Genomic DNA, 54,892 nt, shown 5'->3' on the forward strand with positions numbered 1-54,892 from the left:
CCTTCGTAACGATCGGCGCTGACTTTACGGATATGCCACACACGCTGCTGTTTCTCGCCATCGTCGTACACAAAGCGTTCGTTGAGGGTCAATGTGTCTCCCACCACATCGCCGTTAATGTCGACGTGGAAGCGACGAAGCTGTTTACCGCTGCGGTCCTGAACCATCCCCCATGCTTGCGTTTCTCCCTGAAAATACTGAAAGATATCCAGCGTCGGCTGTTGTTGTCGATAGTCGGCAATTTCAGCGCTACAACCAGCCAGTTGCATCAGCAAGGGCAGGCTCAGGGTCAATAAACGTTTCATTTTTCACCTCCAGTAAGCTGCTGACGCAGCTCAGGATATTGCGTGCGGGAACCCAGCCAGACAGCGAGAAAGTTTTCGCTGAACGCCGCCGACTGCGGTGGGCCAAGCGGGATAAATTGCCTTTGTGTCGCTGACATGCGATACCAGAACTGCCCCTGCTTATCTTGCAATACAAAAGCCAGTTGCGTACCCGGCGCGACGTCTGGCCATAGCTCACCCAACATGCGAAGCCAGGACTCGCTCTGCGCTTCCCGCGCCAGAATCCCCTGCGCTCGCCACTGATCGCGGGTGGCATCCACCAGTTCTTGCCGTTCAATTTTGCGCTGATAGGTGATAATCAGCGCCTGCTCCTCTTTCAGCCCGCGATAACGCCCATCCGGCGTGCGCAGTTGTGAGGTATAGATCGTGAATGGCCCCCAGGTGAGCGTTGCATCGCCGACTTTATGCCAGCTTAACCAGTCTGTAGCCCCTGCAAACGGCGCAATCGCCATGACGCCCAGCAGTATCAGTAAGGCAGGTTTCATTGGCGTTTCCCCATGAAAATATGAAAAAACAGCATCAACACCAGCCAGCCCGCCGCCATTAAACCGACAACGATAAATGCCGGTTCCAGAAAAGTAATAGACCCCAAACGCTCTCCTATCACATAGGCGACCGGGCCACCACCGGTGGCCATGATTGCCAGCAGCCATCCCGGCAAAGTGGTCGAGCAGGTAAGGTGCGTCCACAGGGCGGCGAACATGAGCCAGAGCGCGACCATCCATAACGGTAACAATGCTTCACCGTGAAAATCGATCAACCCCGTCAACGCCCACAGCGCATCCAGACTACTGCCCGCTGCTGCCAGCATTAACGCGTACAGACGTTGTGCAGGCGGCAGCAAGAAGCAGGCCAGAATAGCCAGCCCAAGCCATAACACCAGGCCGCGCTCACGTAATAACACCACCATGAGCCAGTACAAATCGAACCCGACAGCCAGGATAAAGACCTGTAAATGGCGGTTCATAGACGTTCCACCGTCAGTTGCACCACACTGATAGTGCGCGCATTAAAACCGGCTTCGCAGTAGCCGAAGTAATACAGCCACATGCGACGAAAACGCTCATCAAAGCCCAGCTTTTCAATATCATGCCAGGCGTGAACAAATCGTTGTCGCCAGTGCGCAAGCGTCCGGGCGTAGTCAGGCCCCATATCGAACAGATTGCGAACCACAAAGTCGGTGTGCTTTGTCATCAGACCGCTCATCGCGGTGATACTGGGTAAAAAGCCTCCCGGAAAGATATAACGCTGAATAAAATCCACGCCTTTGCTGTAATCGCGATAGCGCTGATCCTGAATGGTAATGGCCTGAATCGCCATTTTCCCTCCAGGGCGCAGGCGCGCCTGACAGGTGCGGAAAAACGTCGGCAGATAACGCTGACCCACCGCCTCGATCATTTCAACCGACACCAGTTTGTCGAATTCCCCGGTCAGGTCGCGGTAGTCGCACAGCAGTACATTGACTCTGTCCTGTAAACCTGCGCGGGCAATGCGCGCGTTCGCCCAGGCGAACTGTTCCTGCGACAGGGTCGTGGTGGTCACCCGGCAGCCGTAATGACGCGCGGCGTATTCCGCCATCGCTCCCCAGCCGGTACCGATTTCCAGCAGATGATCATTCGCGGTGAGCGCCAGCTGTTCGCAAAGCCGCGCCATTTTGGCCTGCTGAGCCTGCGCTAACGACTGCTCGGGGCAGGTGAACAAGGCACTGGAATAGAGTAAATCCTCATCAAGAAAGTGCGCGTAAAACGCATTGCCGAGGTCGTAATGCGCGGCGATGTTTTCTCTCGCCTGTTGCCGATGGTTGCGACGTGTCCAGTGACGCAAACGCTCGACGGGTCGTCCAAGCAGGCGAAATCCGCTTTCCAGCCGTCCCAGCAGGGTGGTGTTAAGCGCAAATATTTGCAATAACGGCGTGAGCTGTTGCGTTTCCCACTCTCCGTCCATCCAGGCTTCAGCCGCCGCAAGACTTCCGCCTTTCAGCACCCGCCAGTACACCGTGGGTGAGAGAATATGTACGTCGGCGCGTAACTCAGCTGAAACATCACCAAAATGAAAAGTCTGCTCCCCTTCCCGCACCGTGATTGCCCCCTGGCGAAGACCGCTCAGCACGCGGAAAAGAAGCCAACGCGCCACACGCAGGTTGCGCGGAATATCAGGTTCAAGCGCAAAGACGGGATCGGTCATGATCGTTCACTCCTGCTCACGGGATGGTTGTAGAGAGGGACTCGCTTGAGCCACAGTCGTAACGCCTGCCAGTAAATCGCTGACACCGTTTTCAGCGTCATCAACGGCAGTCGTAGCAGCAACGTACGTAAATTCGCCTGCGTCAACGGCTCGCGTTTGAGCATCAGGGTGGCATCAAAAATCTTCTCTTCCTGGTGGTTTTCGATATGCATATGCAGCGTTTTAACCGGCGAGTTAAATCGCCAGTGATAGACCATATCCATCGGGTTAAATGGCGATACATGGAACGCTTTTTCCAGCGGACGCTTTTCCTGTGCATCTACGGCGTAGTAATGTCGCTCATTCCATGGCGTATTGCGGACCTCCGCCAGTACCCAGCGCAGGATTTGCGCGTGGTCATAGCAGTAGTAAAAATTGACCGGGTTAAAATGAAAGCCGAAATAGCGCAATTGCGTCAGGAGCATCACGCGACCTTCGGGACGTTCGCCAGTCAGGAGGGCAAGCTGATTCAACACGTTCTCTTTTAACGGTGTCCCCAGCGGGTAATCCGCATCATGAAAAGCCGCCGCGGCAAAGCGATTACGTTTCACGCCGACGCCCGGAAGCTGCGCCAGTTCATCCAGATCGAGCCACGCCATAAACACCTGATAAGTAAACTGGTGCGTTGTAGGCTGAAGGCGGCGATGACGCAATACGCCCTGATACAGGCAACTGTTCATCTTAGCGCCCCTCTCCTGCAGCAATGCCGTACACCACGTCCAGTGCACTGCGTACGCCATCTTCGTGAAAACCGTTGAACCAATAGGCACCGCAGAACCAGCTCCGATGCAGGCCGTTGATCTCAGCGCGGCGAGCCTGCGCCCGCCAGCTTTCAGGGTTAAACAATGGATGCTCGTAAACAAAGCGTCGCCAGACGAATCGATCGTCAATTGGAGTGTCTGGATTGAGGGTCACGCAAAATAGCGGGCTTCCTTCAGGTAAGCCCTGGAGTATATTCATGTTATAGGTGACGCAGGCGCTGGCACGATCTTGTCCACTCAGACGGTAATTCCAGCTTGCCCACGCGCGTTCGCGTACCGGTAACCAGCGGCGATCGCTATGCAACACCACCTCGTTACGCTGCCAGCCAATTGCGCCCAGCACGTCGCGTTCTGCGGGGGTCGCATCTTCAAGCAAAGCCAATGCCTGCGAGGAATGACAGGCGAAGATCACCTGATCAAATGTCTGTACCGATCCTGCCAACTGGATTTTGACGCCGCTGTCGTAGCGAATAACCTGCTGAACAGGGGCATTAAGGTGCAATGTCAGACGATCGCCCAGCTTCGCCAATATGACACGGATGTATTCCCGCGATCCGCCCGGCACCACGTACCACTGCGGGCGATCCCGGATATCCAGCAGGCCATGGTGCTCAAAGAAGCGTAAGAACAGCGGAAGCGGAAAACGGCGCATCTCCTGAAGCGAAGATGACCAGATGGCTGCGCCCATCGGCAGAATGTAATGACGCGCAAAGAACGCGCTGAAGTGGTGCTGGTCGAGGAAGGTCTGTAGCGTCGCGTTCGCATCGACCTCATTTAATGCCTGTTTCGCCAGACGATTAAAACGGACAATCTCTTGCAACATACCCCAAAATGCAGGGTTGAGTAGGTTCCGACGCTGGGCGAACAAAGAAGTCAGCGTATGACCGCTGTACTCCAGACCGCTTTGCGGATTATGCACCGAAAAACTCATCTGCGTTTTTTGCCCCTGGATACCGAGTTCGCTCAGCAAGCCCATAAAACGCGGATAGGTTCGGTCGTTATAGACAATAAAGCCGCTATCAATCACGAAATTCCCCTGCGGGGTCGCCACATCCACCGTCGCAGTATGGCCGCCAGGGGTCGACGCCGCTTCAAACAGCGTCACCTGATGGTGTCCGGCCAGACGCCAGGCGCAGGTTAATCCGGCAATACCACTGCCAATGATAGCAATTTTCATGAACGCACCATCCTGCGCAGCAACGCGCGCTGGAGACTCTCAGGCAGCCCGGCCAACAGACGTAGCAGCACGCCAAAGCCTGTCGGGAAGGCAATATGATTTTTTCCTTTCGCCAGGCCACGGCGAATCGCCTTCACCGCAGAATCAACACTCACCTGACCCGGCATGGCAAAATCGTTTTTACGGGTAAGCGGGGTATCGACAAATCCTGGCGACACGACGGTCACGGAGACACCTTTCGGCTCCCAGTCCAGACGCAAGCTATTAGCAAACCAGGTTAGCGCCGCTTTAGACGCACCATAGGCTTCTGCCCGTGGGAACGGCAGCCAGTGCGCCATCGAACTGACCAGCACCACGCGGCTACCGGAGGTTAACTGCGACTGAAGCGCTTCCAGGCAGTTGATGGGACCCAGATAATTCGTCGCCATCACCCGTTCAACCTTCTCGGCGTCTATCCAGCCCTGGTCGAGATATTCGCAGGTCCCGGCACAGAGAATAACCAGTTCGGGTTTGCAGTCCGCCAACGCCTGGCGACAGGCGTCCCTGTCTGTCATATCGAACAGGCGTACTGTGATGTTGGCATTGGATTGGCGCAGCTGTTCCAGCCTTTCTGGATTGCGACCGCAGGCAATCACCTGACAGCCGTCATCGGCCCATGACTTTGCAAGCCCGGCACCAATCCCGGAGCTTGCACCGGTAATGAGGACAGTCATCATCCGCGCACCCTCCTTTTAACGCCGCGAACGGCCCAGCCCAACAGCGGCAGATGCTCATAAAGCATCTCACCCGCGTCGTAGTAATCTCGCTGGCGAAAAATCTTATCGCCATGCGTCTCTACCATTGAACATCCCGGCAAAGATCGTATTTCTCCGCCAGCAATGCGCGGATGCGACCAGTACATGGTCCACGTCACGGCAAACCGCCCGCTCTCACATAGCGGAGGATCTATGGCAAAACGGCAAGCGTTTACATTTCCCAGGAGGTGCGAAAAATAGCGCTGGATGGCAAACAGCCCGTTATGTTCCCCGAAGGGATCGACAAGTACTGCATGCACGTCGTACAACCCAGCAAGCGCGGGGACGGGCTGGCGATCCAAACTGGCGTAGTAATCCATAAACCTGTCGATAACGGATGGCTGTGCGCGCATAACTCTTACCCTTAAGTGAACCACATGACGTCGCGGCATAATTAAAACTTACACAAACACTTTAATTTGTCCAAGTTTTTGCTGGAGATTTTTTATAAACTCATTTAATTCAATAAATTAAAAATTTAATTTTTTGAGTTAAATTATCCAACAGCCACTAATACAGTGGCCAATCGACACACACAGGAAAGGTAATCACAGGGGATTAAAGCGGGATCACATCGAGGAAATTAACCTGCTGTTGCCAGAGGTCTATCTGTTTTTTACGCGCTGCGGTGAGCTTACCAGAGGTCACTAACAACCATTTGCGCTCGGGGAAAATCTCAGGAGCAAGCGTCGCGGGCGGTACGGGAAGCACATCAATGCGATGCCCCTGTCCCGTGCGGCAAAGCGCTTCAAGCCAGATCTCGCAGGGGTCCGTAAGATGCCAGCCGGTAATCAGGTAGTTATCGCCCGGCGCACGCTTATCCCCTTCCAGGCAAAACGAGGTGTAAGAAATAATAATACCATCGAGGATTTCACGCAGCGTCATTATAGCCGGCACATTAGCTGAGACTTGGCTTCGCAGAGGGCGCAAAACCTCACTCACCAATTCAGGGCGAGGATACTCGCGGCCTGCGTCATAAATAAGCTGGCGCAGGGTTTCAATTTTCCCTTCGTTCAGCCGCTGCAGCATACTCTCCTGCAGGGCGAGCCAGTTATTTGTTCGCTTGGCTCCAGGGCGGGCCAGCAGCGGTTTTACCTGGCTTATCGGTACGCCTTTTTTCACCCAATCGAGAATTTTAAGCGCCTGCTGAATATCGTCATCGTTATACAACCGGTGCCCACCATCCGTACGCTGTGGTTTGAGAAGTCCATAACGACGTTGCCAGGCGCGCAACGTCGTGGCGGTTATTCCACAAAGCCGCGCAAATTCACCGATGGAATAGGACATACAGAACACCTGATAACAAAGAATACCCTTAATATACTACGAACTACGTTGGATTAGATAAGTGAAAACTACTTACCTTACGATTGCTAAATACCATACAACCACCTTCAGGGAGACGTTAAGAAAAAATATCTGAGAATAGTAGGCAATTTGTTGATCAATTCTAACTAATTGATATGTTTTAACTATTAACCTTACGGTTTCTTGCAAGCTATTGTTCCGAACATATTTTTACTTTTTGAAGATTTTCCCCTGCGTTCCGGCATCCGTATCCCGCCAGACATCCTCACCTTTCACCCGACGATCTCCCTGGATAGTATAAATCACCATCCCCTGCTTGAACTGCAGCACACCGTCTGATTTTGTGGCATGTACGCTCTTTCCATTGACGATGACTTTGTCATTTTTATCAATACTGATGTTTGCAACCGTAACACCGCTATCACTCAAAGCTAACCACTTACCTGCATAAGGACTGGTTGCTGATGTTGTGGTATCGCTGCTTTCATTAACAAAACCAGCTTTTGCATTTTCATCTTTAGATTTGTTGATATCACAACCCTGCGCTTCAGAAACCTGAGTACAACCAGACTGCTCAAGTTTGTGCCGATAATCTTTATTGATAGCCCATGTAGTGGATGTGAACAGTACAGAAGCTACTGACAGGCAAATAATTACCCTTTTTGTACACATAGTGCGACCTTACGATGATAAGCCCAGATGAGAAGCAGCGCATAGCTGCCCTTCTAAAATCTTAGTCAAGATCGTAGATACCTGTTATAAAAAGAGTGTCACCATTCGATTTTTTGATAAATTTTTAAGCAGTAAGGGGCGATGAGCAAGATAGTTATTCAAATACCGGCTGCTGTCGCTACGGTACAATGTAGAAAACTAATCAAGGCCGAATAGCAACCCTCTTTTATGCGTAAAAAGACGAAAAGATAATGCGATGTTAAAAATGAAAGAAAACAACGTTAATATCAACCGAATTCACTTCCTTTATGAGGCGTTGGCCAAGAGACATGCTTCTCCTGAAGATAAATACCTGGCTATTCTGAATGAAGGATTAAAAGCCTTTGACCTGTCTCTTGGTATTATTAGTCAGATAGAGGGTGAGCGTTACTCTCTACTTGCGGTTTCACCAACAAGTGGAGACATTTCAGCTGGTATGGTGTTTGAACTGAAAAACACTTATTGTCAACAAGTGGTCAGAGAAAGAAGAATAATAAGCGTTGAACATGCAGGAACACATCCTGACTTTAATTCCCATCCGGTCTACATTGGTATGAGGCTGGAGAGTTATATCTCAGCGCCAATATGGGTGAGGGAAAAATTGTGGGGTACAATTAATTTCTCATCCACTCAGATAAGATCCATATCATTCTCTGAGGATGACTATGAATTCATTAGTTTAATGGCTGAGGGTATTGGTTCGTTAATCGAGATCAATTTATTAATCAGTGAAAATGAAATTGTTATTTCAGCACTACAAAAAAACAATGACATACTCGAATCTATTTTTAAAAATTCAACTATCGGGATGGCGTTGGTAGCCTCTTCTGGCCAATGGAAAAAAGTCAACAATTCACTGACCCGTATGCTGGGATATACTGAAGACCATCTGCTTTCTATCAATTTTCAAAATATAACCCACCCCGATGATTTAAGCACTGATTTAAAACAATTAGATGCTCTTTCTCGAGGAGAAATTCCCTTCTACCAACTAGAAAAGAGATATCTGACAGCAACAGGGAATTATATCTGGATACTTCTGAGTGTTTCTTTGGTACGCGAAGATAATGGTGAAGTCAAATATTATATTGCTCAGATACAAAGTATTAATGAGCGTAAAACGATGGAAATTGAGCTCAAAAAGCAAAAGGAAGAATTACACAAAATTAATACTATGCTTGAGCGAATGGCTACTGAAGACAGCCTGACAGAGATTGCGAATCGCCGAAAGTTTATGCGTTGGTTTGAGAATGAAATGACCAGAATTGCGCGAGATCCCGCACCTGTGTCAATTGCCATTGCCGATATCGATTTTTTTAAATCATATAATGATTCCTATGGCCACCAGGAAGGTGACTATGCACTTAAGAATATCGCCAAAGAACTTAGCCATAACCTACGAAGCCAAGATAAGGTCGCACGATTTGGCGGTGAGGAATTTATCATGCTTTTCCCTGAAACGGATGAAAAAGACTGTTTTTTGGCTTGTGAAAGATTAAGGAAAAGCATTGAGAAACTGAGTTCGCTCAGAAGATCGGTCACGATCAGTATTGGTGCAGTGACATACCATCCGAGAGAAGGGAAGCTTATTACCTTTGATGATTTATTGAAAGTGGCAGACACCAAACTCTATGATGCTAAAAGGTCTGGGCGAAATAAGGTAAAATTAGTCAATTTAGCAGACCATCAGGACTAATCTAGTGGTCTTTCTTGCTATCAGTAAGTGTGCTTACTAGGCATGGAGCAGCATTCACAAACTCGCTACAGGAGTATTTTGATGAAGGTAGAACTTAAGAACGTTAATGGAGAAAACCAGCCTATGGAAGTGGCATCTCTAATTATCACACTGAGTAATGGTGAAACAATAGAAATCAGTGAAGAGAAACAAGGCCGCCCCGCGCACCTGTCGGAAGGCATAACCATCTGGGGCGGCCGTATGCCCCAGGAGAACGCTAGCCTTGAAGAACTGAAGGAGTCAACCCGAATGCTGGGGATATACCCGTTGGCAGCTAATACCCTGCATCTTTTTCCATTGAAAAAATAATCTGGTGATGGCGTAAGAACCTGTGCTGCTGTTTCCAAAAGTATAATTAGCACTCAAGGTCCGCTTGGCACAAAGCAGACGCCCATCCTCACGCGAATGCTTTGCCCTTTCCTTATCAACAACCCAATAGCTTGCCCCACAACCATGGTTTTTTTATTAGAATTGTTGCCATATTATAAATCAAAATAAATTGACTTTATTAAATATCTATCAGATATCTATATGGTCACCGTGAATTCTTTCTGCATTTCCTCGGGTTGCGGTCGGAATAAATAAATGCTGCCTTCCATGACAGCATGTGGATATTAACGAACTAGGTGCAGGAAGTGCAGATGTTTTTCATACTGGTCGAGTATGTCATTAATAAGCTGTTCCTGATTCCAGCCCATCACATCATAATTTTGACCACCTTCTTTGAGATAGACCTCAGCGCGATAATATCGATGTTGTTCAGCATGATGCTCATCATTATCCATCGCAGCTAGGGCGAATGTCGGTGAGTTATACCCGCGAAGCCTCACTTCATAAATATAATTCAGCTCGTTGCCCAAATCGACTTCAAGTCGAATACGATCATCGGCAGCGTCACTGATATGGCTTATCGTCCCCTGCTTGTTCAGTTCTTCCTGAACGAGCGTCATGGCGGGTTGGATAACGTCGTCCATAAAGCGTTTCACAAGAGAACGCTTCGGCAGATAAGCTATATTGCGCAACCTTCTCTGCCACGGAATTGGGTTACGTGCAGCCGTCGGAGCAATAGTCGCCATGCTCAGGCTTTCACGCTTAGTCAAATCCCGACGCAGGGCTTTTAACAGTCCGTATATGGATATCAATAAGATAGCTGAGAAGGGTAATGCACTTGCTATTGTCACCGTTTGCAGCGCGCTTAGCCCTCCTGCAAGGAGAAGCGCAATAGCAACAATTCCCATGAGCGAGGCCCAGAAGATTCTCTGCCAGACGGGTGTGTTTGCCACCCCACCTGATGCCAGAGTATCTACAACCATTGCCCCCGAATCAGCAGATGTGACAAAGAAGACAATGACCATCGCCATTGCAATGAATGACAGTACGGAGGAGAACGGGAAATGCTCCAGGAAATTGAACAGGGCCAGAGCAACATCCTGCTGAACGGTATTGGCGAGGTCAGTCGCCCCCTGGTTCATAATAAGATAGATCGCGCTGTTACCAAATACCGTCATCCACATGAGCGTAAAGCCGGCAGGAACAAACAGCACACCGGTGACAAACTCGCGAATGGTTCGGCCGCGGGATACCCGTGCGATGAACATCCCCACAAACGGCGACCATGAAAGCCACCATCCCCAATACAATAATGTCCAGCCTCCCAGCCAGTTGCTCGACTTAGGTTCATACGCGTAAAGGTTGAACGTTTTACTCACCAGTTCTGAAAGATAACCGCCCGTATTTTCCACAAATGACTTCAGCAGAAGCACGGTTGGTCCCAGACACAGGACCAGCGCCAGCAACAACAACGCCAGGCCCAGATTGAGCTCAGACAGGATGCGTATTCCCTTGTCCAGGCCCGACACCACTGAAATCGTCGCTAACCCCGTGATGACCACGATCAGAATGACCTGCACAGTTTCATTAATGGGTATCCCGAAAAGATGGTTCAAACCGGCATTCACCTGCAAAACACCGTAACCCAACGATGTAGCAACGCCAAAGACCGTGCCTATAACAGCGAAAATATCAACCGCATGGCCTACAGGCCCGTATATGCGATCGCCAATAATGGGATAGAGTGCGGAGCGCAGCGTTAAAGGCAAACCGTGACGGTAACTGAAGAACGCCAGAATCAGCGCCACAATGGCATAGATTGCCCATGCGTGCAGGCCCCAGTGGAAGAAGGTCAGACGCATTGCTTCCTTCGCTGCCGCAACGGTCTCTGGAGTGCCGACGGGGGGCGAAAGATAATGCATCACAGGTTCGGCAACGCCAAAGAACATCAGGCCGATCCCCATCCCTGCCGAAAAAAGCATCGCAAACCAGGAGTGGTAGCTGAAATCAGGCTGCGCATGGTCCGGGCCCAGCTTGATATCGCCGTAGCGTGAGAGTCCCAGGAACGTGACACTCAGTAAAATCAGGGCCACAGCCAGGATGTAGAACCAGCTGGCATTCGTGAAGATTTGTTGTTGAAGTAGTTTAAAATTTTTGTCGGCAACATCCGGGAATACGGCGGCAAAGGCGACAAGAAGGAAAATTAACAAAGCAGATGTAAAGAATACTGCTTTGTTAATCTGGCTTTTAGACTTCTTTGGGATTATATCATTTTCACTCATAATCATTTATTCCATTAATTTAAATCCGCATTGGATAAAGGGTACTACCACTCATAGAGTAGCAAAGTTCAACTGACAATGCGGCATTAATCGGAACGCATGGTGCAACGAGGTTCGATACAAATCATCTTATATATTCATATTTTTAAAGGGCTCCTTAGCTAGTCAGCCTTCCACTTCTTGGGGCATTAAATTTGCATAATCTGCATCAGACTTGGGATATACGTTAATTGAAGCAATATTGATTACGAATGACCAGCGTCTGCTTCTGGGCACATAGCAGCCCTTAAGACGGCGGCTCGTCGTCATGGGGAGATCGGAGATTCAAATCCTCTCGTGCCGACCAAAAATCATCTAAGAACCAGCCTGTTACGGCTTTTTTATGTCTGTTTTCTGAGCGGGGGATACTCCGGGGAATAACTGGGGAGAAACACAACCATAACTTTTAAATTTGCCTGGCAGTACAGTGACTGTGTAGTTGATGATGAAAAACCGGGTGTCTGCTGACATCAACAGACCCCGTAATTACACAGCAGTGCATATTGGATACGCTATATCCTTAGCGAGTGGGTAAATTTATAGTCATTACAAAGATGGTTGTCATTAAATCTTTGTGATTGATATCTAATATTTTTAACTAAAATCTTACCAAGATCATAAATGGTCAAATAACCACCAATTGAGCATAATTATTCTTTCCCATGATGTGTTTCTATCTACATCACCGGGCAGTCATCAAACTCCGCATTGCTGGCATCATTAATGATGTAAGTAATCACCCCGAATATAGCGGGTGCAGAACCGTAACCGTCATCATCTACTGGTAGCGCCTCCCTTCTCCCGCTCTCCAGATTAATCAGATGGGGTTGAGGATGAGTCCGATATCGCTTGATCCTGAACTCCCCGTCGATTGCACATATCAGCAGTGAACCATCGCAGGCAGTAAGTGACGCATCTACCACAAGCAGCGCTCCCTGGAGTATCCCTTCCCTGAAATGTGAACGCGATGCCCGCATGAAGTAAGTCGCTGCTGGCTGGCTGATAAGCTGCTGATCGAGTGAGATCCTCGTTTCAACGTAATCGCTGGCCGGTGAAGGGAACCCCATGGCTATAGTCCTCCGTTTGGATTGAACAGCTGAAAGGTTCGGTTCTCGCCTTCCTGCGTGGAGACATCGCGGAATGTTGTCACATAACATTCTATCCAATCGTTGGCCTGCTTCGGCGTCCAGTGCCAGTTAACCTTACCCAGTTCCTGGACAAACCGCTGTGTGGTGACAGTCTTCCGACCATTCGGTTCTCGCTGTATCGAAGCATGCCAGGCTATTTCAATATCGCTACGTCGTGGCATCATTAACCCCTTCTTGAATACTGGATAAAAAAACAGTATAAATACTGTATATCCATCCAGTAAAGAGGCAATAAGCAATGTTCGTGGAACTCGTTTATGACAAAAGGAATTTTGATGGTCTGCCCGGTGCAAAAGATATCATTCTGGGCGAGTTGACCAAGAGGGTTCACCGGATTTTCCCCGATGCTGATGTCCGGGTTAAACCGATGATGACGCTGCCGGCGATCAACACTGACGCCAGCAAGCATGAGAAGGAACAGATAAGCCGTACTGTTCAGGAAATGTTTGAAGAGGCTGATATGTGGCTGGTTTCAGATTAAACGCCTTGAACCATCATATCGCTTGAGTTGTATTAGCTCAGACCTGAGCTGGCAGTCTTATGGCACAGAGCCAAACCTAACCTGACAGTCCACTCTGTGCCAAAAGCGGAAGTTGCTCACACTTAGTTGCTTTAATAAGCGACGGGCAGGTCATTGCTGTCAACCTACCTATTATCAGTGACATTAACAAATTTTCATAGCATTTATCTGTGGTTAAGAGTTATATTATTGGGCGTCTCTTGTCGAATTTCATAACTTTCTAATTGAAAATTTAGGATTTCTGATGAAAATATCTCTTATTTTTGCCTTTCTCCCTATAGCTATCTCATTTTTTTCATTATGGGTGAGTTTTATTCATGGTAATAATAGGAATAAAACTGGCATTGTTGATACTCTTTCTAAAGAACTAAGTAATAAGAGAACAACTCCTTATATAATCCAAGTGTGTGTATCTAGAATACATAACAGCAGACCTATCCCATTCAATATTTTAAAAAAACTACTCCATTATAATAATGCATTGGAAATCATCCAGCTTTTTTCATTTGGTAGAAAATTACTTGATATTCTTAAATTCTCAGAGAGTAACAATCGTATTGTAGTGGGGTATTCAGACACATATAACACATTAACTAGTAGGTTAATTAGCATGCTCATTTGTTTTTCGTCTTTATCTATATGCTACTTTACATCTGTTTATCTTATGCTTGAAATGATGAAATCAATTGATAGGGCAAGTTCGATGGGAGGCGTAGGATTTATTGAATTCGGTGAGATAATTTTTAAAACAATAGGATTGATCTTTTTTATGTTTATGACATTTATATTTTCTTGGCAATTTATGATCATTTTTAGATCTGGAAAAAGAATAAGTAAAATCCAAAAATTAATTAATGACAACTATTCCATGCGCAATCATTGTAGAAACGGGTAGGCCGTAAATTATAAAATAGGCCAATATAGCTGTTAAGACCATTAAGTCCGCTTCCGCTCTACAGCTGACCTTTGGCCTAGTTAGCACGTCAGCTCTGTGCCAGGAGCGGACGTTGCTAACAGCGTAGTGTGTTAATCTATAGGGCGCAGGTCAGCTGATCTCTAATCAACTGTTTGAATTCTTGAGGAGCAGTAATATGGCAGTAGTTCCTAGACAAAACGCACCAAGTAAAAAAAAGATCTGGCAGTACTGGATTGACAATGGAATTCAAAGAGGTTTGGATGATACGCGCTATGATAATGCGTGTGATTTCAATGTATGTGTCTGCTGTGGCCGCGAATCCTCAAAATTGGAGAGGGCGCATATTATCCCTCACTCACTAGGCGGAAGTAATGATGTCTCAAATTATATTCTGCTATGCAATAAATGCCATAGAGAAAGCCCAGATATTGCTAATGAATCTGCGCTTATTGAATGGATGAATGAGCAACCTACTGAAATGGAAAGCATGTTAAGACTAATCCAACAGGAAATGGATAAATATAATAAAGAAACTCAAATGGCAGTTAATGAAATTCTTATCAAAGAAATTTTCAGTGAGTTGTTCAAAAAGGCAGGAGCACATGGTGGTAGAATTTCTGATGCAACCAAGGTGTATATTGTTAGGGAAGCTTTGAAAAAAATATTTAGTCAGGCCACTTTATAAATTAAAATAATTATAGTCATTCAGTTTGACCGGTCTATTTAATGTTAAGTTTTACTTTACATTAGATTTAAATTTTCTTTTAAGGAAATGCCCGATCTTCGCTCAAAACTGCCTTTCAGGAAAGCTTAATGCGAGATTTTACCTGGCCCTAAGAGCGCTACTTTACAAAATGAAGTAAAACAAAGCCTTCATCTTTTGTTAACATCTGTTTTCCTGCGGGTATCAATCATCCTGACATACATCTCCCTAAATTCCTTATTCTGCTTGATTACCATTTCCTTGGGCAAGGATGCACGCTCATTATTCCATTCATTAACGATATCCTCGCACTCCTTATAAGCATCATTAACAATATTCTCAGCAGGAATCGTCGTGTTGATATAGGGAATAGTATGTTTGTTCAAGCATCTAGAGATGGGAGGACCATAATCATGGTCTTCGGCATGGAGGGGAAGAGCGAAAAGTAATGTAAACAGTGTTATAAATCTCATTTTCAGTTTTTCCTTGTAGAGACAATGTGGCCAGAAACGCCTGTCCTCTACAGTAATATCGATTTTATGATGAATAGTTAGTCGCTGAAGAAAGTTATTATGCATATTCTATGACGGCATTACACAATGCCAGCCAAGTGAAAGCCATCCTATCTCAAAATCAGCTTGCGAAAGTTACAATGTCTGCTCCTCGCTCAAAGCGGACTGGCAATCATTCAATACTCGCACTATCGAACGTTCGCCAGTTCGCCGCCGCCCGTTCTTGCATACGACGACGCGTGGCGTCTTCTCAACACCGCGCAGGAAATTTTTTGTATAGCGTGGACACCCCGACATCATAAATTATAGCCACACGTTTTCTTGACTCACCTGCAGCAATCAACCTTCCAGCCTGAGCCTACTCTTCTGCGCTTAACTTTGGCCGTCTGCCGCCGATCCGACCATCTTCGCGCGCAGCAGCTAAGCCAACCCGTGTTCGCTCAACAATAAGCTCTCTCTCCATCTCCGCCAACGCCCCATGACATGAAAGAAGAATCTCCCCATGACTGTCCACGCGCGCCTATCCATCAGGGCGCACACCGTTTTTGCCCAGCACACTGCCAAGTGAGGCAGCGAACCCGGAGTATTGCTTAGAATGACGTGAATGTCATACATGCTGATGTGCCTCCTTATCAGAAGAGTAATCACGGAACACTCTGGCAACACGTATTCTGTAGAATAAAAAAATTGACTGTTTACCTTCTTTCTGTGCTGCCAAGTGCATAACATTTTGCTTCCATCCTGCTACAGATTCCTCATCTTCCCACCATGACAAAGAAAGAATTTTTCCGGGCGCGCTCAGGCTCTGGTAGCGCTCAATAGAAATAAAACCCGGCGTGTCTGACAGTAAAGGCTTCAGTTCGGCAGCAAGCTGAAGATATCTTTCCTGTGCCTCTGGCAGGGCGTCAGCTTCAAAAAGTACCGCAATCATGATTTAGCTCCGTCGTTAATTTCCGATCAGTTTATTACCGACGAAAGTATGACGCTTCGGCCAGCACCGAAGTATGTATGCTGCGTAAGAAGTGGAGGAAACGGATAAAAGCTAACTGAACGATGAACAGGAGATGAATCGCCACGGATTTAACAGACACCTCAGAGTCATTTTTGGACTGACCCCGCCCCGGTAGTGTCATAGACATCCAGCAGATTGGCCCTGATATGTTCGTCGGAAAAGTGGAATAGATACTGATCGGGTTGGATTTTAGCTATTACTGTTCCCGCACCTGGCTGCGTAACGTGCCGGAACAGTAAGCTCATCAAGGCGCGCCGCCAGTTTAGTGCTGACAGAGCGCTGATAAGCAGCTTCAAAAATAAGGCATTCTGTATAACGCAGCCCGAGGCGTATCCCTGCTGACTTTCGAACCGGAATCATCACTGTCTCTTCCACTTCTTCAATCTCTGGCACGAACTCATCATTAACAAGCTTGTACTGAAGCGCGTCTTCTACTCTACGCTCGACCGTAACTTCTACGCCGTCAACAATACCGGACTCCCTGATAACTCCCGGCCCACGCTTCTGACGTGAAACAGTCCTGATTTGAGGTTCGAATACCTCTTCGAATATTTCGTCTTCACAGAACAACGCGTAACGGCGCGGATCCAGCCCCTCAGATTCAAACGCCGTAGCAACATCCTGTGCAATCAGCCCTGCATGTAGCCGCGCGTCCTCACCTTTTTCATTCAGTGACTCCAGTATCTGATAAATTGTCGGCGGCACTTTAGCCCATGCCCGTAATTCAGCATCGGTTAACGCTCCACGTGATTTTTTCGTCGTTATATCAGAGGTGTTGATTGCAGCAGTACCCGCATAGATAACTGACGCGCGTGCGCTCGGCGTCCCTACAGAGGAATTATTATCCGTTTTAAAATCAATGTTACCCGCGAACAGTGACCTGCCTGACTCAAATACGGCAAAACCGGTTTTTGGCGAAGCCTCAGCCTTACCGATGCCAACCTGGAACCTTACAGGATCTGCCAGCGAGGTTTTGTATTCAGAGAATCCGCCAAGTGCCGCGCAGTAAGGATCTGCGATTGTATGTCCTCTCCCACCGGCAAAAGCGTAGGGAGTATTAATGGTATTGCCGTAACCGAAAGCTGCTGAGTTTTGCGCCTGAGCAGCAAACATATTCAGGCGGCCCCATGCTATAGAATAACTCGCACCGGACTCCATCGTTACCTGATACCCTCCAGCAAGCGCATTATTTGCAGCTGTACATTGATAACCCCAGTGAATCGCGTGCGACGCAGCAGGGCCGTTCGCCGGAAAATCACCCGTTGTGGAGCCTGCACTTACCAGGCTCGAAAATTTTGCCAGCGCGATGGCCTCGCCACTCCACGGACCCGCCCCCCGGGCAGAGAACGCTGCAACAGTATGGCGGTGTGTGACCCCGCGTTCATGCAGTGCTTGCCAGATTCGATAATAGCCATGTTCCCAAAGGGATGTACCCAGCCAGTGCGTGTAATCTCCCGCACCATCAACGTCGTATTGTGTCTTTAGTCCTGCAGAGTTCACATAAATGCAGTTGCGGTTGTGGTTTTCACAATAATCCAGTTGCGCCTGCCAGACCTGGTAACGCATGTGTAATCCGCTCATACCCATGATAAACATCGGTGTGGTATCAGACATCCAGCTTTCAGCACGAAACTGCCTGTCCAGCGTGGCAAGCTTGCTGCGGTAATCCGTAATGGTATCTGTCAGTCCGTTAGCTTCCCCTTGCGCAAAGACAACCATATCGACTCTCGTCTTCCCTGTGGCGACAATTTCCGGTGAGGCCAGCGCCGCTTCAACCTTGCCTTTTATCGCTGCGTAGCGGACTGAGTTAACCCCCTCCCCTGTCCAGTCCTCAATGGAACGCCCACCTGCCGCATCATAGATGATGAACACCTTTTCTGCCTTAAACTCATCCACAAGGCGATGTGCAAATGCCAGCGCTATATTGTTGTTGCCGCCGTTCCCGTTCGGACTGGAGCGTGACAGCGGTGGACGGGTATAATCACTGCTTCCCCAGTCGCCCGTTGCACCATCCCAGATAACGATTTTATCGCTTGCCGGATTAGGCCCTCCACTATTTGCACCGACTGCATTCGACTGTCCGGTAATGACAATAATGAAGATTTTCTGAGCCAGTATCTCACCCAGCGTCAAATCACCCAGTCCTACCAGCCAGGCTCCATCCGGTAGTGCCAGTTCCTGACGCAGCATGTCAGCGTCCATCAGGACCAGATGATTAACATCCTCTGCCCAGCTTATGGCATCCGTTCCGCGTGTCGTGAATGGAACATCCGTTGCTGTATTCAGTCTCCAGAACTGCCCCTGATACCGGATTGTCTGATTTCGTGCAGTGAAAGTAAGAGGACCGTCCTCGTAATCGCCGAGAAAGTCATATCCGGACTTAACAAGAAATTCCTGAAAGGCAGCAGAAAAGCGGGCAAGTTGTTTCTCATGAGCTGACTCCATACCGTGCCAGGTTTTACGGGAATGTCCAAGACGATCATTGCGTCGATCATTCACCTGGTCATTCATCAGATAATCCATGTTTTGCGCGTTATCGTTAAGGTCTTTTGCAGCAGCAGATCCCAGCGAGTTGCCGGTGTTATAAGTCGTCATATGAGCCTCATAAACGAAAAAACCCGCCGAAGCGGGTGATAGTTAAGTAGGTGAAATCAGGCTGTATCGCCGGGATATGTTGCATTGTCGTGATCGTAGAAGCTGGGTTTATACTGTTTCGCCGTTATCTGACATGTGCCGTCAGATTGCGGGGCTATCTCTGAGACAAGAGCGTTATAGCCCACTCGTGAAGAGTCGCAGAAAATCAGGCGTGGCGGTTCAATGCCGGGATCATCAAGAATCATGTCATCGAACGTCGCCAGGTAAGGTACGGAAACCCGGTAATCACCTGCACTGGTCGCCACCATTAGTGAGGAAGCCGAACCATCCTGATAACGAATCAGCACGCGAGGATTTGGAAACGACCAGTCAAGCCGCTCTGTCACCGTGAATGTCGTTGTGCCATCCACAGACGCCATCGACTCAATCAGTGTGCTGACCGTCTGGCTACCGGGTATATCGTCAGTCAGCACGATACGGTCGCCGATGTTATAGCAAAGTGCGTCCAGCTCAGTAGATGTCGTATGGGTCAGCCGCTGCTGCTGATACTTCATCAACCGGCGCATGCCGATTTGGTACGCGCGATCACGATCAAGCACACCATCAAGAGTGTAGTCTTCGATTTTGACAGGGGTTGGATTATCCGGGGTCCGGCACTGTACCGTCTCCTCAGCCCAGGTCGTTCCGTTGATATACGTTACATCAACGCCGTCATAATCGTCACCGGAGGGAGCAACGAATGCAGTTTGCAGGTCTTCAGTCATCTCATGCGGACTGATAACCCCGGACCATGGCTTTACGCCTTCACGCGCAACCGAAGCAAGCCCGTCCGTCAGCAGAAAATAACTTTTCCCGGCGTTGGCTATCTTCTGCAAAACCTCCAGCGCAGATGTGCTGTCAGTCGTCTCGAAATCGAAAAACTCATTGCCAGGCGTCCAGTACGCACTTTCCAGCGCATCAATGGCGTCGGTGTCCATATCCAGCCCCAACGAGTTACCAACGTGGTACAGGGCGCCAGAGATGCTTCTTGGTGCGCCAGTGTCGTAAATCCTTGTCGCTACCACGTTCACCCGGCGATCGGACTGAGCGGCCAGCTTGCCGCCTGTTTCCACCGTGACACCCATCGTCGTTACGCCAGCGTACGATGACGGCGAGGTCAGAAGGCGGCCACGCAACGATTGCCAGTACATATTATCGCGGCTGTTATCCTGTCCCTGCTCGTTAGTGCGTCGACATCGCACTTCAACAAGGCCAGGAGAACTCAGCGTGATGCGCTCAGTAAAACCAAGACCATTTATATTTTTTGTATTATACGAGCCGGTTTTGCTCAACCATCCAGAACCAGAGCCATAGACGCGGTACTGAACTTCCCAGCGAACCGTTCTGTTTTGTTTTCTCCCTTTTTTGTCGTACCAGCAAATGCCATTCGGGAAGAAGAAATTCACTTCAAACATGTCGATGGTTTCATTATCCGGGCATGCCAGAAACGGCCCCATCCAGGAATCATTCTGGTTAACGCCAGATGCGTCAAAATCAAGCACGGTGCGCGCAACGAAACCCGGCCATGTGTTATTGACAACGCCGTCAATCAAGCGCTGAAGAGTCACACTTGTGCCGTCAACGTCGAAAATTTTGTACTGATATCCAGCGTGAGAAACGGAAAGCCTGATATCCCCCTCTGGAATACCCGTAAAAGGCGTACCGGTGTCACTCTCATAAGCCAGCGTTACCGAGGCGGTGACTTCCTCTTCTTCCTCTGTCGCGTCTGCATGCGGCGTATACGAAGCGATAAACAGGCTATAGTCGACGCTGTTGTACCAGAGCGTTACCGGCATGCCGACATAAGGGGCGAGTTCCGCCAGATTGTCACTGGTAATTCGGCTGTATGCGCCATCGTTGGTTACAACAAACTGATCGGGTACGATTAGCTCAACCGTTGCGCCAGCAATCCACGAATCAGGCAGCTCGTTTGTTGCAGTATCGTCGTCAGCGCTTAATCCGTTAAACGTGATTGTGTTTCCAGACACCGTCAGTGACTGCGCAACAACATCATCCTTGTCCGGCGCCGTCTGGGCCATATCCAGCCCGGCGCCAGAGCTGGTGCCTCCAACTTCAGTGGAGTTAAACCAGTTTTCGCTACGGCGGTCACCAGCCACATTCTGGCCGGGCTGAAAAACGGTGTACGCGAAACTATCACCCAGCGATGAAACAGGCGTGGCACCAACACGCATATCCCCTTTGCCGAATGAAAATTGTCCGAATCCCAGCGCGACGAACATTTCAACGGTCATCACTGTCGGATCATCCTGGCTGAAGCGGGTTACCGGCTGTACTACGTAATCGGGGTAAATTCGGCGGCGTCCGAACAGCTCACGAATCGGCTCCCCAAGCTTAGCCTGGTTGGCTTTAGCCGGGTTTACATCGAGTGAATTGCCTGTTCCTGATGAATATCCTCCCGGATCGAGCGCGCCTGGTGCAAAAAATAGCGCATATGCAACGGATGCGGCAGAAATAGCAACAGCTATCCACGCAATTGTCCCAGCCTCCAGCCCGTAAGGGATCGGATAGATACGTACTTCACTGGATGGGGCTATGACATAATCGAACCATTCCGTTGCGGGAATATTTTCGCCATCAACTTCAACCGCAATCGGATGTTTAATATCTGAACGATAATTATCAACGTTGCCCGACAACCACTGATGAAGAGTCAGTGCGCCATGTTCATGTATTTCCAGCGGCTCGCCGGGTAACCGGGATGGATAAATTCTGATAGTCACTGCCAGAACTCCACTTTAACAAACCGACGCATAAAGCGCGGCAATGGAAGGATGGTCACGTTGGTCTTTGGGTTGCATTCCACAACATAAAGTTGCTCGTTGATATCCACCACGACTGCAACATGCGTCACCGTTGAACCGGAATAGCAATAAACCCCTGCACCAGCGCATGGCTCGCATTGGGAAAGAGTCAGTGAGAAACTTTTTGCTTCTCGGTCAAGGCCACCATCGTCTTTAGTCACTCCGGCAAAATCAGGCCATTCATGAAGCCCCAGATCGCGACGCACTTCATTCACGATGCCGAAACAGTCAAGTTCAGGGTAAGCGCGTCCGCCCTTCAGCCATGTGACTGAAAGGTATTTATCTTGATTGAACATTGAAACTCCTTAGCTCATGTAACGAAGGCCAGGATAGAACGGGAGTGTGTAGCGATAGCGGGGCCAGGCTGTATCCAGCACGTTCATGTACCCTGCGATAATCTGCGCCTGCGTCGCGGTCCAGTACCCGTTTTTAACCGTCAGGGTATAAGGACGTTCGGCGGGAGCGGTTAAATCGTCAGAGGTAAACTGGCGGTAAGTCACTGTGGCGCCACGCAAGTTTTCCAGCGCGCTACGCACGGATGTCGATGCCTCGCCATTAATGTTAGAGACTGCAAACTGTAGATCCTGTGTACCGTCGCTGTTTCGCGCAGGTAACGCAACGTCGATGGTGCTTGCGATAAATGTCACTTCTTCGCCGGTTTCCGTTGTCGCGGTTATGTCGTCATAGCCATCACAGAGATACAGAGCATCATCACCGATGTTGATCTGCAGGGTTTTGATAATGACCTCTTCACCGGAAGAGGCGTACAGTCGTTTTAAAGTCGGGCTGGTCATGCTTCGGGCCACTCCCTGTTAATTGCAATATCAATGATGCTACTGTTGATGATGTAATCCGGGAACTCAGCCCAGCCATCGCTAAGAACAGGACGTGTCCATAGCTCCAGCGTCGCGGAGAACTGCCAGTAAATCGGGGCGACCAGCGTCGGCCCCTGATAGATATCGGTGAACCGGCATTTATAGAACTCAACGCCCAGCGGGGTCTGTAGTCGCATGAAAAACCAGTCAGCACCGTCAGTGATCGTTTCGCGGTACCAGGCCTCAAATAGCTGGGCCTGAATGTCCGTTTCAAAAAACCACTGCACATTTGCCTGTGTTGGCGTGGAAATGAATGCCCGGCGCTGGCGGGCACGGCCGGTTGTCATTTCGGTACGCTTTAACGGACTGACTGGCTGAAATGCATAGCCATCCTGAAGCGGCATAGGGAGATAGTCGTGGGGGTAGTATTTTTCTGCCACTTTTCCTCCGGGCATAAAAAACCCGCCGTTAAGCGGGTTCTTGACCTAAATTTGTTATCCGTCAGGCAACATCAGCACCATGGTTCAGATGGCGAAGAGATTCAATGCCGTTGGTGTTATTGCGGAATGCTTCAACCTGCTTAGTGGAGTGAGCCGACTTATCCAGAAAGAATTTGCCCTACTGCTCAGTTTTGAGGTTGTTCGCGTTAGCTATGCGCCCGATTTTATTGGCGCTGACGCCGATTTTCTGTCCAGCCTCTGCTGCCGTGTAATAATGCTCTTCAATCACCGGCAGCGGGATAGCGTCATGGACTCTTACCCGCAATTAGATACGATGAAGTATGAGTAGATATGGTGAGTTAGAGATATCTTGAGGGCATCAAGTAAATGGCACTAATTGTTAAAAAGCCCACCTGAGTGGGCCTTCGTGTCATAGGGACGTTTTCATATTCATGGTTGGATTTAATGGAGACTTGGTATATGCGTAATTAATAACAACTCCATCCCTCAAAAGAATATCCAATGTAGTCATCTCAGCGTTTGACGTTGTTTTCATTGTAAATGCCTGCGCCGAAGCGGAAACTGTGTTGTGCGTATAAATCCATTTGGTTTCATTTTCGCTCACGACACCTTTTGAGAAAGGCTGACCGAACATGTTAATCAGATCCGCTTCTGTAGTCTTTCCCTTAACAATCTTTTGCACCTTCTCAGCGGATATTTTTGTTCCGCTTTCATAATGATTTGTGTAGGTACACCCGAGCAATGAAGAAAGAATTAATGGAATTATTATTGCAACTATTTTTTTCATTTTATTTTCCTCTAAGGTCGAAAGTCAAAAAGAGTTTATACCCACATGTATCCCTTTGGGAGTCTCTCTTACCGTTACACCAAGATGAACAGCTATAGAATCGAGGATGTCTGAGATAACCTCCATCTCATCAACCCCCTCCCAATGACCATAACGTTCAAAAATACCATCACACGCAAAATCCAATCTTTCAATAAATGGGAGAAGCCATTCGAAAGATGGAAATGTTTCTTCATTACCTTCCCTGAAATTAACGCTCATTCCTGCGCATGCTCCTAGATAGTATGCGGCAAGAGTCAATGTGGAGGCTATTGCTGAATAAACTTTATCCAATGTGAGATCAACATCTCTGTGCATCTGATAATGAAATGTTTCATCCTTCACATAGTCGTAAAGGTTTTCCGCTTGTTTAATGAATGTATCCTTTAACCTATCGATCTGCCTTTCATCAAACACCACTGACAACCTAGTTGCACAATATTCCTCGATTACTGCCATCCAACAATTGATACGAAGTTGATCATGAATATTTTTGCATCTATGTGTAAGCAACATGCCGGGGAAGCATTTGTTTAATGCTGCTAAGTTGGAGACATGAGCACATTCATGTGCAATGATCCCTAGAGCGATCAACCAGTCTTCTGAGTTCGGCTCAAGAATTCCCTCAAGATATGGAGCGTGAAAAACTATGTAGGCACAATTCTTACCATCCCTTAACACCCCAACTGTCATTGCGACACCAATAACATCCCCGCTTGATGGGGAAAGCTCCATTGATGTTTCAAACCCTCTATCGACAGAATTTAGAGCTAATTGATAATTGTAAGAGATGGTTACTCCTACTAACGATGCAAGATTTAGTGCGTTAGCTAATTTTTGAATGGTTGCACCTACAGCCTCACCAACAGCTTTAGCATCGCTATCCTCACGAAAACCGTCCAAGATTATTTTAAAGCTTGCTATATTGGTATTGTCATCCATGTTTCTTGCCCTTCAAGTGCTGTCGAAAACAGATTATCATAGGGTTGGAACAGAACAATGCTTAGATTCTTTTCCTTACTTATCACTCTTTGTATCCGCGCACATAACGACTTTTTAGAGCCTTTCCGAAATTTCCCTGCGGATTTATCACCTCTCCGGTCATTTTCTGATCTATGAGTTTGATTATCGTTCTGGATAGATCTTCATTGTTCTTCCTCAGCGTGGCTGTTAGCTGTTCTGGATCACCGCCCTGAACATAAACATTTTGCTCAATTGGAGCATGGACGGTTGTGGCGTTCTGACTGCTGCTTACATTCTGAACACCTGTCCCATACCCTGGTTTGCTCAGGGTCGCATCCAGCCCATTCTTTTTGAGGTTTTCAAGAGTGGAATCCAGCCGGGCCGATGTTTGCGCAGTCATCACACGCTCGCCTTTCTCCAGCAACCATGTGCCGGTTGATGGTACTGAATCAATGCCGTTGTGAGCCATGCCAGTTAGACCAACCCCTGCTGTCATTGCGGCTGAGCTAGCAGCTACAGAAGCAATAAGTGGTGTGGTTGCAGCTAAAGCTGTAGCCATTGCTGCCGGGGCCATAGCCCAACCAGTAATAGGAATCGCAGCAGCGGATGCATATGCGTTTATCCCTGCAATTTGTGACATCGCTGTAGCTTGCCCAATCATGGAAGCCGCAGCGCCAGCAGCAGTAGTTTTGCCAACCAGTAACTGCACAGCCTGATAAACCAGCCACTGAGCCGCCATTTTGGTTAAAGCGTCAATCACCGCTTGCCCCATCCCTGTAGCCATGTTTTTAAACCCTTCACTCAGGCTTTCCGTACCCTGAACCATTGCTGATAGATTTGAGGAAATGGCGGATTCCGTAGATGAAAGGATTGATGTGGCTGCCGATGTTACCGACTCATAAAGGGTTGGGACGCTATTAAGGTACGATTGTAGGCCATTCTGAACACCTAATTGCCAGTTGCCATTTAACTGGTCAAGCTGGGAGTAGTAAGCCTGCTGCATTGCCAGCCTCTGATTCAGTGCCTGTTGCAATGCCGCTGTCTCTTCGTCATAAAGACTTTGAGATATCTGCCCGGTTGTTCTCTGGTTGGTTAGCTCAACCTGCTTCTTCTGGTAATCGCTGGCAATCTTTGTAAGCTCTTGCTGGCGTTTCTGCTCCTGCGACAAAACAGTGTTGCTGTTTAGGCTATTCTGTAGCCCGATAGCATCATTTTGCAGACCAGATGAAAGCGTGTTTTTATAGGCTGTTAGCTTATCGGCATCCTTTCGCAAGGCGATTTCTTTTTCCAGATCCGCGTTCTTCTCATACTGAGCGGTAATCGAAGCCTGGTTAGCAAGCAGGGATTTCTGCTCTGCTGTTATAATGCCTTTTTTCTGTATCTCTGAAAGTTGAGACTTCCATTTAACGAGCGCTTGCTCTGCTGTACCGATTTTTTCAGTGGTATTAAGCTGCTGCTGCATTACCTCATGCTGACGGTTTAGCTGGTCGAGCAACCGGGTTGCTGCGTCTTCGGAGTAAGATTTGCCTTTTCTGCCGCGATTTCCCTTCTGTAGCGACTTCTCATAACGAGCATTTTCACGCTGGATAGCCTGATCAATTGCCGCCTGACTTGCCCCTGAATTCCTGATTTCATTCAGTGTGCGCTGGTGACGCTCTTCCTCGTTTTCATATTGCTGGTTGAGTTTCTTTGTCGCATTAAATTCGCGCTTTTTCCTTTCCTCTTCGTTTTTATCTGCCTGCTCTCTGGCGTTGTCCAGGCTTTCGCGAAAATCAATTTCTTTCAGCTTCTTCAGTTCATTTCTCAGGTCATCAGCGGTAAGTCCGGTCTCATTAAAATACAGCCCCTTACTTACAGGATTCGTCTGGAACTCAACAAGTTTTCGCTCAATTTCATCTATTTGCTGCTTGGTCGTCTTCACGCGACCGATATCCAGCATTTTGTCCCATGCGCTTTTTGCTGCGTCACCAAGCCAGTTCCAGGCTGTTTCCAGTGAGCCTAAGCTAGCCTTAATTTCTTCTGAGCGGGTTCGCATTGCAGATGAATAGCTTTCCATGGCTATTCTCGCCGCTTCCTGGCTTCTGCCCTGCTCGGCAAGAGTGGTGATCTGCTCTAACTGCGTAGCGGTGAGGAAGTGGATCGATTTATCAAGCTCTTTTACAGCATTTACTGGGTCGTCTTGAATGCGCTGGAACTGTTTTATTGTGTCATCGACTGACACTCCTACCGAGTCCCGCATTTTTTCAGCAGTATCGGCTATCATCATAATGCTGGAGCCTGAAAAGCTGCCTGTACCAACGACCTTTGCAATACTTTCAGCAAATTGACTCTGGGATATTGAAAATGTCGAAAGCGACTTCGCCATTATCTGCAACTCACCGGCAGTTTTACCAGCATAGCCACCTGTAAGAATAATGGATTTATTATACGCATCCTGATCCTTAGAGCCTTTGTAATAGGCCAGACCAAGAACACCGACCGCCGCAGCCGCCAGAGTAAACGGGTTAATCAGCCCCGCCACATATCCGCCAACTCCTTTAATCGCTGGCCCGATACCGCCGAACATATCTTTAAGCTGACCGCCCTGCTGCAATAAGACCGTCATCGGAGCCTGACCGGAAGCGAGGCTCACGACAATATCGGTCATTTGCGCTGGGATCATGCGCATCTGGTACGCCATCGCGCGGGACGTGACCCCGGTCTTCTTCATTGCATCCTGGGTGATTTCCAGTTGCTTACGGGTAGTCGCAAGGCTGGAAGAAAGCACATCGTATCTTTCCGGCGACAACATACCAGAAGCCTTCGCGCTGTCGAGTTGCTTCTGCTGGTCTGCCAGCCTTTTAAATGCCGTACCTATCGGGTCAAGCTGAGCGGAAAGACGCTGAAGTGACGCGCTTTGCTTATCTCTGGCTTTTGCAGCAGCTCTTTCAGCCAGCGCCTCACCATTGATTGCTTTTTCTGTCTCGCGGAGCTTAGATGCCAGATAATCGAAATCGTCATCCGGCAGAATCCCAGCCTTCTGGTATTTCTTGAGTTCCTGATATCTGTCATCCAGCTTATCCAAGGCCGCACTAACCGGGTCAATCTGGTCCCTTAGCTTTGCAAGAGCTTTCTGTTGCTCACTCAGTTCTTGGCGATGGTTCCGCGTCTCTTTGGAAACAGATTTTTGCACTATGTTGTAATCAATGAACTCATGCTTCAGGCTGTCTGTTGACCTTTCCGCCTGCTCGCCAGCCTGGGTGATTCTAGCCAGCGCCGTCGCCAGATTATCGGCATTATTCTTTGCCCCGGAACTATCCAGAACAATAGCAAGGCGTGATGTTTGTTCGGTCATTTACCTTTCTCCGGGCGTAAAAAAACCCCGCCAGAGCGAGGTTGTGTTCAGTCTTCATTTTTCTGTCGCTCGTTTGCGTCGGCGATCTTCACGCTTTTCCTCACGCTGTACATCGTCGAACACCTTCATTATCGCCTTCAGCATCATGAACTTGATAAAGTGGTGATTAACGCAGCCGTAAATGCGTAACTGCTCTGTGAATTCTTCAGCAAACCGTAGCGCCTCCACCATGTTCTTCTCGCCTTTCATGAACTCCGAGAAGTCTCGCCCAGCTCTGGAGGCGCATTCAACAATTCGGTTATTCATGCTCATGCCGCCGCATACAGTAACTTCATTTGCCCTTTGACGGGGAACGCGGCCAGACATGGGCAGCCAAGAGCGGTACGATGAAATCCACCACCCTGTCTCAGACTCACACTACGGAAAGCTCTTGCTGGAAGATGCGCACGCGAATGCACGATTTGTTGCGGGTATAAAAAAGCCCCGGACTGTACCGAGGCTCATTTCTTCTTGCTGCTTCCTTTCTGTTCCTTCGCCCACTCATCCCGCCAGGCATCGTCGAGGGCAAGTATCGAAGCATCAAACTCTGTGCGGTCAATCAGGATAGAACGTGAGGCCAGATAGCGCTCGATATCGTGCAGGGACAACGGGAGCGGTACGCCAGCCATTCCGGTATACTGTCTGCCGCGAGAAATCATTGCGTAAGCGTTGAGTATCTCCCCCGTTACAGCATCAATCTCAGGCTCAGGAATTGGCGGGAGTTTTAATTTCTCCCTTCGCCACTTTGCCTTTTCACCCCGCTCCCCGCCGAATTCACTCAGCCACTTCTGCGCTTCGATGGCTTTTTTACGGTTTCCTGCTTTTGCTGCTCTTTGCCCTGGGCGATGCTGGCTGCCTCCGCCAGAATTTGCCAGTAAATCGCTGGCTCCTGTTTCAGAAGTGCAGCTCCGCGTTCCGGCGTGTATTCAATCGGAACTTCTTCGCCATCAACAAACTCACCAACGCCCTTCCAGTCTTTGAGCAGGTAATGCGCACAGTTGTCGATAAGCAGATCATCAGCAGAGTCTATTTCCCCGACCGCTGACAGGCTAAATTCGCTGGTTCCAACCTGGTAACTGGCGTCCATTTTTTCAATATGACGACGGATAAGAGCATTACGCGAGCGATACTGGTCGTTATCAATGCTGTTGACGAGCAGTTTCAGGCCTTCAATGGGTTTCAGACCTTTCAGTGGTGTGAACCAGCGCTCGCCACCAACATCAATTCGTGGGGCTAGGATAATCATTAAAAACTCCTGCATGAAAAAAGCCCGCGCCACCATGGAGAGCGGAACGGGCAAGGGAAATTTTATGGTTCAGTTACGATAATCTCGGCGGTGGCGGTGAAGCCTCGCACTTTACCGGTTATCGTTGCGGTGCCGGCGCCGGCTCTGACTACCTGGCAGGTTTTTGGGCCTGTCGATACCACCGTTGCGACAGTCGGATCTGATGACTCCCACTGCACAGCATCAGTCGCACCAGCCGGGGCAAGGTTCGCTGTCAGCGTGACGGAAGTACCGACATCACCTGATGAAGTTTCTGGCGTTACGCTGATTGCCGTGGCAGGGGCGGTAACAGCGCGGGTAATCGTCGGCGACTCGTCAGCTGCAGTGATATCCAGTTGAACCTGAATAATGTCGGTATTGCCGCCATCCGGCCAGTCGCCAGAGACCTGCACTTTCGGGAAGTTAAACGTGTATTGCCCTTCGTCGTTCGCCAGCGTGAAACTGAATGGCACGGTTGCGCCAGTAAGCGTTTTACTCCAGACCTCCCACGCTGCTTTTGACCACGACAAAGTGATCGAACCTGACGGCGTGAACGTAGTCGGGATATTGGCCCCGGCATACGGTGAGCCGGTACCGATACAACGCTGAGTCTGAACGTTGTTATCAAACTTGATGTTAAAGGTATCAATACAGAAACCATCACCACCATCGACGCCATTCAGGTTAATTGCAGTGACCTCTTTGAACGAATAACGCAACTCGCCAGCATTATCAGCAGGTGTGCCTGTGATGTAACTCGTATCGTCTGCTTTTGAGTCCCAACCCAGCCCGGCGAATGTGACTGTCGCGGTAACGTCGCCATCATTCGGAACTTCCAACTGGAACACGCTCACCTGCGCGCCACGAACAATAGAGGCAATGCCAACGTCCGAAGCGTATGTCGCAAGAGAGAAGGAAATACGGTCATTCCCCATCGTCAGCACATTGCTTGCCCACTCTGCGCCAAAACACGAAGCAAGAAAGTCATCATGCTGGCCATAGCGGAATTTTGCCCCGACATCGCCGCCAACATCGACCGTCCCCAGCGTAGCGCCCTGCGCCATTCGGGTTCCACCAATCTCATCGTTATCGTTGGTGTTCTGGGACGGGCCAACGCCCCAATTGGTACGTTTGAGAAGATTCCAGACGCCAGCAGGCGTAATTCCTGGTGTCGTCTCCCGGATAAAGGCCGAGAGTACCTTAGCGCCGCTCGACATGCGGTCACCTCCATCGAAGTTAAGCGCTACAGAGCGCGGTAAGGAATATGTAGATTGAGCTGAGACCAGCCGTCGGCCTCGCCCGCCGGGATTGCCGATACAGCGAAGTAACTCAGTCGTCCGTCATTCTGGAATTCAAAATGCTCCGTTAGTTGGTCTGCTGTTTGAGTAAGCAGAATCGTGCCGGTGTAGACCGGTACAAATAGCTGAATGATAAGTACACCGGTTCGATGAACTACCGGCCCGTTCCCGGTTTCGTTGGCTCCCGCCTGCCCTGAAATATTGGTGAAGCGTGCCCAGATATCGCGGCCACTCGGATCAAATAGCGGTCCGTTGGGATAGTCCACCCCATCAGAAGCAATAGCGGTCTGCGCCGTCATTCGGGAAATGACAGCGTTTCTGATTTCTGTAAGGGTCATTTGTAGGCCTGAACGACACCGTTAAATGAAACTGCATAGACGCCCGCTGGAGCCTGCGTTGAATGCCCGTTCTCCAGAGGTACGGAGTAAGGAAGGTTTGACTGGATATAAATCACTGAGTAGGCCGGAGCCTGATCGATGATGTTTTTACCGTTGAGAAATGTCGTCGTTCCGCGCGGGTCCTCCTCTGTTGGAACCGAGTAATCCGGTGATCCGATACTTACGAAATGCGAAGCCCTGAACGTACCCGCACGATAATCTGCCGGGCGTTTGATATCCATGCTGTCGTTAACACGTACTTTCTTCCTGAGTCGCCCGGTTTTGGTCAGATTATCCGGGTTGTCGTAGAGCGATTCGTTCCATTCTCCAACCGCTTTGGAGTACTCGACGGCGGTAGCGTTAATCGCCCATAACTCTGGATTGCCGACAGGAGACCGTTTCACGATTTCATTCAGCAACTGTGTAGCGATAGCTCGCTGCCGCAACCTCACGTCATCGGCCACCAGCCCGGCGAATGCTGCCGGGTCAATACTCCAGCCCTTAGCCATATCACGCCCTCCGTAACTGGATGGAATACGCAGCACCAGCGGAATCAACAGCGGCGGTTATGACCTCATAACGCTGAGGTACACAAGTTATCGGTTCCGGCGCCGTGACAAAGTGCCCGACTGCTGGCCTATCGGTCACCTCGTTAACCAGGGCGGTTAATTTCAGGTCACCGTGCAGGATATTAATGCCATCGATACGACGGAGTTTGTACCGCGCCAGAACACCGCGCCCTGAATACGTCACCTGCGTTTCACTGCCGGTTTCCGTTACCGGATCCCAGTCACCTCGAACGGTGTATGTTCCAGTGAAATCCTTAACAGCATCCTGCAGGTCGGTATCGAATGCTGCGGCGACTTCAGTTTGTAGCTCGTCACGTATGCCCATGCTACCTACCCCCTGACCAACCGCACCTGCGACTTACTAACGCCATATGGCATAAGCATGGCCAGCGCAAGCTGCAGGTCGGAATCGAGTAATGCCGTGCTATTGGTGGCGATCTCGGCATAGGACTTTGAAACAGAAACATCGTCAGCATCAACCGTCTTACTCAGCAGCACCCCAGAATCGGTTTTCTGCTGATACAGCCCGCCATTTGATGCAGCCAGTGCCGCATAGGCGCCAGCCTGCTTCACATCGTCAGGAATAATGGTTTCGTGAGTAGCCTTATTGCACGGAAGCTTCAGATTGAGACCATTCATCCAGGTGTTAGCCATCAATACAGACCTGACTTTTTTGCTTTCATCAGTCCAGGAATCTCCCAGAATGGAATTGACGTCTTCAACAGTTATGAAGGTGAGCATCTATTACTCCGTTTCTTTCCAGCCGAGCGCCTTCCAGTTTTCAACCTCATCAGGATGTACGTCAGCATTTGTTGGAGCGCCGGGAAATGCCGGAAAGTCAGTGACCATAGCAACCAGATAATCCTGCTCCTGCTGCTCCTGCTGCTCCTGCTGCTGCTCCTGCTGCTCCTGCTGCTCCTGCTGCTCCTGCTGCTCCTGCTGCTCCTGCTGCTCCTGCTGCTCCTGCTGCTCAGAATTGCTTTTTGCAGCAAGTTCGGCAGCAAGTTTTTCCGCCGCTCGTTGAGCGCGCTGTTCTTTAGTTAATCCGGCCATTGGCCCTCCACTAAAAAAGGGGCCGAAGCCCCTGATTGTTAACCCAACAGCAGAACCGAATGTTCCGTTTTCACTGCCGCCACACCCCATGACAGGCCAACTTCGTAGCGCACCTGGCGGTACTGACGGTATAGCGCCACCTGGTAAGTGATGCCCGAGACCGGGTCGGTAACGTTCATAACATCATCCGCGGTATCGCCACCCTGCGGCATTGCCGGGGTTCGGGACGCCAGCAGGAATGCGTTGCGATCAAACGCCATATTGGCAGTGAAGGGGCCGGTCGCAGTAATAGCGGTGTTGTCGGCCAGCGCCTGGCGTAAGCCCGGAGCTGCCAGGGTGATAGTTGCAGCAGTAGCCGCGGCCACCAGATACTGATTGCTGTCACCGTCGAACATCACGATATCACCGGCAGCAAAGGCCCCCGCGCCGCTATCAATGGGAATCAGAATGTCGCCTTCATCTTTCGCGTCATTGACCAGGTATCCGGCAGCAGCAGATGCTGCACGTTTCTTAACGTGTGCGGATTCGTGGATGTTAAAGCCCTCCAGGCGACCCACGATACCTTCACGCAGTAAGGCATCAGTACCCGATTCGTTCACTTTAAACAGCACCGACTGCTTACCGCGAAGGTTCGCAATCGCAGAGGAGCCCAGAACCATCTGCAAATCAGTCGTCGGTGAGCCGTTGTCTGAAAGAACCTGTCGCGCGTTTGCTGCATCGGATAAATCACCGGCAATACCAAACGGTGCTGTACCCGCAGTACCAACAGCACGGGATGAGGCGTAATACAGCGCCGCCAAATCGGCATCCATCTCGTTAGACAGCGCGCGAAACGCCTGCTTAAACTGATCCGCAAGAATAGTGTTGTAGGTACCTGCTGGACCCAGCGCCAGTTGCTCTTCACCGTTCCATTTGACCGGGGCCATTTTGGATTTGGTGATCTTAACTTCAACGTTTCCGATATTCTGATTGCCATCATCTGGCGCCGTAGCCCCCGGTTCAATGTCAACGGTCGTTGCAGGCGGTGCGACTGGTGCAGTAACTGACTGCCCTTTCGCTGCTGCATCTGCTTTCGCATTACGTGATACGGAAGGGATAAACCCAACCTGCTCACGTGACACAGTATCCAGAGCGGTATAGATAGTCGGGATCAACCCGGTAAGCGTGTTAGCCATGTGTATGGATTCCTTCGAAATTAAAATTTAGGGTTGTTTGAGCTATCCAGCTCTGGCACCAGCCGCTATCCGACGGCTGGCAATGAATTAATCGACGATGGTGATGCCGTCTTTGAGGGTCGATTGCTGATCTGTCGGGCTCAAACTGCTGAACGCATCGCGCTTCATCGTTTTCTGCCCGATTGAGTGTTGAGACTGACGAGAGCCTCCTCCCTGATTACCACTCGCCTTCAGAATGTGATCTTTCTGAGGGTACTGCTCCACCAGAAATTCCAGCGCCTCATCAAAGACCGCCAGTTCGCCCGGCTTGGAGCGGGAGTATATTTTGTTGCCGGAGCCGTCATAAGCAACGACTTTGCCATCCTCAACTTTGAAAGACTGACCAAAGCGGGCCTGTAGCATGTCCGCCGGGATCGCAACTTTATCAGCAATGAATTTCGAGCCTGAGAAGCGCCCGCCAATCATTTCCTGATAGAGCTGTCCTTCGAGCGTTGTCGCCCGCTGGGTGGCTTCATCAAGCTGAGCCTGGAATGATTTGGTGATATCCGCTTTCACCTGGTCAACTGCGCCTGCGTCGATCAGCTTTTTCTGGTCGATTTTTGTCATCATCTCCAACGCTTCGAGCGCCTTCGCCGGATCGCTAATTTTGGCGAATTTAGCCAGGCTAGCTTCGGCAGCTTCTTTCGCTTCACGATGAGATTTTGCCTCGCCATTCAGGGAGGAAATTTTTCCTACTGCCTGCACGGCATCAAAGCCGATCTCCTGGCCGTCATCGTGGACGTACACGGGCAAACCGTTAGCATCAACTTCCGCATAGTGCTTGCCATTTACTTCAACTGTCTTCAGTTTCATGTTGGTACCTTTTCGAGGTCATCCGACCGTTGCACCGCTCACCATCCGGTATTGCGGCAATAAAAAAGGCCGCCCGGAGGCAGCCTTGTGTTAGTCAAAATTATTGTCAGGAATGGCCGTTGGCCTCGTCCATCATAGCGGCACTAATCAGGCCGCCGATCATCCTTGCTTCAGGTGTCGTACTTCCTGCTTTCTCAGCCAATGCTTCCAACTGGTCCAGAAGATCCACAGGCCTGGGCGTGGAGTGGTACAACTCATTGGCCCGTTTTAGACACGGGAATTTTTCTTCAGCCATTCGAGTAGCTCCGGGTTAATACGCTGGTAATCATCCTTACTGCCCAGCATGAATATCGTAAGAATTTCTGCAAAGAGTTCACGTTCGTTTTCGGAAGCATAATAACTGACAGGTCGCCACCAGCCTTCATTATATGCTTTTGTAGTAAGTTGACTTAAATCGTCAATGTGCTGGTAATAGAGATGATGCCCCATTTCATGCGTAACCGTGCCGGCAACGCTTGAAATCGCTGCATAATTCAGTTGATTGTTCCCGGCTGCGAGTAAAGCGGCATCCGAAACCGTCAACATTCTTTCCAGCGACAATGAAGAAACGAAATCATAAGTAGCGCTATTTTCACAAATAGCATCCCACTCAGTGGACTGCATCGCCCAACGAGAAACATGGACAGCAGCATTTTCCTCAAAATACGCACCTGCTGCACTTTTCCTCGTACCACTTACCTCTCCAAAATACTTAACTGGCGGTAAGCGAAACCGCTCAATAACATTCTGCATGGCTCCGGCGGCAATACGTGCTGACTCCAGCGTAGTTTCTTCAGGGAAGCGAATTTCATCGGCAATAATTCCTCGCATACCCTGTTCAATCTCCGCTACTGACTGTGCATCACCCAAAGAAAAGCCGGGAGATTTCCCGGCTTGTCTCAACTCTGAGAGTTTATTTAGTTGGGCCAACGTCAACCATTCGCCCTTGTCACTATAGAAGTCGTCATATTTCATGACGCCATCACGCATCATCCTTGCTCGAGTCTCGCCTAAGATTTCTTTTTGCCGGGAAAATGGCTGACGCTGCAACCATTCGGAATATGTAGTATCGCCGGGGGCCTGTCCATCCATACTGGCGCGGGAACTGTTCTGAACCTCACCAATTTGAATACCCAACTCATTAGAGGATTTCAGGATGTAGGTTTCCACGCTGCGACAGCAAAAGTGGATTTTGCCTGGTCCCTGAAGATACGGTACTTTATGGCCGATTGGTTTATTATCCAGCGTGTATTTAAGGCAATCGCGAACCCGGCAATCTTTCGATGTCCGGTTATCCAAAGTGGATAACCACTGCTTACCCTTCAGAATGTCGTCATTCGCATCCGCAAAGCTTTTACGCGCCGTCGCCGCAAGATGCCCTACAGCTGTTTTAGCAATACTCCCCGCGTTCGTCCTGCTCATCTGTAGCGCGCCATCCTGATAGCCCCGGTTAGCGTGTCCGCGAACCTTTTTGGCTATCTGTTCATGCGTATCGCCCAACAGAAAGCCCTGCCGTACGGTATTGGATATCCGCGTCATCCTGTCGGCTTCAAGGTTGTCTGCCCACTCAGAAAGCAGGCGACCCTGAAACGGCCTGGCCATTGCAGCAGCATAGACGGCATCTGGCGATATACCCACCAGCGGATGAAGCGCAAGCACATCATCCGGGATAGCAAACTGGAACAGACTGAGCTGAAAACCAGCCTCATGCTGGGCCAGACCTTGCAGCTCGGTTGATAACCCGGCATACATAGTCTGAACTGCTTCCCGATTAGTCTCCCTGACGCTTGCAAGCAGCGATTCCAGGCGGGTTACAGTGAAGCTATCAGCGTCAAGGGTATCCATCGCCACCAGCAGCCTGGCGGTAAGATCTGCGTCGCTCTCATTGAGGATTTTTATCATCCTGTTTGCTACGCCGGTACTATATCGACTCACCCAGATTGCATGCGCCAGACTTTCATCTCGAAGTTTTTCATTTGACGTTGCCATTCACACCACCAGGAGTATTCAGGCTGCTTAGCAGAGTTACCTGCTGATTCCTGAGCTCATCGATAACCTCTTCTGGATTAGCGTCCGGGTCGATGAATTTCAGCGCCTGGAGTACGCGAATAGCGTCCACCTGACGAATATCGCCCCCCTGCCTCAGCGACTGAACAGCCGTTGCCGCGGTTGCGTCATAGGTCTGCGCTGAAATATCAAGTTCTGTGCGCACATCAACGTTACCGCCTTCAGTTTCACCAAGCCATTCCGCCATGATTTGCAGGATGTTATCGAGGGCATCCTCCAGAGAACTCGCCATCGTATATAGCGGCGAATTCTCCTGCATGCGCTCTTCATTTGTCTGGTCAACAGATTTGGTCGAGGTGTTCTCGGCACGCAGCAGTTTGGCGCCCGCCTGCCGCATCTGATCTTCCAGTTTTTCCAGCGATGTTTCACCAGATTCAATGGCTGCTCCGGTATGTTCGACGTATTCAAGCCCCTGCCGTTCGCGGTTTTCGAAACGTGTTGCTGAAGACGCGCCGATCGTTAACGTTTCACCTTCTGCCAGCCCATAAGCCACCAGCAACGGTACGCGGGCAACATGCAGGATGTTGTCCTGCTCGCTCTGGCTCTGCCAGTGCTTGATATTCAGTAAAGCCAGGTTCAAGAGTGGCGGCGAACCGCGCATAAATCCGGTTCGCTTGGTGTACAGCGTTACCAGAGTGATATCGCTGCGGCTGGTTTTCCACTCTTCGTAGAGTGTCCATTGCGCTTCGCCATTTTCTCCCTTGTTGCGCCGATGGATTTCGACTTTACCAGGCATGATATGCCGGATCTGTTCGAGCTTTGTCTGCCCGTAATCATCCCCGTCCAAGATGATAGTTTCGCGAATGCGCAAATCAGTGAGGATGACCTTTCCGCCCTCAACTTTCGACTTCCAGCCGATTACCTGTCGAGGGTTTAGCATCGTGACGTATGGCCTGCTCCCGGCTGCTTTTTCATCTGCTTTTGTTTTTACAGATTCCGGATCTACACGCGGGTAATCCACCAGCGCATGAACCAGGCCGTACTGGAAACCGATACTGAAGAACTGTTGCGCCCAGACATCCAGGCGGTTTCCTTCCATATCAATATCAGTCGAAAGCTTTCTGATACTTTCCGGCGCGTTTTCGCTTAATACCGTGGGTTCAGCAAATACGCGCCCGATATTCTGTTTTATCGACTCTTCATAGGCCGGGAGTAACGTGGCTTTAGATAAACGCTCTTTATAACTTTCGGGATCTTCGTTAGGCCATTTGGGGAGATATGCCTTCCCCTGCCGACGCATTTCCAGCGTCCCGCCCATCAGAGCATCGTTAATATCCCATGCCTCAACCATGTCGTTATAGTCGAGATTGGGTGTTGAAATATCTGGCATGGTTTTACATCCGAAGTGGTGTGGATTTACCTGTCGGTTTGATGATTGGGAACTGCTTCACGATGAAGTAGCCGCCGGCATCGTTAGGGTGATCATTATCTGCCTTTTTATCTGGCTCTCCGTTCTCTCCCCAGATCTGCTGCTCAAGCGATTCGGTGTAAACCGGGCATCGTTTTACATTCACTTTATAGCGACGTTCACCATTGCCGTTGCAGAACATGGCGTTCATGGAGTTAATGCGGTCTTTTACTGGCGGGTTTGAATCGTTCACTATCACGTTAAAACCAGCTTGTTTAAGCTGTGCTATATCCGTAGTGCTGGCGTGGGCCGATTTACGCGAATCACCGGAAGCATCCGGGTAGATATAGATTTCCCTGACCTTCCGATAATCTTTACCGTCGAACAACCAGAATCGCTCTTTGATGATGCGTATCATGTCAGGGGTGTCGTAGGCTTTTACTATCTCGTTAACCGCGAACGGAAGTCCAAGACGCAACACATGAACGATCCCGGCCATCTTCCCGACGTTAAAATCCATACCGATGTAAAGTGGCTCGCCAGGCTGTTCTTCTTCAGTGCAACAATTCAGCTTACGATCGAACTGATGGTAAATAGTCCCGCTGGTCAGGTTGGTGAACTGGCCCCGCAAATACGCCTTAATCAGCTCAGGCGGATAAGACTCCATCAGGGACGGGATGTAATCCGCCGGCAGGTTCTTTTCGTTGTCGAATGTCGAGGCCTGCACCAGACCATACAACGTAGAGAGCGAGGGTTTATCGCGCACAGCCTTTGCGAACTGTTGATAAACAAATTTAAATCCTTCTGGCGTCGTGGTGACATCTATTCCGTTGCGAAGTCCTGGCACGTTGTAACGCATACGGGCAATGATTTTTCGCCAGGCTAACTGCGCCTTTTTGGCGGGCATTACGTCCAGTTCATCAATCAGCGCGTTACCGATTTTAAAACCCACGATGGTTTGTGGTTTCTCCATCGAGCGGCAAATCGTCGTTCCGCGGTACTGGCGCCCGACGTAGAAGTGAACCTCTTTGTTTCCCTCGTTAATTTTGACATTCAGCCCCCAGTCAAAGGCCACCTCTTCGACCGTGGGGTAAAAGATGTCGCGGATCTGGGGGTAAGTAGGTGCAAAATAGCCCTGGTTGATTTTCGGATGCTCCCACATCCCTTTGCAGATACCACCGCAACCGACCCACGTCTTGCCAGAACCAAAGCCGGCCACGTAGGCTTTAAATTTGTGCTCCATTGCGAGGAATCGGGCCTGCGGGATGTTAAGCGTTGGTGCTATCGCCATCCTCTTCCCTCACTCGCGCATCAACTACGTTGATATTGATTGCAACTGGCGTTGGTTCGTCATCCTCCGGATCTGCAGCCTGTTCTTTACGGAGTTTTTCCACTTCCAGTTGCCGGCGCTCGATTTCAATCTGTTGAAGTCGCTGCGCAAACTCACTATCAGCCAGGCCAAGCCGCTTCATCACGGCTTCATACATCCGTTCACGGCTTATCGCGGTAATTTCCACACCATGTTTGCCAAGCTTCACGCCGGAATAAGCCAGGGCAGCATCAGGGGGAAGTTTTCGGGTATCAGCAAAGTATGGCTGTCCGATCCCATCACCATTGCAGCGCGGACAGCCAGGGTTTGGCTCCCGGTTGTGGTCGTAGCCATAACCTCCGACGTCTACCGGCTCTTTGCCCTTCCGCTCAAGGGCTTTAAGCCGTTGCTCCTCGAACTCCACCATGTCACGCCACTGATAGTGATGACCGAAGCCCCAGCAATAGCGGCAGGCACCGCGGCGATACTGTGAGAGTTGGTTGGCATCGAAAGTGGCGAGTTGCCACATCTGCGAGAGGACTTCATCAGCGCTGCCAAGCGTGCGCGCAATAGAGGCTTTCTGCTGCTGCGCAATGGCCTGCGCAACGTTAGGATTCGTTATGAGCTGACGACCATAGTTTGGGTCACTATAGCCAGCACGCTCAGCGGCTGCCGTGGCGTTCTGGTCCTTCAGAAATTCAGCAATGAAGCACTTTACCTTCGGGCTGAGTTTGCTGTTAACCAGTTCCTCTGCACTTTTTTCTTTCTGCACAGTGCGCAATTTCTTCTGCGCAGGTTTTTGCGCAGTCTGCGCAGTTGGCTTTTTAATGTAGCGCCGCGCAGATGTATAATTCAGTCCCTGCGCTTCACACCAATCCTTCGGTGATACGCCGGTTGCGGCATGATCGGACAGGAACCGTCGCTGAAGCTCGCCCCAGTCCGGTATTGCCATAACGTCCCCTAGTTTTTATTTTTGAATTGAAGGATATTAGTATTTTGAATCAATGATGTACTCGCGACAGAACATTTAATGCTTGTCGGTGAGTTCCATGTGAATTCCTAAGAAGGCTATAGTATGAAAATAGACTTTGGGCTATCTGTAAAAAATAGCGCGGAAGCGGTGGAGTTGTATCAAAAAGCTTTTGGGGTTGAGCTTGGTTATCATGTGAAAAACCCTGATGGAAGCTATTTTCACTCAGAATTGTCAAAAGACGGACACGGATTTAGTGTCGTTGAAGGACAGGGTGAAGCTGCGATGGAACATACGGTAACGTTGGGTGTTACATTGGCAGATGAGTCGGAGGTACAAAAAGCATACAAGCATTTAGCCGAGGGAGGAACAATCAAAGAATCGATTGGGTCATTACCATGGAGCCCCTGCGCTGTCACTGTAATCGATAGATTTGGTGTTTTGTGGTATATCACCGCCCCACAGCATCGTCCGCCCGATGATTACGACCCGAACATGCCTTGGGACCCAAGCATGTATAAAAAACCTGAATAGAATAAAGTTACTAGACCTCACTCCAACAGATAATCACAGCTCACCTCAAACACTGCGTGCGGATGTAGTCCTGCAGGTAGTTCACTTGACCGGTGATGGTATTAATTCCGGCACTGAGACGCCAATAATCCCGTTCAGCGGAGTCAGTAAGTCGGGGGCCGGAAGCATCGCCCAGGCTGCCGGAGCCGGTCGCTCCGTTCGCGGGACATTTTGCGTTGACGTGCAGCCCACACTTACCAGTGCTAACGCAACGCTGCAGATCATCCAACTGCTTTTTCGCATCAGCCAGTTCTCCGGTGTATTTGGCATCCAAAGTCGCAACATCACGCTGTCGGATCTGCATGTCTTTGATGGTGTTTTTCGCTAGGCCGAGTTTTTCGGTGGCCTTATTGCGCTGGTCTTTGTAGGTGATGGCGTTGTCGCGGTAGTGGTTAACGGCCCAGCCTAGAGATAAGATTATGCAGATGACCACAGTAATGATGATGTTTGTTAGTCGACTCACCGGTCTATCCCCCAGCACGCCAGCGCGCTTTCCTGATCTCGCCGCTCTACCTGACCATAGCACCCATTTTTCTGGCCTTTGGTCAGGCGACAATCGCGGCCACCGTCTTTAATCCACCAGCGAATAGCTTCACAGGCACCTTTACGGTCTCCAGCATTTATTCGCTTATAGAACGTGGACGGGAAACATTTGCCGGGGCCGATGTTATATGGACAGAAAGACGCAATCCCCGCTTTCTGTGGTTCGGTCAGTGGTACTTTGATATTTCGGTCAACCCACGCCAGCGCTTTATCGCGTTCAATGGCGTTTACCTGGGCGCATTTCTCGGCAGACAGCTGCATGCCCTGAACTACTGGCTTACCATCAACCATCGTGGCACCACGACAAATCGTCCAGAGTCCGCCGCCGTCGCGATACGCCGTCAGGCTGTTACCCTCTTTCTCATCCAGAAATTGATCGAGAATAACGGGTGCAGAAGCCCCGGCAAGAATCAGACCAACGACTGCTGCGCTCAGTTTATTCTTCAGCTTTGGTGACATTGCCATTAAGCCGGTCCTCCCTTTCCTTTTGCCTGTAGTACCAGTTCACTGCACAGGTGATAACGGTGCATGCGATACCGACAATAATTGCCCAGTCGCTCAGGCTTAATCCTGCAATCCTGTCGGCCAACATCCAGGACACCTCTTTTGCTGTTTTAGCTGTTTCGGCGTATGCCTTCGCTGATACACCGCAGCCGGTCAGCGTGGTGCCTGTTCCATATGAAAGTCTGCTGTAAATGGTGCTCATTCTGGTCATAGCCTCACCTCCGATTTTTCGGATGGCGCTGTGCTTGATTAAGGAATGTCAGGCTTCACGGGCTGGATTTATCAACAAAGCACGTAGCGGATGACTCCCGTGAGCCTGAAATGAAAAAGACCGCCATACGGCAGCCTTGAATAAATAAGGTTGTTTGCATTTGTGAAGTAAGTGAGGCTTCAAGCAATTTAGATCCTGAGCAATAAGTCCCTCGGATTCATTAGGTTGAAAGCACAAATAGTATGAAGGTACCAATTCGTAAGTTCTGCCAGCCAGGACACATTGTTTTATGTCCCAGGTACTAAACTCAAACATGAACAAAAAACAAACAGGATGGCTAAAATGTACGAATCTATTTTAGTGCCAATTGATGTTTCTGAGATTGACCTGACACGGCAAGTTATACCTTATGTTCAGGCTCATTCTGTATTGAATACTGCCAGAGTTCACTTTGTGACAGTGGTTCCTACATTACCTTATTACTCATCATTAGGTTTGGCATATACAGCCGAAATGCCAAAAATAAAGGAATTTCAACATACTGCATTAATGAAACTTGATGAGATTGTGAAGCAATTCAATGTGCCTGCGATGAAAATACAAACTCACGCAGTATCTGGCTCACCTAAAGATAAAATACTTGAACTCGCTAAAGCTATCGACGCTGATTTAATCATCATCGGCTCACACCGACCAGACATCACAACCTACCTTTTAGGTTCTACCGCAGCCGCAGTTGTGCGGCATGCAACCTGCCCTGTACTGGTAGTTCGGTAACTAACTTAAGCCCGTGATTGCGGGCTTATTAAAGAGCATCCCTTTTAACTGTCCATTTGTAACTTTATCACTGGAACAGTATCGAACATTTCGCCCCCTCTTATTGCTGTGAGTACTCTCAGAACGAGGGGAAATAAAAAAACCCAAGGCGTTAACCTCAGGCTTGAAAACTCATTTACTGCCAGTGCATACAACAATGGCACAATATCAGATTTACACGAAATATATGCTAATTAGTTCATTTCTGCAATATTTTGCTGATAATTTGCCGCCTTTTGTTGTGAACGTGATCGCGAAACATGATGTAATGCCTGAAAATCTAGTCTCTTATACAGGCTGATCATTGTGCCGTAATGTTCAACGTAATTCTGAGACCAGTTTGTTTTGTTAACCCCCACCAGCGCAGCCAGATCACCATACTGATAGACATCGCGCCCAGCTAACTCAGCCTTCACATCCTGTGCCGCCAGCCATATAAGCTGTCGCAACCGTTCGACGGTCTTCTTCGCCACCCTCTTCCCGGCCAGATACGCGCAGAATTGCGACCACGCCCACTGAGTAATCAACACCTGATTCTCCCAGCTTACGTTCTCACTGTAGTTCCACAGTAGCCAGGCCCTCTGGGGTTCTTCGAGTGACATCAGCGCGCGGCGCCACGATGCAGTGGAGTATTCAACTGGCTGCACCAGGGGAATGTGCGATCCCTTAGCATGCGACTGTTTGCCGGGTATTGGTGGGTTATCCAACGTAATCATTTTCCCGGTCACTTCATCCATCACTCGAGGCTTTTTACGTTTAAACGTTCCAGTATCGAACTGCGCGTTCTCCAACCAGGCCATCAACTGCCCTTTCGTTGCACCACTCAGGTCGGCGGTGGCCATAATCAGTTGCTGGCGCACGTATTCGAGAAATTGAGTATTCATACAGCACCGCCTATGGTTTTGATGTAATTCTTCAGTATCCGGTAGTCCGTCAGCACAGAGCCCGGGAAATGATATAAGCGCAATCGCTGCCAGCGCACGCGAAGGACCTCAATCAGTTCTGGTGTCATGCTGCCTCCCTGCTCTTAATTAACTCGCGACGCAATGCGCTGTAATGCTTCCTGATGGCTTCGAGTTCTTCGATGGCATATCGGTGTGGGGCGTTGTTGTTTTCGAGAGCCTCAACGCGTTCAGACCCGATGTTCTCTATAAGCCCAAGCCGGTATTAGCCATACTCAACCCCACGCCCTGTTTTGCCAGACCTTACTCGGGCGCGGCGCTATCTCGCTTTCCGGCAGCTGCACGCTGACAGTCCAGGTGATGTTGTCACGATTAAGGCTGCGTTCTACCGTGGCGCCACGACGGCGGTAACTGGCCACCAGCTCGTCGGCCTGTTCGGTTGTGCATTCGTGATGGTGAAACCAACTTATTTTCATCGCCATCACCCCGCAAAGCTCATTAGCTGCGATGCGGCGTTTTCCGCTTCTCGCTGAGTCTTGAATGCCCGGGACAATACCCAGCGCCACAGAACATCGAGCGCGGCTTTGTAAAGTTGCTGGAACTCGGTTTCGTCCATGTTGGCGAAAGCTATGCTGCGGGGGTGTTTACGAAGAGTTCCGTCAGGTAGTTGAATGGCGTCGTAGTGGCCGGCCTCGACAATTACCCAGGCACGGTACGCGTCAAAGGATTTACACAGGCTGATCCCATTGGTAATTCGGCGACTGGCTACCTGCTCAAGATACTGCTCGGCAGCATCAAAAAGAGCAGTTTCGCTTCCTCCGAATGAGGCAAGGTATTTGGCGTACCCGGTCACCAATTTACGCTCGTTGGAAGATATTGCCCCGCCAGTAGGTTCCCAGTATTCAAACCCGAGATTCAGGAGCGCAAAAAAACGGCGATGGAATGCGGGATTCCTCACCTGGCGAAATTCGGCTACCAGCACGGCACCGAGTTTGATTTTTGATTGCAGAATATCACTGGTCTCCGGCGTCGCGGGGATCAGGATTCCTGATGACTGCTTGATGAGTTGTAGTTCGTGCGCCATGGTATTCCCCGTGGCGCATAATTGTCAGGTTACTGGTTGTTCAGGCCAGTGACAGAATTATGATTGGATACGTAGCATCAAGTCAATTTTTAGAAGTCATCTCCCTTACAACTTCCATGATGGTTTGTTTGGACCAGTACAATTCATCTCTGGATAATTTTCTGTTAGTTACAGAACCGGCCTTGGCTGAAAGGATGTAGCGTTCATCCGCTGCAAGTCCGAAAGACAAAAGCTCCCGACCTTTCCCATCGGTTATGATCACCCGTAAATTATCAGCAAGATTTGATTGGGCTACATCTGCCACTTAATCCCCCTGAGCGACATACAGACGCGATTAAAGAATGTCGGCAGCAGCATCAAAGGGATACACATTTTGGTATTCTGATAAATGCGCGCCAGCCTTAAGCGCAATTCTAATAAAACCAGTCGTCAGCGCTTTCCCAGGTATCCTGGAGGATTGATTCAATTTTCTTTTTATCGTCCTTGTCACCGCCAAAAACACTTAACCCATCCGACCCGGCACGGCGGATTGTGAGTCTGCAATTGTCATAGTGATCATTCAGGCGCTTAAGCAATTCTTTCTCCAGTGCAGGTACCGCGCCTTTAGGAAGTTCTTTCATGCGATCAATGGTTAATTCAACTTTCATAATGGCCTCCATTGCATGTACTGTGTTTTTATACAGTATACCTATGAGCGGAAATGATCAACGTTTTAAGAGCACAAATTGTTAATTTTCTGTCAGAAGTAAAAAAAGAAAACCCGCCGTAGCAGGTTGAATTAGCAATGTTTTATTACGCCGCTATTTGTTTCTGCTGACAAAGCTCCGGCAAATTAGCACGTACCAGCGCTTCAGCGAACGGCGGTGGTACCGCATTGCTGCCTGCCACCAGAAAGAAATAAACCCGCATATAGCGGGTTTATTACAAACTTTGAGTCAAACTAGTTGAAGCAGATTTCTAGGATTTGACAGTGGGCGGTTTACCGAGAATAACTCCCTAACCAACTCCTGGCTTAAACCAGTTTTCATGAGAATGCTCACCCATGTTGCATCATCCAGCATTTCAATCGCCTCAGCTAACATACTCGGTTCTTCCGGGCGAATAAATTCATCTCCTGGTTCAACTTTCGTATATCCTTTGGAGTTCAAATGCATATAACCCGTTCTTGCCTGCTCCTGCGTCAGTAACCCTAGAGTTGTTGCCCGGTAAATGCACATTTTAAGACTAATCTTCCACCGAAGTTTAAACTCAACTAAGGCGTTCCAATCAAACTGTCTTCCTCGTATCCGGGGAAACTCTTTAATAAAGGACAATCGAGGAACGAGCAATGCACTTGAAAAACGGTCCGCTTGCGATTCGGTAACTTTATCGCCTGTGGTTATACCTTCGTGCATAACCAAGTGCCCCAATTCATGACCCAAATCTGAACGGAATCTACATATACTCTTTTTGACGTTATTTCGGATGATTACTGGCCTGTTGTTATGAACAGTAAAAGCATCTACACGGTCATCCACTCCTGTCACATGAGCAACAATAACCCCCAAACTCTCAGCCAGTTTGACCATTGAGGATATAGGTCCAAGCCCTAAATTCCATGCTCTTCTGCAGTCTTCCGCTACACGTTCAATATCATTTGGAGTCAGTAATTCAGCACCGGGGTGCTCAGGTATGCAAACATCAGGAAACTCGATTTCCCCCTCAACAGCTGAGATTATAATGTTAAGAATCTCCGCCCTTGCCAGAACACTATTGGTTAATGTTTGGGTTCTCGATTTTTTACTCCGAAAATGGCAAACATCGCTTTCTAAAGCATATTTTCGTTCAGTAAAAAGGAAATCAGATTTGATCATCAGCGCAGATGAGATTAGTTCTAACAACTGTTCTGATGGTTTAAACCCTTTTTCCATTTTGCTAACGAATTGTTTTGTTTTACCAATTTTCTCCGCTAACTCTTCGCAAGAAAGCCCAACAGCCATCCTGGCTAGTTTGAGCTTATCCCCACGATATTCAGTGAAGTCAATCACCTGATGTTCCATTGTTGCTCACATCCAAACCTTGATCTTTGTTACGGCGACGAAGTGACGCTTTGCCGATCTCCGCTTCGTCAGGAAGAGTATTAGAATCAAGAGGCATAAGCGGCACAGAAGCGGTGGATTGATGAGAAACCATGCTCACCTGAGCGCCATATGCATTAAACCCAACGAGAGCAACCTCCCAGCGCGGTAATGTTGACTCTAACTCACCATCTTCCTCTTCAGATATAAATGGCTCAGCTAAAATACGCCATGTGATATCTTGTTCGGCCTCAGTATCACCGAATAAAGAAAGCTGTTCGTGCTCAACTTTGTTCCGGAGCAGGCGGTGCCTTTTCTTAGGGTTGTTAATGCAATCCTTAGAAAATTGCAGAGGAACTTTATTTAAGGCTACGACGTAATCCAAACCTTTTGACACCATTTCCAGACCCGGAATAGTCCCTTCACTTTGAATAAGATGATTTCTCACCCAGTCATATGCTCTAACACCTTCAGACCAATTACTGTCCAACGAGTGCTTATGGTAGTACAGCAGCTCTAGAACGTTAGCAATCTCAGCCAGCAGCTGACGTACGTTGCTTTCAGCAAGATATGGCTGAAACTCCCAACAAGGTGCTAACTGGTTGTCACTCATTTCAAGTTTCGCTTTTTTTGGAATTCGTAAACCATATATTTTCGCATTTCCTTGTTTTTGTCAACCAAGAGAAATGAAAAAACCCGCTAAAGCGGGTTGTTTGTCGGTCTCTCGTTCTGAGCTGTTATGGCTTCGCCGGTTGGCCTGACGTTGCTTTTGGTGTATCCGCAGCATTCGCAGCCTCTGCCTCTGGCAGTGGTGACGAATTCACATAGTTCCACATCCGTTGGAACAAGTTTCCCGTAAGGTGATCTCTTTCACTTTTCGGTGCCACTGCCATGCTTATTATCCAGACGGCAACAATAAGAACGATTGTTGCCCAAACACCAGAAAAGCCAGATACAGTGAATTCCTTTAACCACTCCCATTTGGTTTGTTTTTGTGCAACGCTTTGTTTTATTTTTTTATGATAGTCTTCGACAGCTTTTTTACCTTCTTTGGCTAGAGCTTTTTTGTTATCGCCCTCTATGGCGGCTATTTTTTGGTCAGCCTTCTGCTTAGCGTCAGCGACAATTCCGTTTGCTACAGTCGTCATGAGTACGGCAGCTCTATCATGACAACTTTGCTGCAGACGGAGAGTTGTGGCCACAGAGTCATGATAAGCGTCTAACGCTTCCTGAATTTCCTCTTCAGTTTTGCCTTGCGCTCGACAACCGTTAGCAACGCCGTCCTTATCAGCCTTATAAATCGCATACGCAATTAGCTGGCTTAAATCATTCGAGTCCTTAACTAACTCAGAAAACACCCATTTTTTATTGTGTGTCATATCCCACCAAGCATAAAAACGCCCCCAAATATGGAGGCGCTTAAAATCACTATATTCTTAGGCTCTAACTTTCTTGAAGGCCTGATTAAACATGTCGACGGCCTGTTTGGAAGAATAACCAGTTGGCGCTTGCGACAAAACACTCCCAGCAAGAGCTTTTGTTTGACCGCTCGCCTTTGCCTTTGATACTGCTTTGCGCTCTGCAACTTCTTTGTAAACACCCTTAGCTGATGGCGCTTGAGTCTTAGAATTAGACGTAGCAACAAAACCAGTTCTCCGGCCATCACGCACGGTAACAATTTTCTTTGCCGCAACCTCAGCAGTCGAATTCTTAGCCATTCGTTCAATGTCATTGCTTGTGAAAACCAGCCAGTGGTCTAGATTTTTACTCATTTTTCACCCACCTTTTTGATGGCGGAACTATAGCACGCAATTCGTACAACACTAACGAATTTAATAGCATTGTAGACCGTTTTAGGCTGAATTACACTTCACGACCCGGAGGTGCCGCACGTTTCTGCGAAAGCTCCCCCACTCAGTAAGCACCCACATGCCGTTATCCATGGTTAAGCGGTCGATAATTCGAAGCCACAGTGAGTCCTGAAGCCCTGCATGGTTCAGATTCGTCAGAACGCCAACCGGGCGCATCGACGACAGGCGACGATCGATAACCTGATTCAGAATGACTTTCTCCCCGTTGCTACCGCGCTGAATACCGACTTCATCCAATACCAGCAGATCAACTTTGCAGAGGTCATCCAGCAATGCGGCCTCTGACTGACCACCGTCGTAGCACTCGCGAACACGTAGCATCAAGTCAGGGATAGTGACGACCAGCACGCTATGCCCACCAGAAAGCAGATGATTTCCGATTGCCGCGGCGAGATGGTTTTTCCCGGTACCCGGACCACCGCTAAACACGAAGCTCGCAAACCCGGCCCAAAGTTCTGCACGTAGCTCTTTGCCATCGTGAAGGCTTTACGCTGCCCTTCCCCGGATACCTGGTAATTCGCAAAGGTGCAGCTACGGTGCAGGCTTTGAATTCCCGAGCGACCGAAGATTTTCTCTGTCCGGGCTTTCTGATTCAGCCTGTCCAGTTCTTCACACCGCTTCAGGCCTTCTTCCCTCTGCCATGCCAGCAGTTCTGCCGCGCTGGCGAACTTCGGCTGAACGCCTGGTGGAATGAGTTTTTTCAGGCGCTCAAGCGCACTTCCTGTACCAACCATGTTTTTCATCGCTACCCCCTGAATCCGGTCGGAATCGCTTTATCTGGCTGAGAAATTTTGTTCGGATCCCTTTTTCCATCTGGCGCCGCGAAAGACCACGACTCTTCGTAGTGCTTTGAGGGACCAAAAAACGTGGATGCCTGTTTCACATACTCGGTGTTAAGTTTCCCAGCGGCAGTTACGTAATCCGCGTATCGCCGAACACCATCAGTAAGCTCCTGCACTGTTGCGCCGGATTTAATCCGTGCAGTCCAGGCTTTGAACGCATCAGCCTTGCTGTTACCACCAGCGCGTTTGGGGTATTCCTGCCACGCCAGTTCAAAATCATCCGGGTAAGTATTTTTCCCTCGGGGTGTGGCGGCGCCATGCCCCAAAATATCTTTATCCTGATCTTGTTCCTGATCCTGTTCCTGATCTTGGCTTCGTAGCCCCTTCGAAGCCCCTTCAGAAATTTGGCGCGATTCACGTTTAAAACTAAGGTGAAAATCTGTTTTATAACGTTCATAAAACAATGATAAAAAAGGGTTTTCAGGTAACGACATATATTCATTCCTGACACCAGCACAGCGGTTATCCCCTGGCTTCAGCGATCGACCAACCTGATAAGCGGCCATTTCATGCACCCAAACCATCTCAGTGTCCTCGTCATAGCTACAAAATCCCGCTTCAATGGAGCTTTTTAGCCCCTTCGAAGCCCCTTCCAAGCCCAGACCCGTTTCATGGGCTATGTACAGAATTGGCAGGTAATACAACCCGAGCATGTTTGCGTGTGGCGAGGTCATCAGATAGAACGAAACCACCTGCGCCTCCGCGCCTTGTTTCCTCAGTTCACGGCCTGTTTTTCCAAGCCAGAACTGAGGCGCAACGGTTGCGTAATCACGCATAAAAACCTCTTAATCGCTAAAGTGGTGGCCCATCTATCTTTCTGAAGGCTGATTTTTCTGACATAATTTCCTCGCAATGAGTACGCAACGAATTGCACCTGAAAGCCGTTGGTGTTCGCGCACCGCGGCTTTCGCCATTTTTGAACCGGTCATATAGCCCCCAGCATCATCTGCACCATTTCCATCAGCGGACCGGTTAACCCAGGGTCAACGCGATACATCTCCACGATCCCCTCGCTCAACTCTTTCAGCTTCTGATGACGTGGCGCATCCATTGCGACGGCTATCTTCGCTTCGCTGGTTTCTTTCTCCAGCCGCGCCAGACGAGCCATAACGTTGTCTTCTGGCAGCAGGCGGTTGCGAAACTCAATCGGCAGAACAGCGAGGATTGCCGGAGTCAGCTGGCGGACGTTCTCGCGGTATCTTTCACTGTTGAAATGGTTGTCCAGGAAGCGGAAAAGCTTCTGACGCTGTCGGCTGAGATCATCAGGGAAAGTGATCTCGTCTCCCCCTTGCGCCTGGTACTCTTCGATGATCAGAGCAGAAACGACATCCTGACCATCTACACCCGCCCATGAGCGAACGGCATCACGAATATCTTCGTGACACGGCCCCTTATATGTTTGAGCGCGATTTATCATTCCCCCTCGAGGAATGTCGCTATCATTCTGAAAAGTAAGTGTCTGCATAGTGAAACCTCCTAACGTGGTAAACCGTCTGTTGGATTTGGATATGCACTCGGATCGATTTCATGTGGGGTTACTTGCCAGTTGAGGATTCGACAAAGCGGCAAGATTCGACCATGTGGAATTTTCCCCTTTCTCAGCCACTTACCTACAGCCTGAGAAGAAATACCAAAGCACTCTCCGATTCCTACTTGTGTCATGTAGCTGCTGATTTTGTCTTTTAGTTGGTTGTCCATTTCTTGTCCTAGCTGTTTGTTTTGGTGATTGGAGAATAGCACTTAAAACTTTTGGTTCCAATAAAAATCAAACCAATAGTTCTAATGAACTGTAAAACCAATGGTTGTAAAATGAGAATATGAATAAAAATCCTCACCCTGTATTTGCTAAGAGAATCCATCAAGTGATGGAGGAAAACGGCTGGAGCATGGCTGACCTTGCGAGGCGCGTAATGCTTTCGCATACTTCTGTGCGTAAGTGGGCTAATGGCGCGGCAACCGCAAGCGGTGAGCGCTTAAAAAGGTTAGCGGCTGTAACTGGAAGACCAGAGTATTGGTTTTTTATGGAGCCAGGGAGTGAGGATGAGAATGGTGAAGAAGTGTCAACTCCTCCACGCGTTCTCGATGAAAGAGAGGAAACACTGCTATCCCTCTTCAACCAATTACCAGATGCAGAAAAGCTGCGACTGATTATTCACACCAGAGGTGTGGTCAGAGAGATGGATCTGCTTAAAAATGATGTATACGACATCATCAACGACTTGAAGAAATAGACCCGGTTCAAACCAGCAACACAACAAGACACCGTCATGGTGTCTTTTTTTATTCTTAGATAGAACTTTTAGTTCCATTTTTAACTTTACATGTCGAACCATTGGTTGTATCTTCAGCTCATCGACAACAAGCGCATTGTTGTCAGGTTCAAGAAATGTTCCGCCAGCCTGGCGACAAGGGCAAAAAAGAGAAGTGAGCTTCGCGGTGGTGAACTGCAGAGTTAAAACGCTCAACCGTGAAGATCAGCGCCGCGGCGCCACCAGCGAAGTTCACTCAGTTCCAGCAACAAGGTATCGAGGGTGAGATGGAAAAAGCATACGAGGAATATTTTGAAGGCCTCGCCGATGGCGAGGAAGCACTCAGTTTTGCAGAATTTAAAGAGGCCCTGTCATGAAAACCAGTAACGCAGTACCAAACAACGGTCGCGCCGTCCCAATGCGTAACCAGCGCACTGGCGCAGCATGGATTGTCTCTTTTGATTACCGCGAAAGCATGTACTGGCACGAACCACAGGGAAACCTGCGTCATATCCGCCGTCCATATGCTTCTCGCACCATTGGACCGAATCTGGTTCCGGCAGGTACGCACTGATGAGCACTCTTTTCGCATTAGTACTGACTATTGGCATGACCAACGGTGATTTTCAGGATGTTGTACTGGGTGTTTATGGCGACCAACAGCGATGCGAGCAGGCCGCTGTTGAGCAGCAGGTTTCAGGTAGCTGCTACCCAGTTGAAAGGATCATCAGTAGTGAAGAATTACCTGCTCAGGCAGACGTTAAGTTCTGAGGAAATGATGATGCAGACCAAATGCGGTTATTGCGGCAAGCCGGTTAAACCGGAAGAAGTAATCAAAAGCACCCTTCTCTATCGCAACGGCTCACAGCTGGCGCGCAAAGAGAAAGATTATTGTTCCAGACGTTGCTCTTCGCACGACCAGATGGCGCACGAAGGCTAAATAGCAGTCCCGAAATATGAAATAAAAAATTCGCCATTAGTTTGGCGTGGATTCTTACACCCTGAATAAACCAACAGGAATAATTATGCAAATCGTAAAAGTCGAATTAAATCTGAAAGCAATAAATAAAGAAATCGCATTATTCAACTGCGAAAAGAAAGTGTCTGGCGTTATTCACTCAGCCCAAAACGGTGAAACAACCGTCGTTCTCGATGGCGGCTATGTGCTCGGTCAGTTCGATTGCCCTCACTGTGCAGTAACAGCTATTTCACTGCTTGCGGTTCAGGTAAACGATGGCGATAAGGCCGGGTTTGGTAACTACCGCAGCTACAAACTCGATTACTCAGAAAGAGTTTTCATCACCGTTCATTAAGAAAACGCCCACCGAAGCGGGCGTGCCCTGTCCGGTCCAACCGACCAAAGCGTACCGGACATAACAACCTGATATATCGGGGTGCTTTAAGGCACCTCCATTCTACACGAATCGAGGATAAAGTAATGAGTGGAACTAATCCTGTATTTTTAGTCCGCAGAGCAAAAAAACAATCCGGTAATAAAGATGCGGTGCTCTGGTGCAGCGATGATTTTGAGGCTGCAAATGCAACGCTGGATTATTTGTTGATTAAAACCGGCGCAAAGCTGAAAGATTATTTTAAAGCTGTTGCCACTAATTTCCCTGTCGTTAACGAGTTGCCCCCAGAAGGCGAACTCAGCTTAACGTTTTGTGATTTCTACCGCCTCAGCGACGACAATATGACATGGGAACAAATCCCCGGCGTTACGTTGCCCTCTTCTGATGCTGCCGCCGAATCACGTCAGCATATCGTTAACGGCGTGGATACCAAAACCGGCGAAATCCTGGAGGAAAACGCAGGTGCTGTTGACAGCAAGAGCACAGGCAATACTTCGACGCCTGCTCTCACTGTTATCGCCACCATGCCTTTCCGTCATCGAGTTCTGGCTCAGTTCATTGGTGATGGTGAGTATCTCTATCACGTCGATGCCGCGCAGAAAAAAGAAATCGTTGGCCTCGAAATGGATACTGATGAATCGTACATCCAGAATCTGCTGCTGGCCGCTGAAAACGTTGAAGACTTTAAAAAAGCCATCGAGCACGATATTCATAAAGCAGTCAATGCTGTTAAAAAAGCATTCCCTGTCGATGGAAAAATCCCTGAACTCGCGACCTTAATTCAGTTTTTGAAATTGTGGTTCGCTACAGATCATATTGACCGCGGTATCCTTGTTCGCGAATGGGCTGCAGGTAATCGCATCAGTAGCGTGCAGCGTACTGATTCCGGCACCAATGCCGACGGCGGTTACGTCACTGACCGTGGACCTGATGCTCATCACACCCTTGACACTCTCGATTTAGAAATTGCCTGTGCACTTCTGCCCATGGACTTCAACCACTTCGAGATCCCGGGCAGCATTCTTCGTCGCGCTAAAGAAATCGTGGTCAAAAAAGAAGAACCGTGGAAATCATGGAGCAGCATTCTGCGCAATCAGCCTGGCGTTCTTAGCGTTAACCGCACGGCTATTTTTAACCTGGTACGTATCGCGCCGGAAA

Annotated in this window: 66 protein-coding genes and 8 pseudogenes (2 of these 74 cut by a window edge); 15 read left to right on the forward strand and 59 right to left on the reverse strand. The window is 49.1% G+C overall.

The window, feature by feature from the left end; translation table 11 throughout:
* The 10 genes from GFC06_RS17820 to GFC06_RS17865 all read right to left on the reverse strand — a co-directional run.
* Positions 1 to 305, reverse strand: partial view of a DUF3833 domain-containing protein gene (locus GFC06_RS17820; protein ID WP_101699976.1) — the 5' portion only. Its footprint begins 226 nt before the window's first position; 305 of the gene's 531 nt are visible here — the first part of the coding sequence; it begins with the start codon at positions 303 to 305; its stop codon lies beyond the left edge, outside the window.
* Positions 302 to 829 carry a hypothetical protein gene (locus GFC06_RS17825; RefSeq protein ID WP_101699975.1) on the reverse strand — a complete coding sequence of 176 codons (528 nt, stop codon included), beginning with the start codon at positions 827 to 829 and terminating at the stop codon, positions 302 to 304. Before GFC06_RS17825 ends, GFC06_RS17820 begins: the two co-directional genes overlap by 4 nt.
* Complete coding sequence (locus GFC06_RS17830) at positions 826 to 1,311, reverse strand: DUF2878 domain-containing protein (RefSeq protein WP_101699974.1); 486 nt, start codon at positions 1,309 to 1,311, stop codon at positions 826 to 828. Before GFC06_RS17830 ends, GFC06_RS17825 begins: the two co-directional genes overlap by 4 nt.
* A complete protein-coding gene (locus GFC06_RS17835; RefSeq protein WP_101699973.1) occupies positions 1,308 to 2,528 on the reverse strand; it encodes an SAM-dependent methyltransferase in 1,221 nt (406 codons plus the stop codon). The genes GFC06_RS17830 and GFC06_RS17835 overlap by 4 nt, the downstream gene beginning before the upstream one ends.
* On the reverse strand, positions 2,525 to 3,247 hold the full coding sequence (locus tag GFC06_RS17840) for a DUF1365 domain-containing protein (protein ID WP_049281531.1): 723 nt from the start codon (positions 3,245 to 3,247) through the stop codon (positions 2,525 to 2,527). Before GFC06_RS17840 ends, GFC06_RS17835 begins: the two co-directional genes overlap by 4 nt.
* 1 nt (position 3,248) lies before the next feature.
* Entirely contained in the window at positions 3,249 to 4,505 is a 1,257-nt protein-coding gene (locus GFC06_RS17845; RefSeq protein WP_101699972.1) for an NAD(P)/FAD-dependent oxidoreductase, read from the reverse strand.
* Entirely contained in the window at positions 4,502 to 5,221 is a 720-nt protein-coding gene (locus GFC06_RS17850; RefSeq protein WP_047417980.1) for an SDR family NAD(P)-dependent oxidoreductase, read from the reverse strand. The genes GFC06_RS17845 and GFC06_RS17850 overlap by 4 nt, the downstream gene beginning before the upstream one ends.
* A complete protein-coding gene (locus GFC06_RS17855; RefSeq protein WP_101699971.1) occupies positions 5,218 to 5,652 on the reverse strand; it encodes a nuclear transport factor 2 family protein in 435 nt (144 codons plus the stop codon). Before GFC06_RS17855 ends, GFC06_RS17850 begins: the two co-directional genes overlap by 4 nt.
* Before the next feature lie 205 nt (positions 5,653 to 5,857).
* A complete protein-coding gene (locus tag GFC06_RS17860; RefSeq protein WP_047417986.1) occupies positions 5,858 to 6,586 on the reverse strand; it encodes a MerR family transcriptional regulator in 729 nt (242 codons plus the stop codon).
* Between the two features lie 231 nt (positions 6,587 to 6,817).
* Complete coding sequence (locus tag GFC06_RS17865) at positions 6,818 to 7,279, reverse strand: hypothetical protein (RefSeq protein ID WP_047417989.1); 462 nt, start codon at positions 7,277 to 7,279, stop codon at positions 6,818 to 6,820.
* Positions 7,280 to 7,535: 256 nt separating this feature from the next.
* Between GFC06_RS17865 and GFC06_RS17870 the strand changes: the two genes are divergently transcribed.
* Positions 7,536 to 9,014 carry a sensor domain-containing diguanylate cyclase gene (locus tag GFC06_RS17870; protein WP_228522529.1) on the forward strand — a complete coding sequence of 493 codons (1,479 nt, stop codon included), beginning with the start codon at positions 7,536 to 7,538 and terminating at the stop codon, positions 9,012 to 9,014.
* A gap of 81 nt (positions 9,015 to 9,095) precedes the next feature.
* Positions 9,096 to 9,362 carry a hypothetical protein gene (locus GFC06_RS17875; protein ID WP_047417991.1) on the forward strand — a complete coding sequence of 89 codons (267 nt, stop codon included), beginning with the start codon at positions 9,096 to 9,098 and terminating at the stop codon, positions 9,360 to 9,362.
* 305 nt (positions 9,363 to 9,667) lie between these two features.
* On the opposite strand, the gene GFC06_RS17880 is transcribed toward GFC06_RS17875, so the two are convergent.
* Positions 9,668 to 11,665 (reverse strand): BCCT family transporter, encoded by a 1,998-nt coding sequence (locus tag GFC06_RS17880; RefSeq protein WP_047418455.1) that lies wholly within the window; start codon positions 11,663 to 11,665, stop codon positions 9,668 to 9,670.
* A gap of 716 nt (positions 11,666 to 12,381) precedes the next feature.
* Positions 12,382 to 12,771: a HumD family translesion DNA polymerase gene (locus tag GFC06_RS17885; protein WP_047417995.1), complete on the reverse strand. Its 390-nt coding sequence runs from the start codon at positions 12,769 to 12,771 to the stop codon at positions 12,382 to 12,384.
* A 122-nt stretch (positions 12,772 to 12,893) separates the two neighbouring features.
* Here GFC06_RS17885 and GFC06_RS17890 point away from each other — a divergent pair.
* The 4 genes and pseudogenes from GFC06_RS17890 to GFC06_RS17905 form a co-directional block, all read left to right on the forward strand.
* Positions 12,894 to 12,995 (forward strand): annotated as a pseudogene (locus tag GFC06_RS17890) (hypothetical protein); the annotation flags it as partial.
* 95 nt (positions 12,996 to 13,090) lie between these two features.
* Complete coding sequence (locus GFC06_RS17895; protein ID WP_003840850.1) at positions 13,091 to 13,333, forward strand: DinI family protein; 243 nt, start codon at positions 13,091 to 13,093, stop codon at positions 13,331 to 13,333.
* A 283-nt stretch (positions 13,334 to 13,616) separates the two neighbouring features.
* Positions 13,617 to 14,267: a hypothetical protein gene (locus tag GFC06_RS17900; RefSeq protein ID WP_101699969.1), complete on the forward strand. Its 651-nt coding sequence runs from the start codon at positions 13,617 to 13,619 to the stop codon at positions 14,265 to 14,267.
* Positions 14,268 to 14,463: 196 nt separating this feature from the next.
* Positions 14,464 to 14,973, forward strand: coding sequence for an HNH endonuclease (locus tag GFC06_RS17905; RefSeq protein WP_052134161.1), 510 nt, complete (start codon positions 14,464 to 14,466; stop codon positions 14,971 to 14,973).
* Between the two features lie 188 nt (positions 14,974 to 15,161).
* Here the strand turns inward: GFC06_RS17905 and GFC06_RS17910 are convergent, their stop codons facing one another.
* From GFC06_RS17910 to GFC06_RS18045, 28 genes and pseudogenes are all read right to left on the reverse strand, one after another.
* Positions 15,162 to 15,464, reverse strand: coding sequence for a hypothetical protein (locus GFC06_RS17910; RefSeq protein WP_052134162.1), 303 nt, complete (start codon positions 15,462 to 15,464; stop codon positions 15,162 to 15,164).
* A gap of 289 nt (positions 15,465 to 15,753) precedes the next feature.
* Positions 15,754 to 16,013, reverse strand: a pseudogene (locus tag GFC06_RS23270) (helix-turn-helix domain-containing protein); the annotation flags it as partial.
* Between the two features lie 97 nt (positions 16,014 to 16,110).
* The gene (locus tag GFC06_RS17925; RefSeq protein WP_047418003.1) at positions 16,111 to 16,434 is read right to left on the reverse strand and encodes an antibiotic biosynthesis monooxygenase family protein; all 324 of its coding nucleotides are present in this window, start codon (positions 16,432 to 16,434) and stop codon (positions 16,111 to 16,113) included.
* A gap of 270 nt (positions 16,435 to 16,704) precedes the next feature.
* Complete coding sequence (locus GFC06_RS17930; RefSeq protein ID WP_153690453.1) at positions 16,705 to 19,110, reverse strand: sialate O-acetylesterase; 2,406 nt, start codon at positions 19,108 to 19,110, stop codon at positions 16,705 to 16,707.
* Between the two features lie 56 nt (positions 19,111 to 19,166).
* Positions 19,167 to 21,890, reverse strand: a complete 2,724-nt coding sequence (locus GFC06_RS17935) for a host specificity factor TipJ family phage tail protein (protein ID WP_153690454.1) — start codon at positions 21,888 to 21,890, stop codon at positions 19,167 to 19,169.
* The gene (locus GFC06_RS17940) at positions 21,887 to 22,267 is read right to left on the reverse strand and encodes a hypothetical protein (protein WP_047418006.1); all 381 of its coding nucleotides are present in this window, start codon (positions 22,265 to 22,267) and stop codon (positions 21,887 to 21,889) included. The genes GFC06_RS17935 and GFC06_RS17940 overlap by 4 nt, the downstream gene beginning before the upstream one ends.
* Positions 22,268 to 22,276: 9 nt before the next feature.
* The gene (locus tag GFC06_RS17945; protein WP_019076987.1) at positions 22,277 to 22,765 is read right to left on the reverse strand and encodes a DUF1833 family protein; all 489 of its coding nucleotides are present in this window, start codon (positions 22,763 to 22,765) and stop codon (positions 22,277 to 22,279) included.
* Positions 22,762 to 23,226, reverse strand: coding sequence for a hypothetical protein (locus GFC06_RS17950; protein ID WP_153690455.1), 465 nt, complete (start codon positions 23,224 to 23,226; stop codon positions 22,762 to 22,764). Before GFC06_RS17950 ends, GFC06_RS17945 begins: the two co-directional genes overlap by 4 nt.
* 61 nt (positions 23,227 to 23,287) lie before the next feature.
* Positions 23,288 to 23,536, reverse strand: a pseudogene (locus tag GFC06_RS23415) (phage repressor protein); the annotation flags it as partial.
* Positions 23,537 to 23,656: 120 nt separating this feature from the next.
* The gene (locus tag GFC06_RS17955; RefSeq protein WP_047500758.1) at positions 23,657 to 24,034 is read right to left on the reverse strand and encodes a hypothetical protein; all 378 of its coding nucleotides are present in this window, start codon (positions 24,032 to 24,034) and stop codon (positions 23,657 to 23,659) included.
* A 24-nt stretch (positions 24,035 to 24,058) separates the two neighbouring features.
* Complete coding sequence (locus GFC06_RS17960) at positions 24,059 to 25,015, reverse strand: hypothetical protein (protein ID WP_131345987.1); 957 nt, start codon at positions 25,013 to 25,015, stop codon at positions 24,059 to 24,061.
* Between the two features lie 82 nt (positions 25,016 to 25,097).
* Entirely contained in the window at positions 25,098 to 28,370 is a 3,273-nt protein-coding gene (locus tag GFC06_RS17965) for a phage tail length tape measure family protein (RefSeq protein ID WP_153690456.1), read from the reverse strand.
* Between the two features lie 54 nt (positions 28,371 to 28,424).
* Positions 28,425 to 28,676, reverse strand: a complete 252-nt coding sequence (locus GFC06_RS17970) for a hypothetical protein (protein ID WP_047418022.1) — start codon at positions 28,674 to 28,676, stop codon at positions 28,425 to 28,427.
* A 194-nt stretch (positions 28,677 to 28,870) separates the two neighbouring features.
* The gene (locus GFC06_RS17975; protein WP_103766491.1) at positions 28,871 to 29,038 is read right to left on the reverse strand and encodes a hypothetical protein; all 168 of its coding nucleotides are present in this window, start codon (positions 29,036 to 29,038) and stop codon (positions 28,871 to 28,873) included.
* 149 nt (positions 29,039 to 29,187) lie between these two features.
* A complete protein-coding gene (locus GFC06_RS17980) occupies positions 29,188 to 29,655 on the reverse strand; it encodes a hypothetical protein (protein WP_047418027.1) in 468 nt (155 codons plus the stop codon).
* A 62-nt stretch (positions 29,656 to 29,717) separates the two neighbouring features.
* Positions 29,718 to 30,890 (reverse strand): phage tail tube protein, encoded by a 1,173-nt coding sequence (locus tag GFC06_RS17985; RefSeq protein WP_047418030.1) that lies wholly within the window; start codon positions 30,888 to 30,890, stop codon positions 29,718 to 29,720.
* A gap of 26 nt (positions 30,891 to 30,916) precedes the next feature.
* The gene (locus GFC06_RS17990) at positions 30,917 to 31,309 is read right to left on the reverse strand and encodes a phage tail terminator-like protein (RefSeq protein WP_047418033.1); all 393 of its coding nucleotides are present in this window, start codon (positions 31,307 to 31,309) and stop codon (positions 30,917 to 30,919) included.
* On the reverse strand, positions 31,306 to 31,857 hold the full coding sequence (locus GFC06_RS17995) for a hypothetical protein (protein WP_047418035.1): 552 nt from the start codon (positions 31,855 to 31,857) through the stop codon (positions 31,306 to 31,308). Before GFC06_RS17995 ends, GFC06_RS17990 begins: the two co-directional genes overlap by 4 nt.
* Position 31,858: 1 nt before the next feature.
* Positions 31,859 to 32,242 carry a hypothetical protein gene (locus GFC06_RS18000; protein ID WP_047418037.1) on the reverse strand — a complete coding sequence of 128 codons (384 nt, stop codon included), beginning with the start codon at positions 32,240 to 32,242 and terminating at the stop codon, positions 31,859 to 31,861.
* Between the two features lie 5 nt (positions 32,243 to 32,247).
* Positions 32,248 to 32,658 (reverse strand): DnaT-like ssDNA-binding protein, encoded by a 411-nt coding sequence (locus GFC06_RS18005; RefSeq protein ID WP_047418040.1) that lies wholly within the window; start codon positions 32,656 to 32,658, stop codon positions 32,248 to 32,250.
* A 3-nt stretch (positions 32,659 to 32,661) separates the two neighbouring features.
* Entirely contained in the window at positions 32,662 to 32,970 is a 309-nt protein-coding gene (locus tag GFC06_RS18010; protein ID WP_153690457.1) for a hypothetical protein, read from the reverse strand.
* A gap of 38 nt (positions 32,971 to 33,008) precedes the next feature.
* Complete coding sequence (locus GFC06_RS18015; RefSeq protein WP_047418045.1) at positions 33,009 to 34,145, reverse strand: P22 phage major capsid protein family protein; 1,137 nt, start codon at positions 34,143 to 34,145, stop codon at positions 33,009 to 33,011.
* Positions 34,146 to 34,232: 87 nt separating this feature from the next.
* Positions 34,233 to 34,997: a DUF6651 domain-containing protein gene (locus GFC06_RS18020; protein ID WP_047418049.1), complete on the reverse strand. Its 765-nt coding sequence runs from the start codon at positions 34,995 to 34,997 to the stop codon at positions 34,233 to 34,235.
* A 106-nt stretch (positions 34,998 to 35,103) separates the two neighbouring features.
* On the reverse strand, positions 35,104 to 35,292 hold the full coding sequence (locus GFC06_RS18025) for a hypothetical protein (protein WP_047418052.1): 189 nt from the start codon (positions 35,290 to 35,292) through the stop codon (positions 35,104 to 35,106).
* 656 nt (positions 35,293 to 35,948) lie between these two features.
* Positions 35,949 to 37,025, reverse strand: a pseudogene (locus tag GFC06_RS18030) (phage minor head protein); the annotation flags it as partial.
* Positions 37,009 to 38,433, reverse strand: a complete 1,425-nt coding sequence (locus tag GFC06_RS18035) for a DUF4055 domain-containing protein (protein ID WP_047418054.1) — start codon at positions 38,431 to 38,433, stop codon at positions 37,009 to 37,011. The gene GFC06_RS18035 and the pseudogene GFC06_RS18030, both read right to left, overlap by 17 nt.
* A 4-nt stretch (positions 38,434 to 38,437) precedes the next feature.
* Positions 38,438 to 39,742: a terminase large subunit domain-containing protein gene (locus tag GFC06_RS18040; RefSeq protein WP_047418058.1), complete on the reverse strand. Its 1,305-nt coding sequence runs from the start codon at positions 39,740 to 39,742 to the stop codon at positions 38,438 to 38,440.
* Positions 39,720 to 40,712, reverse strand: a complete 993-nt coding sequence (locus GFC06_RS18045) for a terminase small subunit (RefSeq protein ID WP_153690458.1) — start codon at positions 40,710 to 40,712, stop codon at positions 39,720 to 39,722. Before GFC06_RS18045 ends, GFC06_RS18040 begins: the two co-directional genes overlap by 23 nt.
* 123 nt (positions 40,713 to 40,835) lie before the next feature.
* On the opposite strand from GFC06_RS18045, the gene GFC06_RS18050 reads away from it, so the two are divergent.
* Complete coding sequence (locus GFC06_RS18050) at positions 40,836 to 41,264, forward strand: VOC family protein (RefSeq protein WP_153690459.1); 429 nt, start codon at positions 40,836 to 40,838, stop codon at positions 41,262 to 41,264.
* A 40-nt stretch (positions 41,265 to 41,304) separates the two neighbouring features.
* Here the strand turns inward: GFC06_RS18050 and GFC06_RS18055 are convergent, their stop codons facing one another.
* The 3 genes from GFC06_RS18055 to GFC06_RS18065 are packed head-to-tail and all read right to left on the reverse strand — an operon-like array spanning position 41,305 to position 42,561.
* Positions 41,305 to 41,766 carry a lysis protein gene (locus GFC06_RS18055; protein ID WP_047418063.1) on the reverse strand — a complete coding sequence of 154 codons (462 nt, stop codon included), beginning with the start codon at positions 41,764 to 41,766 and terminating at the stop codon, positions 41,305 to 41,307.
* The gene (locus GFC06_RS18060; protein WP_047418066.1) at positions 41,763 to 42,311 is read right to left on the reverse strand and encodes a lysozyme; all 549 of its coding nucleotides are present in this window, start codon (positions 42,309 to 42,311) and stop codon (positions 41,763 to 41,765) included. The genes GFC06_RS18055 and GFC06_RS18060 overlap by 4 nt, the downstream gene beginning before the upstream one ends.
* On the reverse strand, positions 42,283 to 42,561 hold the full coding sequence (locus GFC06_RS18065; RefSeq protein ID WP_016150496.1) for a phage holin: 279 nt from the start codon (positions 42,559 to 42,561) through the stop codon (positions 42,283 to 42,285). The genes GFC06_RS18060 and GFC06_RS18065 overlap by 29 nt, the downstream gene beginning before the upstream one ends.
* A gap of 342 nt (positions 42,562 to 42,903) precedes the next feature.
* Here GFC06_RS18065 and uspF point away from each other — a divergent pair, with 342 nt between their 5' ends.
* Positions 42,904 to 43,338 carry a universal stress protein UspF gene (gene uspF / locus GFC06_RS18070; RefSeq protein ID WP_047418069.1) on the forward strand — a complete coding sequence of 145 codons (435 nt, stop codon included), beginning with the start codon at positions 42,904 to 42,906 and terminating at the stop codon, positions 43,336 to 43,338.
* 233 nt (positions 43,339 to 43,571) lie between these two features.
* Here the strand turns inward: uspF and GFC06_RS18075 are convergent, their stop codons facing one another.
* The 16 genes and pseudogenes from GFC06_RS18075 to GFC06_RS18145 form a co-directional block, all read right to left on the reverse strand.
* Positions 43,572 to 44,261: a bacteriophage antitermination protein Q gene (locus GFC06_RS18075; RefSeq protein WP_047418072.1), complete on the reverse strand. Its 690-nt coding sequence runs from the start codon at positions 44,259 to 44,261 to the stop codon at positions 43,572 to 43,574.
* Positions 44,258 to 44,389: a YlcG family protein gene (locus tag GFC06_RS18080; protein ID WP_103766167.1), complete on the reverse strand. Its 132-nt coding sequence runs from the start codon at positions 44,387 to 44,389 to the stop codon at positions 44,258 to 44,260. The genes GFC06_RS18075 and GFC06_RS18080 overlap by 4 nt, the downstream gene beginning before the upstream one ends.
* Positions 44,386 to 44,532, reverse strand: a pseudogene (locus GFC06_RS18085) (recombination protein NinG); the annotation flags it as partial. The pseudogene GFC06_RS18085 and the gene GFC06_RS18080, both read right to left, overlap by 4 nt.
* A 22-nt stretch (positions 44,533 to 44,554) precedes the next feature.
* Positions 44,555 to 44,761, reverse strand: coding sequence for a hypothetical protein (locus GFC06_RS18090; protein ID WP_153690460.1), 207 nt, complete (start codon positions 44,759 to 44,761; stop codon positions 44,555 to 44,557).
* The gene (locus GFC06_RS18095; protein WP_153690461.1) at positions 44,761 to 45,363 is read right to left on the reverse strand and encodes a DUF1367 family protein; all 603 of its coding nucleotides are present in this window, start codon (positions 45,361 to 45,363) and stop codon (positions 44,761 to 44,763) included. The genes GFC06_RS18090 and GFC06_RS18095 overlap by 1 nt, the downstream gene beginning before the upstream one ends.
* An 82-nt stretch (positions 45,364 to 45,445) precedes the next feature.
* Positions 45,446 to 45,667, reverse strand: a complete 222-nt coding sequence (locus tag GFC06_RS18100) for a hypothetical protein (protein ID WP_153690462.1) — start codon at positions 45,665 to 45,667, stop codon at positions 45,446 to 45,448.
* A gap of 109 nt (positions 45,668 to 45,776) precedes the next feature.
* Positions 45,777 to 46,010 (reverse strand): DinI family protein, encoded by a 234-nt coding sequence (locus tag GFC06_RS18105; RefSeq protein WP_016236996.1) that lies wholly within the window; start codon positions 46,008 to 46,010, stop codon positions 45,777 to 45,779.
* 145 nt (positions 46,011 to 46,155) lie between these two features.
* Positions 46,156 to 46,239: pseudogene (locus GFC06_RS23565) on the reverse strand (DNA methyltransferase); the annotation flags it as partial.
* Positions 46,240 to 46,298: 59 nt separating this feature from the next.
* On the reverse strand, positions 46,299 to 47,402 hold the full coding sequence (locus GFC06_RS18110; protein ID WP_153690463.1) for a helix-turn-helix domain-containing protein: 1,104 nt from the start codon (positions 47,400 to 47,402) through the stop codon (positions 46,299 to 46,301).
* Positions 47,383 to 48,033, reverse strand: coding sequence for a hypothetical protein (locus tag GFC06_RS18115; protein ID WP_153690464.1), 651 nt, complete (start codon positions 48,031 to 48,033; stop codon positions 47,383 to 47,385). Before GFC06_RS18115 ends, GFC06_RS18110 begins: the two co-directional genes overlap by 20 nt.
* Positions 48,034 to 48,157: 124 nt before the next feature.
* The gene (locus GFC06_RS18120; protein ID WP_153690465.1) at positions 48,158 to 48,799 is read right to left on the reverse strand and encodes a hypothetical protein; all 642 of its coding nucleotides are present in this window, start codon (positions 48,797 to 48,799) and stop codon (positions 48,158 to 48,160) included.
* 57 nt (positions 48,800 to 48,856) lie between these two features.
* A complete protein-coding gene (locus GFC06_RS18125) occupies positions 48,857 to 49,192 on the reverse strand; it encodes a hypothetical protein (RefSeq protein ID WP_153690466.1) in 336 nt (111 codons plus the stop codon).
* An 81-nt stretch (positions 49,193 to 49,273) separates the two neighbouring features.
* Positions 49,274 to 50,034: pseudogene (locus tag GFC06_RS18130) on the reverse strand (ATP-binding protein).
* Between the two features lie 2 nt (positions 50,035 to 50,036).
* Positions 50,037 to 50,909: a DNA-binding protein gene (locus GFC06_RS18135; protein ID WP_153690467.1), complete on the reverse strand. Its 873-nt coding sequence runs from the start codon at positions 50,907 to 50,909 to the stop codon at positions 50,037 to 50,039.
* A 149-nt stretch (positions 50,910 to 51,058) separates the two neighbouring features.
* A complete protein-coding gene (locus GFC06_RS18140) occupies positions 51,059 to 51,598 on the reverse strand; it encodes a toxin YdaT domain-containing protein (protein WP_153690468.1) in 540 nt (179 codons plus the stop codon).
* An 11-nt stretch (positions 51,599 to 51,609) separates the two neighbouring features.
* Positions 51,610 to 51,831, reverse strand: coding sequence for a helix-turn-helix domain-containing protein (locus tag GFC06_RS18145; protein WP_097727139.1), 222 nt, complete (start codon positions 51,829 to 51,831; stop codon positions 51,610 to 51,612).
* Between the two features lie 119 nt (positions 51,832 to 51,950).
* Here GFC06_RS18145 and GFC06_RS18150 point away from each other — a divergent pair, with 119 nt between their 5' ends.
* From GFC06_RS18150 to GFC06_RS18180, 7 genes and pseudogenes are all read left to right on the forward strand, one after another.
* Positions 51,951 to 52,364: a helix-turn-helix domain-containing protein gene (locus GFC06_RS18150; RefSeq protein ID WP_153690469.1), complete on the forward strand. Its 414-nt coding sequence runs from the start codon at positions 51,951 to 51,953 to the stop codon at positions 52,362 to 52,364.
* A 236-nt stretch (positions 52,365 to 52,600) separates the two neighbouring features.
* A complete protein-coding gene (locus tag GFC06_RS18155; RefSeq protein WP_153690470.1) occupies positions 52,601 to 52,759 on the forward strand; it encodes a hypothetical protein in 159 nt (52 codons plus the stop codon).
* Complete coding sequence (locus tag GFC06_RS18160) at positions 52,756 to 52,956, forward strand: hypothetical protein (RefSeq protein WP_153690471.1); 201 nt, start codon at positions 52,756 to 52,758, stop codon at positions 52,954 to 52,956. Before GFC06_RS18155 ends, GFC06_RS18160 begins: the two co-directional genes overlap by 4 nt.
* Entirely contained in the window at positions 52,956 to 53,153 is a 198-nt protein-coding gene (locus GFC06_RS18165; RefSeq protein ID WP_153690472.1) for a DUF1482 family protein, read from the forward strand. Before GFC06_RS18160 ends, GFC06_RS18165 begins: the two co-directional genes overlap by 1 nt.
* A 7-nt stretch (positions 53,154 to 53,160) precedes the next feature.
* A complete protein-coding gene (locus GFC06_RS18170) occupies positions 53,161 to 53,322 on the forward strand; it encodes a YdaE family protein (protein ID WP_228522564.1) in 162 nt (53 codons plus the stop codon).
* Positions 53,323 to 53,343: 21 nt separating this feature from the next.
* A pseudogene (locus tag GFC06_RS18175) lies at positions 53,344 to 53,695 on the forward strand (DNA breaking-rejoining protein).
* Positions 53,696 to 53,820: 125 nt separating this feature from the next.
* A protein-coding gene (locus GFC06_RS18180; protein WP_153690475.1) for a RecE family exodeoxyribonuclease crosses the window boundary here: on the forward strand, positions 53,821 to 54,892 show its 5' portion. Its footprint extends 1,868 nt past the window's final position; 1,072 of the gene's 2,940 nt are visible here — the first part of the coding sequence; it begins with the start codon at positions 53,821 to 53,823; the stop codon falls past the right edge of the window.

Origin of the sequence: Citrobacter braakii (assembly GCF_009648935.1) — a bacterium.
Taxonomy (GTDB): Bacteria; Pseudomonadota; Gammaproteobacteria; order Enterobacterales; family Enterobacteriaceae; genus Citrobacter; species Citrobacter braakii.

Coding starts and splice junctions, on each gene's coding strand:
- GFC06_RS18050 (WP_153690459.1), top strand. CDS start 40,836: ATGAAAATAGACTTTGGGCTATCTGTAAAAAATAGCGCGGAAGCGGTG.
- GFC06_RS17900 (WP_101699969.1), top strand. CDS start 13,617: ATGAAAATATCTCTTATTTTTGCCTTTCTCCCTATAGCTATCTCATTT.
- GFC06_RS17860 (WP_047417986.1), bottom strand. CDS start 6,586: ATGTCCTATTCCATCGGTGAATTTGCGCGGCTTTGTGGAATAACCGCC.
- GFC06_RS18145 (WP_097727139.1), bottom strand. CDS start 51,831: ATGGACAACCAACTAAAAGACAAAATCAGCAGCTACATGACACAAGTA.
- GFC06_RS18135 (WP_153690467.1), bottom strand. CDS start 50,909: ATGCGTGATTACGCAACCGTTGCGCCTCAGTTCTGGCTTGGAAAAACA.
- GFC06_RS18165 (WP_153690472.1), top strand. CDS start 52,956: ATGAGCACTCTTTTCGCATTAGTACTGACTATTGGCATGACCAACGGT.
- GFC06_RS17905 (WP_052134161.1), top strand. CDS start 14,464: ATGGCAGTAGTTCCTAGACAAAACGCACCAAGTAAAAAAAAGATCTGG.
- GFC06_RS17980 (WP_047418027.1), bottom strand. CDS start 29,655: ATGATTATCCTAGCCCCACGAATTGATGTTGGTGGCGAGCGCTGGTTC.
- GFC06_RS18120 (WP_153690465.1), bottom strand. CDS start 48,799: ATGACACACAATAAAAAATGGGTGTTTTCTGAGTTAGTTAAGGACTCG.
- GFC06_RS17885 (WP_047417995.1), bottom strand. CDS start 12,771: ATGGGGTTCCCTTCACCGGCCAGCGATTACGTTGAAACGAGGATCTCA.
- GFC06_RS17990 (WP_047418033.1), bottom strand. CDS start 31,309: ATGACCCTTACAGAAATCAGAAACGCTGTCATTTCCCGAATGACGGCG.
- GFC06_RS17880 (WP_047418455.1), bottom strand. CDS start 11,665: ATGAGTGAAAATGATATAATCCCAAAGAAGTCTAAAAGCCAGATTAAC.
- GFC06_RS17970 (WP_047418022.1), bottom strand. CDS start 28,676: ATGAATAACCGAATTGTTGAATGCGCCTCCAGAGCTGGGCGAGACTTC.
- GFC06_RS17925 (WP_047418003.1), bottom strand. CDS start 16,434: ATGATTGCGGTACTTTTTGAAGCTGACGCCCTGCCAGAGGCACAGGAA.
- GFC06_RS17945 (WP_019076987.1), bottom strand. CDS start 22,765: ATGACCAGCCCGACTTTAAAACGACTGTACGCCTCTTCCGGTGAAGAG.
- GFC06_RS17965 (WP_153690456.1), bottom strand. CDS start 28,370: ATGACCGAACAAACATCACGCCTTGCTATTGTTCTGGATAGTTCCGGG.
- GFC06_RS18005 (WP_047418040.1), bottom strand. CDS start 32,658: ATGCTCACCTTCATAACTGTTGAAGACGTCAATTCCATTCTGGGAGAT.
- GFC06_RS18000 (WP_047418037.1), bottom strand. CDS start 32,242: ATGGGCATACGTGACGAGCTACAAACTGAAGTCGCCGCAGCATTCGAT.
- GFC06_RS18040 (WP_047418058.1), bottom strand. CDS start 39,742: ATGGCGATAGCACCAACGCTTAACATCCCGCAGGCCCGATTCCTCGCA.
- GFC06_RS17875 (WP_047417991.1), top strand. CDS start 9,096: ATGAAGGTAGAACTTAAGAACGTTAATGGAGAAAACCAGCCTATGGAA.
- GFC06_RS17850 (WP_047417980.1), bottom strand. CDS start 5,221: ATGATGACTGTCCTCATTACCGGTGCAAGCTCCGGGATTGGTGCCGGG.
- uspF (WP_047418069.1), top strand. CDS start 42,904: ATGTACGAATCTATTTTAGTGCCAATTGATGTTTCTGAGATTGACCTG.
- GFC06_RS17845 (WP_101699972.1), bottom strand. CDS start 4,505: ATGAAAATTGCTATCATTGGCAGTGGTATTGCCGGATTAACCTGCGCC.
- GFC06_RS17995 (WP_047418035.1), bottom strand. CDS start 31,857: ATGGCTAAGGGCTGGAGTATTGACCCGGCAGCATTCGCCGGGCTGGTG.
- GFC06_RS18065 (WP_016150496.1), bottom strand. CDS start 42,561: ATGACCAGAATGAGCACCATTTACAGCAGACTTTCATATGGAACAGGC.
- GFC06_RS17930 (WP_153690453.1), bottom strand. CDS start 19,110: ATGACGACTTATAACACCGGCAACTCGCTGGGATCTGCTGCTGCAAAA.
- GFC06_RS18170 (WP_228522564.1), top strand. CDS start 53,161: ATGATGCAGACCAAATGCGGTTATTGCGGCAAGCCGGTTAAACCGGAA.
- GFC06_RS18150 (WP_153690469.1), top strand. CDS start 51,951: ATGAATAAAAATCCTCACCCTGTATTTGCTAAGAGAATCCATCAAGTG.
- GFC06_RS17960 (WP_131345987.1), bottom strand. CDS start 25,015: ATGGATGACAATACCAATATAGCAAGCTTTAAAATAATCTTGGACGGT.
- GFC06_RS18060 (WP_047418066.1), bottom strand. CDS start 42,311: ATGGCAATGTCACCAAAGCTGAAGAATAAACTGAGCGCAGCAGTCGTT.
- GFC06_RS17825 (WP_101699975.1), bottom strand. CDS start 829: ATGAAACCTGCCTTACTGATACTGCTGGGCGTCATGGCGATTGCGCCG.
- GFC06_RS17955 (WP_047500758.1), bottom strand. CDS start 24,034: ATGAAAAAAATAGTTGCAATAATAATTCCATTAATTCTTTCTTCATTG.
- GFC06_RS17940 (WP_047418006.1), bottom strand. CDS start 22,267: ATGTTCAATCAAGATAAATACCTTTCAGTCACATGGCTGAAGGGCGGA.
- GFC06_RS18090 (WP_153690460.1), bottom strand. CDS start 44,761: ATGGCGATGAAAATAAGTTGGTTTCACCATCACGAATGCACAACCGAA.
- GFC06_RS18080 (WP_103766167.1), bottom strand. CDS start 44,389: ATGACACCAGAACTGATTGAGGTCCTTCGCGTGCGCTGGCAGCGATTG.
- GFC06_RS17840 (WP_049281531.1), bottom strand. CDS start 3,247: ATGAACAGTTGCCTGTATCAGGGCGTATTGCGTCATCGCCGCCTTCAG.
- GFC06_RS17985 (WP_047418030.1), bottom strand. CDS start 30,890: ATGTCGAGCGGCGCTAAGGTACTCTCGGCCTTTATCCGGGAGACGACA.
- GFC06_RS17870 (WP_228522529.1), top strand. CDS start 7,536: ATGTTAAAAATGAAAGAAAACAACGTTAATATCAACCGAATTCACTTC.
- GFC06_RS18025 (WP_047418052.1), bottom strand. CDS start 35,292: ATGGCTGAAGAAAAATTCCCGTGTCTAAAACGGGCCAATGAGTTGTAC.
- GFC06_RS18020 (WP_047418049.1), bottom strand. CDS start 34,997: ATGAAACTGAAGACAGTTGAAGTAAATGGCAAGCACTATGCGGAAGTT.
- GFC06_RS18140 (WP_153690468.1), bottom strand. CDS start 51,598: ATGCAGACACTTACTTTTCAGAATGATAGCGACATTCCTCGAGGGGGA.
- GFC06_RS18035 (WP_047418054.1), bottom strand. CDS start 38,433: ATGCCAGATATTTCAACACCCAATCTCGACTATAACGACATGGTTGAG.
- GFC06_RS17975 (WP_103766491.1), bottom strand. CDS start 29,038: ATGGCTGGCGTACCGCTCCCGTTGTCCCTGCACGATATCGAGCGCTAT.
- GFC06_RS18010 (WP_153690457.1), bottom strand. CDS start 32,970: ATGGCCGGATTAACTAAAGAACAGCGCGCTCAACGAGCGGCGGAAAAA.
- GFC06_RS18075 (WP_047418072.1), bottom strand. CDS start 44,261: ATGAATACTCAATTTCTCGAATACGTGCGCCAGCAACTGATTATGGCC.
- GFC06_RS17830 (WP_101699974.1), bottom strand. CDS start 1,311: ATGAACCGCCATTTACAGGTCTTTATCCTGGCTGTCGGGTTCGATTTG.
- GFC06_RS18110 (WP_153690463.1), bottom strand. CDS start 47,402: ATGGAACATCAGGTGATTGACTTCACTGAATATCGTGGGGATAAGCTC.
- GFC06_RS18105 (WP_016236996.1), bottom strand. CDS start 46,010: ATGAAAGTTGAATTAACCATTGATCGCATGAAAGAACTTCCTAAAGGC.
- GFC06_RS17910 (WP_052134162.1), bottom strand. CDS start 15,464: ATGAGATTTATAACACTGTTTACATTACTTTTCGCTCTTCCCCTCCAT.
- GFC06_RS18160 (WP_153690471.1), top strand. CDS start 52,756: ATGAAAACCAGTAACGCAGTACCAAACAACGGTCGCGCCGTCCCAATG.
- GFC06_RS18125 (WP_153690466.1), bottom strand. CDS start 49,192: ATGAGTAAAAATCTAGACCACTGGCTGGTTTTCACAAGCAATGACATT.
- GFC06_RS17895 (WP_003840850.1), top strand. CDS start 13,091: ATGTTCGTGGAACTCGTTTATGACAAAAGGAATTTTGATGGTCTGCCC.
- GFC06_RS18045 (WP_153690458.1), bottom strand. CDS start 40,712: ATGGCAATACCGGACTGGGGCGAGCTTCAGCGACGGTTCCTGTCCGAT.
- GFC06_RS17865 (WP_047417989.1), bottom strand. CDS start 7,279: ATGTGTACAAAAAGGGTAATTATTTGCCTGTCAGTAGCTTCTGTACTG.
- GFC06_RS17835 (WP_101699973.1), bottom strand. CDS start 2,528: ATGACCGATCCCGTCTTTGCGCTTGAACCTGATATTCCGCGCAACCTG.
- GFC06_RS18015 (WP_047418045.1), bottom strand. CDS start 34,145: ATGGCTAACACGCTTACCGGGTTGATCCCGACTATCTATACCGCTCTG.
- GFC06_RS18095 (WP_153690461.1), bottom strand. CDS start 45,363: ATGGCGCACGAACTACAACTCATCAAGCAGTCATCAGGAATCCTGATC.
- GFC06_RS17855 (WP_101699971.1), bottom strand. CDS start 5,652: ATGCGCGCACAGCCATCCGTTATCGACAGGTTTATGGATTACTACGCC.
- GFC06_RS18115 (WP_153690464.1), bottom strand. CDS start 48,033: ATGAGTGACAACCAGTTAGCACCTTGTTGGGAGTTTCAGCCATATCTT.